The 54,766-nt window shown below is 71.6% G+C and carries 61 protein-coding genes, 4 tRNA genes and 3 pseudogenes (1 of these 68 cut by a window edge); 55 read left to right on the forward strand and 13 right to left on the reverse strand.

What is annotated here, in order from left to right:
- The first annotated feature begins 138 nt into the window (after positions 1-138).
- From ACZ7OH_RS04545 to ACZ7OH_RS04590, 10 genes are all read left to right on the forward strand, one after another.
- Positions 139-735: a hypothetical protein gene (locus tag ACZ7OH_RS04545; RefSeq protein ID WP_470279593.1), complete on the forward strand. Its 597-nt coding sequence runs from the start codon at positions 139-141 to the stop codon at positions 733-735.
- 11 nt (positions 736-746) lie between these two features.
- Positions 747-1,151: a hypothetical protein gene (locus ACZ7OH_RS04550; protein ID WP_470279594.1), complete on the forward strand. Its 405-nt coding sequence runs from the start codon at positions 747-749 to the stop codon at positions 1,149-1,151.
- Positions 1,152-1,282: 131 nt separating this feature from the next.
- Positions 1,283-2,371, forward strand: a complete 1,089-nt coding sequence (locus ACZ7OH_RS04555) for a hypothetical protein (protein ID WP_470279595.1) — start codon at positions 1,283-1,285, stop codon at positions 2,369-2,371.
- A complete protein-coding gene (locus tag ACZ7OH_RS04560; RefSeq protein WP_470279596.1) occupies positions 2,368-4,542 on the forward strand; it encodes a serine/threonine-protein kinase in 2,175 nt (724 codons plus the stop codon). The genes ACZ7OH_RS04555 and ACZ7OH_RS04560 overlap by 4 nt, the downstream gene beginning before the upstream one ends.
- Entirely contained in the window at positions 4,539-5,312 is a 774-nt protein-coding gene (locus tag ACZ7OH_RS04565; protein WP_470279597.1) for a protein phosphatase 2C domain-containing protein, read from the forward strand. The genes ACZ7OH_RS04560 and ACZ7OH_RS04565 overlap by 4 nt, the downstream gene beginning before the upstream one ends.
- Entirely contained in the window at positions 5,309-6,574 is a 1,266-nt protein-coding gene (locus ACZ7OH_RS04570) for a vWA domain-containing protein (RefSeq protein WP_470279598.1), read from the forward strand. Before ACZ7OH_RS04565 ends, ACZ7OH_RS04570 begins: the two co-directional genes overlap by 4 nt.
- A 5-nt stretch (positions 6,575-6,579) precedes the next feature.
- The gene (locus ACZ7OH_RS04575) at positions 6,580-7,161 is read left to right on the forward strand and encodes an FHA domain-containing protein (RefSeq protein WP_470279599.1); all 582 of its coding nucleotides are present in this window, start codon (positions 6,580-6,582) and stop codon (positions 7,159-7,161) included.
- Positions 7,158-8,534, forward strand: coding sequence for a hypothetical protein (locus tag ACZ7OH_RS04580; RefSeq protein WP_470279600.1), 1,377 nt, complete (start codon positions 7,158-7,160; stop codon positions 8,532-8,534). Before ACZ7OH_RS04575 ends, ACZ7OH_RS04580 begins: the two co-directional genes overlap by 4 nt.
- Positions 8,535-9,090: 556 nt before the next feature.
- A complete protein-coding gene (locus tag ACZ7OH_RS04585) occupies positions 9,091-9,348 on the forward strand; it encodes a hypothetical protein (RefSeq protein WP_470279601.1) in 258 nt (85 codons plus the stop codon).
- Between the two features lie 45 nt (positions 9,349-9,393).
- Complete coding sequence (locus tag ACZ7OH_RS04590) at positions 9,394-9,846, forward strand: phosphate signaling complex PhoU family protein (protein WP_470279602.1); 453 nt, start codon at positions 9,394-9,396, stop codon at positions 9,844-9,846.
- Here ACZ7OH_RS04590 and ACZ7OH_RS04595 read toward each other — a convergent pair.
- The gene (locus tag ACZ7OH_RS04595) at positions 9,812-10,339 is read right to left on the reverse strand and encodes a hypothetical protein (RefSeq protein WP_470279603.1); all 528 of its coding nucleotides are present in this window, start codon (positions 10,337-10,339) and stop codon (positions 9,812-9,814) included. The two genes, ACZ7OH_RS04590 and ACZ7OH_RS04595, sit on opposite strands and share 35 nt — an antisense overlap.
- 441 nt (positions 10,340-10,780) lie before the next feature.
- Between ACZ7OH_RS04595 and ACZ7OH_RS04600 the strand changes: the two genes are divergently transcribed.
- From ACZ7OH_RS04600 to ACZ7OH_RS04670, 15 genes and pseudogenes are all read left to right on the forward strand, one after another.
- Positions 10,781-11,173, forward strand: coding sequence for a hypothetical protein (locus tag ACZ7OH_RS04600; protein WP_470279604.1), 393 nt, complete (start codon positions 10,781-10,783; stop codon positions 11,171-11,173).
- A pseudogene (locus tag ACZ7OH_RS04605) lies at positions 11,170-11,958 on the forward strand (class I adenylate-forming enzyme family protein); the annotation flags it as partial. The gene ACZ7OH_RS04600 and the pseudogene ACZ7OH_RS04605, both read left to right, overlap by 4 nt.
- A gap of 68 nt (positions 11,959-12,026) precedes the next feature.
- A pseudogene (locus ACZ7OH_RS04610) lies at positions 12,027-12,149 on the forward strand (hypothetical protein); the annotation flags it as partial.
- 45 nt (positions 12,150-12,194) lie between these two features.
- Entirely contained in the window at positions 12,195-12,638 is a 444-nt protein-coding gene (locus tag ACZ7OH_RS04615) for a class I adenylate-forming enzyme family protein (protein WP_470280307.1), read from the forward strand.
- Position 12,639: 1 nt separating this feature from the next.
- Positions 12,640-13,644, forward strand: coding sequence for an NADP-dependent oxidoreductase (locus tag ACZ7OH_RS04620; protein WP_470279605.1), 1,005 nt, complete (start codon positions 12,640-12,642; stop codon positions 13,642-13,644).
- Positions 13,645-13,719: 75 nt separating this feature from the next.
- The gene (locus ACZ7OH_RS04625) at positions 13,720-13,953 is read left to right on the forward strand and encodes a TetR family transcriptional regulator (protein WP_470279606.1); all 234 of its coding nucleotides are present in this window, start codon (positions 13,720-13,722) and stop codon (positions 13,951-13,953) included.
- Positions 13,845-14,087, forward strand: a complete 243-nt coding sequence (locus ACZ7OH_RS04630; protein ID WP_470280326.1) for a hypothetical protein — start codon at positions 13,845-13,847, stop codon at positions 14,085-14,087. Before ACZ7OH_RS04625 ends, ACZ7OH_RS04630 begins: the two co-directional genes overlap by 109 nt.
- A 215-nt stretch (positions 14,088-14,302) precedes the next feature.
- Positions 14,303-14,785: a DUF3592 domain-containing protein gene (locus ACZ7OH_RS04635; RefSeq protein WP_470279607.1), complete on the forward strand. Its 483-nt coding sequence runs from the start codon at positions 14,303-14,305 to the stop codon at positions 14,783-14,785.
- 1,164 nt (positions 14,786-15,949) lie between these two features.
- The gene (locus ACZ7OH_RS04640; protein WP_470279608.1) at positions 15,950-16,324 is read left to right on the forward strand and encodes a hypothetical protein; all 375 of its coding nucleotides are present in this window, start codon (positions 15,950-15,952) and stop codon (positions 16,322-16,324) included.
- A gap of 408 nt (positions 16,325-16,732) precedes the next feature.
- Complete coding sequence (locus ACZ7OH_RS04645; RefSeq protein ID WP_470279609.1) at positions 16,733-17,386, forward strand: TasA family protein; 654 nt, start codon at positions 16,733-16,735, stop codon at positions 17,384-17,386.
- Position 17,387: 1 nt separating this feature from the next.
- Positions 17,388-17,927: a hypothetical protein gene (locus ACZ7OH_RS04650; protein ID WP_470279610.1), complete on the forward strand. Its 540-nt coding sequence runs from the start codon at positions 17,388-17,390 to the stop codon at positions 17,925-17,927.
- A 9-nt stretch (positions 17,928-17,936) separates the two neighbouring features.
- Positions 17,937-18,467 carry a signal peptidase I gene (locus tag ACZ7OH_RS04655; RefSeq protein ID WP_470279611.1) on the forward strand — a complete coding sequence of 177 codons (531 nt, stop codon included), beginning with the start codon at positions 17,937-17,939 and terminating at the stop codon, positions 18,465-18,467.
- Between the two features lie 38 nt (positions 18,468-18,505).
- On the forward strand, positions 18,506-18,943 hold the full coding sequence (locus ACZ7OH_RS04660) for a response regulator transcription factor (RefSeq protein ID WP_470279612.1): 438 nt from the start codon (positions 18,506-18,508) through the stop codon (positions 18,941-18,943).
- Positions 18,913-19,197, forward strand: coding sequence for a winged helix-turn-helix domain-containing protein (locus ACZ7OH_RS04665; RefSeq protein ID WP_470279613.1), 285 nt, complete (start codon positions 18,913-18,915; stop codon positions 19,195-19,197). The genes ACZ7OH_RS04660 and ACZ7OH_RS04665 overlap by 31 nt, the downstream gene beginning before the upstream one ends.
- Positions 19,194-19,556 carry a response regulator gene (locus ACZ7OH_RS04670; RefSeq protein ID WP_470279614.1) on the forward strand — a complete coding sequence of 121 codons (363 nt, stop codon included), beginning with the start codon at positions 19,194-19,196 and terminating at the stop codon, positions 19,554-19,556. Before ACZ7OH_RS04665 ends, ACZ7OH_RS04670 begins: the two co-directional genes overlap by 4 nt.
- 7 nt (positions 19,557-19,563) lie before the next feature.
- Here ACZ7OH_RS04670 and ACZ7OH_RS04675 read toward each other — a convergent pair whose 3' ends face one another.
- From ACZ7OH_RS04675 to ACZ7OH_RS04685, 3 genes and pseudogenes are all read right to left on the reverse strand, one after another.
- The gene (locus ACZ7OH_RS04675) at positions 19,564-20,757 is read right to left on the reverse strand and encodes a GAF domain-containing sensor histidine kinase (protein ID WP_470279615.1); all 1,194 of its coding nucleotides are present in this window, start codon (positions 20,755-20,757) and stop codon (positions 19,564-19,566) included.
- Between the two features lie 67 nt (positions 20,758-20,824).
- Positions 20,825-21,070 (reverse strand): hypothetical protein, encoded by a 246-nt coding sequence (locus ACZ7OH_RS04680; protein ID WP_470279616.1) that lies wholly within the window; start codon positions 21,068-21,070, stop codon positions 20,825-20,827.
- A gap of 422 nt (positions 21,071-21,492) precedes the next feature.
- Positions 21,493-21,735 (reverse strand): annotated as a pseudogene (locus ACZ7OH_RS04685) (VOC family protein); the annotation flags it as partial.
- Between the two features lie 179 nt (positions 21,736-21,914).
- On the opposite strand from ACZ7OH_RS04685, the gene ACZ7OH_RS04690 reads away from it, so the two are divergent.
- On the forward strand, positions 21,915-22,475 hold the full coding sequence (locus ACZ7OH_RS04690; protein ID WP_470279617.1) for a hypothetical protein: 561 nt from the start codon (positions 21,915-21,917) through the stop codon (positions 22,473-22,475).
- Positions 22,476-22,483: 8 nt separating this feature from the next.
- Entirely contained in the window at positions 22,484-22,636 is a 153-nt protein-coding gene (locus ACZ7OH_RS04695) for a hypothetical protein (RefSeq protein ID WP_470279618.1), read from the forward strand.
- 57 nt (positions 22,637-22,693) lie between these two features.
- On the opposite strand, the gene ACZ7OH_RS04700 is transcribed toward ACZ7OH_RS04695, so the two are convergent.
- From ACZ7OH_RS04700 to ACZ7OH_RS04715, 4 genes are all read right to left on the reverse strand, one after another.
- Positions 22,694-22,768 (reverse strand) — tRNA-Val (locus ACZ7OH_RS04700).
- A gap of 1 nt (position 22,769) precedes the next feature.
- Positions 22,770-22,840, reverse strand: a tRNA-Cys gene (locus ACZ7OH_RS04705).
- A 23-nt stretch (positions 22,841-22,863) separates the two neighbouring features.
- Positions 22,864-22,936 (reverse strand) — tRNA-Gly (locus tag ACZ7OH_RS04710).
- A gap of 136 nt (positions 22,937-23,072) precedes the next feature.
- Positions 23,073-23,498: an SsgA family sporulation/cell division regulator gene (locus ACZ7OH_RS04715; protein WP_033293569.1), complete on the reverse strand. Its 426-nt coding sequence runs from the start codon at positions 23,496-23,498 to the stop codon at positions 23,073-23,075.
- Positions 23,499-23,892: 394 nt separating this feature from the next.
- On the opposite strand from ACZ7OH_RS04715, the gene ACZ7OH_RS04720 reads away from it, so the two are divergent.
- The 12 genes from ACZ7OH_RS04720 to ACZ7OH_RS04775 all read left to right on the forward strand — a co-directional run bounded on the left by ACZ7OH_RS04720 (position 23,893) and on the right by ACZ7OH_RS04775 (position 34,551).
- Positions 23,893-23,964, forward strand: a tRNA-Val gene (locus ACZ7OH_RS04720).
- A gap of 691 nt (positions 23,965-24,655) precedes the next feature.
- The gene (locus ACZ7OH_RS04725) at positions 24,656-26,182 is read left to right on the forward strand and encodes a sugar transferase (protein ID WP_470279619.1); all 1,527 of its coding nucleotides are present in this window, start codon (positions 24,656-24,658) and stop codon (positions 26,180-26,182) included.
- Positions 26,183-26,573: 391 nt separating this feature from the next.
- On the forward strand, positions 26,574-27,188 hold the full coding sequence (locus tag ACZ7OH_RS04730) for a malonic semialdehyde reductase (RefSeq protein WP_470279620.1): 615 nt from the start codon (positions 26,574-26,576) through the stop codon (positions 27,186-27,188).
- A gap of 133 nt (positions 27,189-27,321) precedes the next feature.
- Positions 27,322-29,367, forward strand: coding sequence for a threonine--tRNA ligase (gene thrS, locus ACZ7OH_RS04735; protein ID WP_470279621.1), 2,046 nt, complete (start codon positions 27,322-27,324; stop codon positions 29,365-29,367).
- Positions 29,364-29,906 (forward strand): HIT family protein, encoded by a 543-nt coding sequence (locus tag ACZ7OH_RS04740; protein WP_400908915.1) that lies wholly within the window; start codon positions 29,364-29,366, stop codon positions 29,904-29,906. Before thrS ends, ACZ7OH_RS04740 begins: the two co-directional genes overlap by 4 nt.
- Positions 29,907-29,968: 62 nt before the next feature.
- Positions 29,969-30,499 carry a MarR family winged helix-turn-helix transcriptional regulator gene (locus ACZ7OH_RS04745; RefSeq protein WP_470279622.1) on the forward strand — a complete coding sequence of 177 codons (531 nt, stop codon included), beginning with the start codon at positions 29,969-29,971 and terminating at the stop codon, positions 30,497-30,499.
- Between the two features lie 89 nt (positions 30,500-30,588).
- Entirely contained in the window at positions 30,589-31,215 is a 627-nt protein-coding gene (gene pgsA, locus ACZ7OH_RS04750; RefSeq protein ID WP_400908921.1) for a phosphatidylinositol phosphate synthase, read from the forward strand.
- Positions 31,212-32,129 (forward strand): phosphatidylinositol mannoside acyltransferase, encoded by a 918-nt coding sequence (locus tag ACZ7OH_RS04755; protein ID WP_470279623.1) that lies wholly within the window; start codon positions 31,212-31,214, stop codon positions 32,127-32,129. Before pgsA ends, ACZ7OH_RS04755 begins: the two co-directional genes overlap by 4 nt.
- An 18-nt stretch (positions 32,130-32,147) precedes the next feature.
- Positions 32,148-33,293, forward strand: a complete 1,146-nt coding sequence (locus tag ACZ7OH_RS04760) for a glycosyltransferase family 4 protein (protein WP_470280308.1) — start codon at positions 32,148-32,150, stop codon at positions 33,291-33,293.
- Positions 33,290-33,772 (forward strand): NUDIX hydrolase, encoded by a 483-nt coding sequence (locus ACZ7OH_RS04765; RefSeq protein WP_470279624.1) that lies wholly within the window; start codon positions 33,290-33,292, stop codon positions 33,770-33,772. Before ACZ7OH_RS04760 ends, ACZ7OH_RS04765 begins: the two co-directional genes overlap by 4 nt.
- A gap of 1 nt (position 33,773) precedes the next feature.
- On the forward strand, positions 33,774-34,028 hold the full coding sequence (locus ACZ7OH_RS04770; protein WP_470279625.1) for a hypothetical protein: 255 nt from the start codon (positions 33,774-33,776) through the stop codon (positions 34,026-34,028).
- 19 nt (positions 34,029-34,047) lie between these two features.
- Complete coding sequence (locus ACZ7OH_RS04775) at positions 34,048-34,551, forward strand: XdhC family protein (protein ID WP_470279626.1); 504 nt, start codon at positions 34,048-34,050, stop codon at positions 34,549-34,551.
- A gap of 54 nt (positions 34,552-34,605) precedes the next feature.
- On the opposite strand, the gene ACZ7OH_RS04780 is transcribed toward ACZ7OH_RS04775, so the two are convergent.
- Positions 34,606-36,714, reverse strand: coding sequence for an elongation factor G-like protein EF-G2 (locus tag ACZ7OH_RS04780; protein WP_470279627.1), 2,109 nt, complete (start codon positions 36,712-36,714; stop codon positions 34,606-34,608).
- A gap of 130 nt (positions 36,715-36,844) precedes the next feature.
- Here ACZ7OH_RS04780 and ACZ7OH_RS04785 point away from each other — a divergent pair, with 130 nt between their 5' ends.
- The 3 genes from ACZ7OH_RS04785 (at position 36,845) to pdxS (ending at position 40,304) form a co-directional block, all read left to right on the forward strand.
- Positions 36,845-38,287 (forward strand): FAD-binding oxidoreductase, encoded by a 1,443-nt coding sequence (locus ACZ7OH_RS04785; RefSeq protein WP_470279628.1) that lies wholly within the window; start codon positions 36,845-36,847, stop codon positions 38,285-38,287.
- A 30-nt stretch (positions 38,288-38,317) separates the two neighbouring features.
- Entirely contained in the window at positions 38,318-39,301 is a 984-nt protein-coding gene (locus ACZ7OH_RS04790; RefSeq protein WP_470279629.1) for a DUF5937 family protein, read from the forward strand.
- Positions 39,302-39,389: 88 nt separating this feature from the next.
- Positions 39,390-40,304, forward strand: coding sequence for a pyridoxal 5'-phosphate synthase lyase subunit PdxS (gene pdxS, locus ACZ7OH_RS04795; RefSeq protein ID WP_470279630.1), 915 nt, complete (start codon positions 39,390-39,392; stop codon positions 40,302-40,304).
- A 22-nt stretch (positions 40,305-40,326) separates the two neighbouring features.
- On the opposite strand, the gene ACZ7OH_RS04800 is transcribed toward pdxS, so the two are convergent.
- Entirely contained in the window at positions 40,327-40,551 is a 225-nt protein-coding gene (locus ACZ7OH_RS04800) for a hypothetical protein (protein WP_470279631.1), read from the reverse strand.
- 21 nt (positions 40,552-40,572) lie between these two features.
- Positions 40,573-41,136, reverse strand: coding sequence for a helix-turn-helix domain-containing protein (locus ACZ7OH_RS04805; RefSeq protein WP_470279632.1), 564 nt, complete (start codon positions 41,134-41,136; stop codon positions 40,573-40,575).
- Between the two features lie 69 nt (positions 41,137-41,205).
- Between ACZ7OH_RS04805 and ACZ7OH_RS04810 the strand changes: the two genes are divergently transcribed.
- From ACZ7OH_RS04810 to ACZ7OH_RS04830, 5 genes are all read left to right on the forward strand, one after another.
- On the forward strand, positions 41,206-41,898 hold the full coding sequence (locus tag ACZ7OH_RS04810) for an AzlC family ABC transporter permease (protein WP_470279633.1): 693 nt from the start codon (positions 41,206-41,208) through the stop codon (positions 41,896-41,898).
- Positions 41,898-42,218, forward strand: a complete 321-nt coding sequence (locus tag ACZ7OH_RS04815; protein ID WP_400908958.1) for an AzlD domain-containing protein — start codon at positions 41,898-41,900, stop codon at positions 42,216-42,218. Before ACZ7OH_RS04810 ends, ACZ7OH_RS04815 begins: the two co-directional genes overlap by 1 nt.
- Positions 42,219-42,293: 75 nt before the next feature.
- Positions 42,294-42,911, forward strand: a complete 618-nt coding sequence (gene pdxT / locus ACZ7OH_RS04820) for a pyridoxal 5'-phosphate synthase glutaminase subunit PdxT (protein WP_400908961.1) — start codon at positions 42,294-42,296, stop codon at positions 42,909-42,911.
- 41 nt (positions 42,912-42,952) lie between these two features.
- Positions 42,953-43,708: a YebC/PmpR family DNA-binding transcriptional regulator gene (locus ACZ7OH_RS04825; protein WP_086675256.1), complete on the forward strand. Its 756-nt coding sequence runs from the start codon at positions 42,953-42,955 to the stop codon at positions 43,706-43,708.
- 86 nt (positions 43,709-43,794) lie between these two features.
- Positions 43,795-44,343: a DUF4262 domain-containing protein gene (locus tag ACZ7OH_RS04830; RefSeq protein WP_470279634.1), complete on the forward strand. Its 549-nt coding sequence runs from the start codon at positions 43,795-43,797 to the stop codon at positions 44,341-44,343.
- Here the strand turns inward: ACZ7OH_RS04830 and ACZ7OH_RS04835 are convergent.
- The gene (locus ACZ7OH_RS04835) at positions 44,340-44,780 is read right to left on the reverse strand and encodes a cupin domain-containing protein (protein ID WP_470279635.1); all 441 of its coding nucleotides are present in this window, start codon (positions 44,778-44,780) and stop codon (positions 44,340-44,342) included. The genes ACZ7OH_RS04830 and ACZ7OH_RS04835 overlap by 4 nt on opposite strands.
- A 75-nt stretch (positions 44,781-44,855) precedes the next feature.
- On the opposite strand from ACZ7OH_RS04835, the gene ruvC reads away from it, so the two are divergent.
- The 8 genes from ruvC (at position 44,856) to ACZ7OH_RS04875 (ending at position 53,927) form a co-directional block, all read left to right on the forward strand.
- Positions 44,856-45,440, forward strand: coding sequence for a crossover junction endodeoxyribonuclease RuvC (gene ruvC / locus ACZ7OH_RS04840; RefSeq protein ID WP_354828982.1), 585 nt, complete (start codon positions 44,856-44,858; stop codon positions 45,438-45,440).
- A complete protein-coding gene (gene ruvA, locus ACZ7OH_RS04845) occupies positions 45,437-46,030 on the forward strand; it encodes a Holliday junction branch migration protein RuvA (protein ID WP_470279636.1) in 594 nt (197 codons plus the stop codon). Before ruvC ends, ruvA begins: the two co-directional genes overlap by 4 nt.
- An 8-nt stretch (positions 46,031-46,038) precedes the next feature.
- A complete protein-coding gene (ruvB, locus tag ACZ7OH_RS04850) occupies positions 46,039-47,106 on the forward strand; it encodes a Holliday junction branch migration DNA helicase RuvB (protein WP_400908978.1) in 1,068 nt (355 codons plus the stop codon).
- A gap of 119 nt (positions 47,107-47,225) precedes the next feature.
- Positions 47,226-47,633 (forward strand): preprotein translocase subunit YajC, encoded by a 408-nt coding sequence (gene yajC / locus ACZ7OH_RS04855; RefSeq protein ID WP_470279637.1) that lies wholly within the window; start codon positions 47,226-47,228, stop codon positions 47,631-47,633.
- Positions 47,634-47,839: 206 nt separating this feature from the next.
- Positions 47,840-49,639, forward strand: coding sequence for a protein translocase subunit SecD (gene secD, locus ACZ7OH_RS04860; protein ID WP_470279638.1), 1,800 nt, complete (start codon positions 47,840-47,842; stop codon positions 49,637-49,639).
- 1 nt (position 49,640) lies between these two features.
- Entirely contained in the window at positions 49,641-50,870 is a 1,230-nt protein-coding gene (gene secF / locus ACZ7OH_RS04865; RefSeq protein WP_470279639.1) for a protein translocase subunit SecF, read from the forward strand.
- Position 50,871: 1 nt separating this feature from the next.
- Entirely contained in the window at positions 50,872-51,390 is a 519-nt protein-coding gene (locus tag ACZ7OH_RS04870; protein WP_470279640.1) for an adenine phosphoribosyltransferase, read from the forward strand.
- Positions 51,391-51,578: 188 nt separating this feature from the next.
- Positions 51,579-53,927: a RelA/SpoT family protein gene (locus tag ACZ7OH_RS04875; protein ID WP_470279641.1), complete on the forward strand. Its 2,349-nt coding sequence runs from the start codon at positions 51,579-51,581 to the stop codon at positions 53,925-53,927.
- Here the strand turns inward: ACZ7OH_RS04875 and ACZ7OH_RS04880 are convergent.
- A protein-coding gene (locus ACZ7OH_RS04880) for an amidohydrolase family protein (protein ID WP_470279642.1) crosses the window boundary here: on the reverse strand, positions 53,903-54,766 show its 3' portion. 405 nt of this gene lie beyond the right edge of the window; only the last 864 of its 1,269 coding nucleotides appear in the window; the start codon falls outside the window, past its right edge; the stop codon is at positions 53,903-53,905. The two genes, ACZ7OH_RS04875 and ACZ7OH_RS04880, sit on opposite strands and share 25 nt — an antisense overlap.

Genomic DNA, 54,766 nt, shown 5'->3' on the forward strand with positions numbered 1-54,766 from the left:
GTGTCCGGCATCGCGCACCTGCACAACATCCTCCTCGCCAACTGACCGGCAACACCAGCCCCACCAACCACAACACGAGTTACGAGACATCCCTTAGGCTCGGTTTTCCGAACACGAACTACCACTGGGGAAACACCTATGCGTTCTTTTCGCGTCCTTGTCACGGCTTTCGCCACGGCCTGCGGGCTGGCGCTGGCCACAGTCCCGGCCGGTGCCGCGCCGGCCGACGACGTCCAGCACCTGCTCAAGGCCTGGGCGACCGCGGGTGCGCCCGCCGGCGGCGGCACCCTGGACAGCCCGGAAGGCCGGCAGCTGACCGAGGCGCTGGACGGCACGTCCGCCGCACGGCCGTCCGGTGCGGCTGCCGCTGCCGCGTATCCGGCCTGCCACGGGACCTTCCCGTCGAACGGCGTCGCGAACATCACCGTGCAGTCGTCGGCGGCGCACGGGATCCCGTGGGTGGTCAAGCTGACTTCGGCGAACTCACGGTTCGGCGTGGTGGTGCTGTCGGCCCAGATCTACGCGAACAACCGGCAGGCCAATGTGTACGCGCCGCACACCGAACCGTGGAACTACAACTTCCACGGCCCGCTGCCCCGCAAGTTCCAGGTGGTCGGCGGCGGCACCTACACCATGCCGGGCGGCGCGACCGTGTCGTTCCTGTTCGTGTGGCACTCCGCGGCGCACCCGACCGAGGGTGGTTACGCTTACCTGACCTGCAAGTACGACATCTGAGGCCACCGAACATGCAGACCGCGGACGAGAACGAGTACGTCCTCGAGGAGTTCCGGCCGATCCGGCACGACCTCCTCGCCGCCGGGCTGCACGCCGAAGCCGGGGCTCCCCACCGCATCGCGGGGGATCCCCGGCTCCTGGCCTGGCTGCGCGTCGACGGCGAGCAGATCGGCGTCCTCGCGCTCGACGAGGCGGCCGCGGCGGCCGAACGGCTGAGTGCCCTGGCGGACTTCACCCAGGATCTGGTGCTGGAGAACGTCTTCGCCGAAGGACACAGCGTCACCTGGCCCCGCTGCCTCGACCGGACGCACCGGCACCCCATGGTCGTCGTGCTCGACGACGGGAACGCGCTGTGGCGGTGCCCGCGGGACGCGAGTCTCGCGGTGCCGATCGGAGAACTTTCTTCACCTGCGTAACCATTCGGTCGCTCCAGGTGTCTTGATGCCGTTTTCACGCGCTGCCGCGGGATCTTGACGCCTTCGTTGTGGTCGGCCGGGGACGCCCGGGGATACAACGACGTCCTGGGGTTCGGGGGAGCGGAGGGGACGTGGCAGCCGCGAACACGGCCGGAGCGTCGATGAGCCGGCGGGAAGCCGACGAGGCGCTGAGCCGCCTGCGTGCCGACGGCGACGCGTTCGCGGCCGCGCTGGTGGAGCTCGAGGACCACCCGGGACGGCGTTTCCTCGAAGGAACCGCGTCCGCGGGGACGACGCTCGTCCGCTGGTCGGCCGCGAAGTCGGCGCTCGGCGAGCTGTGGGAGCGGCTCGGCCGCTACCGCGCGGTCGTCCGGCAGGCTCGGGAGAGCGACGAGCTCGCCGAGGTCTCCGTGCTCGTGCGCGGCCCGGCCGCCGAACTGGCCGCGGCGATCACGACGGGCCTGAACGCCGTCACCGAGGTCGTCACAGCGGCCGAACGGATCTGGTCGGAGTACGTGCCATGGCTGGACCGGACGGACGCACAGCTCCGCGCGGCGACCGCCACCGAACTCGGCGACGCCGCGTTGTCCCGGCTGATCGACGAGGTGACCGACCTGCGGGCCCGGGCGTTCTCGGACCCGTTGTCCCTGCCCACCGGCGACGGCCGGATCGCCCGGCTGACGGCCGAGCTCGACGCGGTCCGGCGGGAGATCGACGAGCTGGCCGGCCTCCGGCGCGACCGCGACATCGAGATCGCGGGCCTGCGCGGGACGCTGGAGCGGCTGGCCGGCGCCGAGCAGCGAGCACGGGAGGTCACGGCGCTGGCCCGCGCGAAGATCTCGACTTCGCTTGGCGAAGTACCCGGCGCGGCCTCGGTGCTCACGCGGCGTCTCGACGACGTCGCGGCGACGAGGGATCTCCGCCGGCTGGCGACGGGCCTGGCCCAGCTGCGGAGTTCGGCCGACGCCGCACTCGAACGGGCCCGCGAGGCCGAGGAGAACGCGCGAGGGTTGCTCGACCGCCGCGCGGAACTACGTGGCCGCCTCGACGCCTACCGGATCAAGGCTGCCCGTCTCGGGCACAGCGAGGACGCCGGACTCGCCGGGTTGCACCGGCGGGCCCACGGCCTGCTCTGGTCGGCGCCCTGCGACCTCGCGGCGGCGACGGCGGCCGTGCTGGCCTACCAGCAAGCGGTCAACGACAGGGGGAACACGCGATGAGCGCCTGCGGCAGAGCCGGCTGCACCGGCACGATCCAGGACGGCTTCTGTGACGTCTGCGGCCTGGCTCCAGCCTCCGCGCCGCCACCGGTGTCCACGCCGGTGAGCACCCGCACCGGTCGTGGATCACGTCGCGGCTCGACCCGGTCGACCCGCCGCGGGCACCTGGGCGCCGGGCTGGTCGAGGTGCCGCCGGTGCCGTACCGCGACCCGGCGTCGGCCGTGCTGGACAACCCGGAAGTCGCCGAGCACAAGCGGTTCTGCAACGCGTGCGACGCTCCGGTCGGGCGTGGCCGAGACGGCAAGCCCGGCCGGCCCGAAGGCTTCTGCACCAGCTGCGGCGCCGCCTACTCGTTCACGCCCAAGCTGGCCTCGGATGACGTCGTCGCCGGGCAGTACGAGGTGCTCGGCTGTCTCGCCCACGGCGGTCTCGGTTGGATCTACCTGGCCCGCGACCGCAACGTCAACGGCCGCTGGGTGGTGCTCAAGGGCCTGCTGGACACCAGTGACGCCGAGGCGATGGCCGCCGCGGTCGCCGAACGGAGGTTCCTCGCCGAGGTCGAACACCCGGCCATCGTCAAGATCTACAACTTCGTCCAGCACCCGGACCCGCGCGGCACGATGGTCGGCTACATCGTCATGGAGTACGTCGGCGGACAGTCGCTCAAGCAGCTGCGGGCGGAGCGGGACGGCAGCGGGCACCTGCGGCCGCTGCCGGTGAGCGTGGCGATCGCCTATGCGCTGGAGGTGCTGCCCGCGCTGGGCTACCTGCACGCCAAGGGTCTGCTCTACTGCGACTTCAAGCCGGACAACGTGATCCAGTCCGAGGAACAGCTGAAGCTCATCGACCTCGGCGCCGTCCGACGGCTCGACGACGAAGACAGCGCGGTCTACAAGACCGACGGCTACTGCCCGCCGGAGCTCGGCGACGAGGGCCCGGCGATCGACACCGACCTCTACACGGTCGGCCGGACGCTGGCGGTGCTGACGTTCAACTTCGACTACACCGGTGCGTTCCGCGACCGGCTGCCGACGGCTGCCGACGTCCCGCTGCTGGCCCGGCACGACTCGTTCCACCGGTTCCTGCACCGCGCCACCGCGGCCGATCCGGATGGGCGGTTCACCTCCGCGGAGGAAATGGCCGAGCAGCTGACGGGCGTGCTGCGCGAAGTGCTGTCCACTGAGGACGGACAGCCGCGACCGGGTGTCTCGGCGGTGTTCGGCGCCGAGCGCCGCGTGTTCGGCGCGGACCACGAGACGTGGCCCGCGCCGATCGACCCGGCCGAGCTGGTCACCGCTCTTCCGGTGCCGCAGGTGGACAACGCCGACGCGGCCGCGGGGCTGCTCGCCACTGTCGCGGCGGACGATCCGGAGACGCTGCTGGAAACCCTGACGCACGCTCGTGTGTCCACCGTGGAGGTGAAGCTCCGGATCGCCCGTGCCCACCTGGAGCTGGGCCGCCGCGACGAGGCCGTGACGGTGCTGGAGGAGGTGCGCCGGGACGATCCGTGGGACTGGCGCGTCGACTGGTACCACGGTGTCGCCGCGCTGGGCGCGGGCGAGTTCGCCGCGGCGGAGCGCCGGTTCGACGCCGTCTACGACACGCTTCCCGGTGAGGCCGCGCCGAAGCTGGCCCTCGCGGCGGTTCTTGAATGCCAAGGCGAGTTCCGGCGGTCGGCGCAGTACTACGACACGGTGTGGCGCACTGGCCGCACCCAGGTCAGCGCCGCGTTCGGCCTCGCACGGGTGCTTCTGCGCCTGAACGACCGAGCCGGCGCGGTGGCGGCGCTGATCTCCGTCCCGCCCACCTCGAGCTTCCACGTGGCGGCCCAGCTGGCGGCGGTGCGCGCTCGGACCCACGAGCGGGATCCGGTCGAGCTCGCCGAGACCGACCTCGTCGAGGCGTCCGCCCAGCTGGAAACCCTGGAGCTGGACGCCCTGCGCCGGGCACGGGTGGCCGTGGAACTGCTCGGCGCGGCCCGCGCGTGGGTCACGACCCGGCAGGGACCCGGCAACGGCGGCCAGGTGCTCGGCTCACCGCTCACCGAGCGCGACCTGTGCCGGGCCCTGGAGGGCTCCTACCGCGCGCTGGCACGGCTGGCGACCGGCAAGCGCGACCGCGTCGCGCTGGTCGACCAGGCGAACGCGGTCCGGCCGGTGACCTGGCTGTGACCACAGTGGACTGCCCGGGCTGCGGCGAAACCGTGGCACCCGGCGACAACTTCTGCGAGCGCTGCGGACTGGCCCAGCCGGCCGGCCGCGACCACGTGGAGCTGGACCTCGGCGTCGCCGCCGGCGTCAGCGACCGCGGCCGCCGCCATCACCGGAACGAGGACGCGCTGGCGATCCGCGCGGGGGAGCGGCTCGTCGCGGTCGTCTGCGACGGGGTGTCCGCTTCGGACCGGCCGGACGACGCCGCCCGGCTGGCCGCGGAAACCGCCGCCGACGTGCTCGCCGCCGGCGGGAACACCGGGGACGCCGTCGGCGCGGCGGCCGAGGCCGTCGCCGCGCTGGCCCCCGGGTGTGCCGAACCGCCCGCGTGCACCTACGTCTCGGCTGTGCTGAGCGGCGCCGAGGTGCGGATCGGCTGGGTCGGGGACAGCCGCGCCTACTGGCTGGGCGAGACCGAGTGCCGCTTGCTCACCGAGGACGACGCGGTCGGGCACGTGCTCACCGCGTGGCTCGGCGCGGACGCGGGCGAAGTCGTCCCCCGCGAGCTGACGCTGACCCCGGCCGAGCCGGGCACCGTGCTGCTGTGCAGCGACGGTCTTTGGAACTACCTCGGCGAAGCGCGTGAACTTCGCGACCACCTCCGGACCGCCTCGAATCCCGCGTCGGCCGCCGCCGGGCTCGTCCGGTACGCCAACGACCAGGGCGGGCACGACAACATCACCGTCGCGGTGCTGCCGTTCCCGCCCACCACGACCAGGAGTGGATCATGACCGGCTTCGCCATCGAGGTCTACCAGAACGAATACCTGCCCGACGGCGTCACCGAGGTCAACGCCGTGCTCACGGTCGCCGCCTCCGGCGCGGTATCGACCGCAGGCACCGCCGCGGCGGAAGTGGTCGTCGTGGACTGCTCCGGGTCCATGGACTACCCGCGCGACAAGATGGCCGCGGCGATCCGGGCCACCGAGGCGGCCGTCGACTCCCTCCGCGACGGCGTCGAGTTCGCCGTCGTCGCCGGAACAGGACAAGCTCGCCTCGTCTACCCGGCGGCCGGGCTGGTTGCCGCCGGCGCGAAGACGCGGGCGGCGGCGAAGGCGGCCGTGCGGCGGCTGAAGCCCGAGGGCGGGACGGCGATCGGGAAGTGGCTTTCGCTGGCGTCGCAGCTGTTCGAAGGCCGCGACGGCGCGCTGAAGCACGTGATCCTGCTGACCGACGGACGCAACGAGCACGAGGAGCCCGAAGAGCTCGAGCGGGTGCTGGCCGCGTGCGCGGGCCGGTTCGTCTGCGACTGCCGCGGGGTCGGCACCGCCTGGGAGGTCGCGGAGCTACGCCGGGTCGCGACCGCGTTGCTCGGCACCGTCGACATCGTGGCCGACCCCGCCGGGCTGGCCGCCGACTTCCGCGCGATGGCCACCGCCGCCATGGGCAAGTCGGTCGCCGACGTGGCGCTGCGGCTGTGGACCCCGCAGAACGCGAAGGTCAAGTTCGTCAAGCAGGTCGCGCCCGACGTCGTCGACCTGACCGGCCAGCGCACCGAGTCCGGCCCGCGGACCGGGGACTACCCGATCGGCTCGTGGGGCGCCGAGAGCCGCGACTACCAGCTCTGCGTCGAGGTCGTGCCCGGCCGGATCGGTGACGTGATGCTCGCGGCCCGGGCGAGCCTGGTCGCCGGTGACGAAGTGCTCGCACAGGGCCTGGTCAAGGCGGTGTGGACCGACGACCCGGCGTTGTCGACGCGGATCAGCAAGGAGGTCGCCCACTACACCGGGCAGGCCGAGCTGGCGGGCGTGATCCAGGAGGGCATGGCCGCGCAGCGCGCGGGTGACGTCGAGCGCGCGACGGCGAAGCTCGGGCGAGCCGTGCAGCTGGCGAACGCGTCGGGCAACGCGGACACCGCGGCGTTGCTGGCCAAGGTCGTCGACGTCGAGGACCCGGTGACCGGCACGGTCCGGCTGAAGTCGCGGATCGCCGCGGCCGACGCGATGACCTTGGACACCCGATCCACCAAGACCTCTCGCGTGCGCAAGAGCTGATCGCCGTGCCCGCCTGCCCGAGCGGCCACGAGTCCGTGGCCGCCGACTTCTGCGACGTCTGCGGCCACCAGCTCGGTACCGCACCCGAGGCACCGTCGGCACCGGAGACGGCGTGCCCGTCGTGTGGCGAGCCGACATCCGGCCGATTCTGCGAGAGCTGCGGATACGACCTGGTCGCGGGGGACGGCGGCTGGTCCGCCGTGGTCACCGCCGACCGCGAGTACTTCGCCGCCATCACCTCGCCCGACGAGGAGATCGCCTTTCCCGAGTCCTATCCCGAGCGGACCGTCCGGCTCTCGCCGGGCGAGGTGCGGATCGGCCGCCGCAGCCGCTCCCGCGGGCTGCAGCCGGAGATCGACCTGACCGGGCCACCCGAGGATCCCGGCGTGTCCCACCTGCACGCCGTCCTGCGCACCGCCCCGAACGGCGGCTGGACGCTGACCGACCCGGGCTCGACGAACGGGACCACCCTCAACGACGACCCGGCGGCGCTGGCGCCCGGGGTCGCGGTGCCGGTGGCCGACGGCGACCGGATCCACGTCGGCGCGTGGACCACCATCATCCTCAGAGCGAACGGAACCCGATGAACCCCGGCAGCTGGACGACCCCGCACTGGATCCGCACCTTCGCCGCCGGCGCAGTGCTGCTCGCCGTCGTCCTCGGGATCGTGCTCGCCTCGGTGACCTCCGGTGTCCGTGATGGCTTGGACGTGATCGGCGGCCGGGCCGCGCCCCAGGTGAGTGCGGCCACCGACCTGTCCTTCGCCCTAGCCGACGCCGACGCCCAGCTCGCCAACGTGCTGCTGGTCGGCGGCGACCCGGAGTTCGCGGCCATCAGCAAGCAGTCGCTGGACCTGTTCGACCAGCGGCGCGCGCAGGCCGACGCCGACCTCCAGCAGATCGCGACCGACTCCTCCGCGCACGAGGCCGTGCGCGGGGTGCTCGACCGGTTCGGGCGCTATCAGACGCTTGCCGGGCAGGTGATCCTGCTGGACCAGGGTGCCGCGGCGGGCCGGCCGAGCCCGGCCACCCTCGTCGTCTACCGGCAGGCCACCGACGGCATGCAGGACACGCTGCGCGCCGTACGAGAGCTGACCGATGCCAACCACAAGCTCCTCAACGACACCTATGAGTCCGCGGTGGACGACACGGTGACCGCGCGGGCCTGGGTGCTGGTCATCGGGATCGCGCTGGTGCTCGTGCTGGCCGGCGCGCAGCTGTACTTGCGGCTGAAGCTGCGGCGGCGGCTCAACCTTCCGCTTGTGCTGGCCATGCTGCTCGGCGCCGGGCTGACCATCGGCGGCACCGTCGTGCTCGCCGACGAGTCGGACCACCTGGCTGTGGCCAAGAGCAGCGCCTTCGACTCGATCGTCGCGCTGTCCCAGGCCCGCGCGGTCAGCTACGACGCGAACGCCGACGAGTCGCGGTACCTCGTCGACCCCGCGGGCGCCACCACCCACGAGCGGTCCTTTTCGGACAAGTCGGTGCAGCTCGCCGGAGTGGGCGCCGATCTGTCGCACTACGACGCGGCGCTCGCTGACGCGTTGAAGGCGTACCAGGCACGGCATTCCGATGTCCGGATGACCGGGTTCTTCGGCGCCGAGTTGAAGAACATCACTTTCCCCGGCGAACGGGAAGCCGCGGAGAAGACTTTGGCGGCGTATCAGGCCTACCAGCTCGACGACCGCAAGATCCGCGCCATGGCCACAGCAGGCGACCTGCGTGGCGCGATCCTGTTCTGCATCCGGACCACGCCGGGGAACTCCAACTACGACTTCGCGCAGTACGACACCGCGCTCACGGCGCTGATCGCGATCAACCAGAAGGCGTTCGAGGGCGCGGTGGCCGACGGCAAAAGCGAAACCGGCGGCTGGACCGGCCTTCTGCCCGCGGTCCTCGTCCTGTTGATCGCGGCCCTGGTGTTCCTCGGCGTCCGTCCTCGGCTGGCCGAATACCGTTGATCCGGCGCATGTTCGGGGTGCCGCTTCTTGTGCGGGTGGTGCCGGCGCGGTTCCCTCGGAGCATGGGCACAGGAGGCGTCAAGGGGCACCCGCGCGGTGTGCGCCACGTCGACCGGCCAGCTGATCCGGTGCCGGCCGGCCACCGGTGGAACGACCGTGATCACGCACGCCCGAAGCAAAGAAGAAGGCGAGCAAGCCCGCGAGCGGCTGCTCGAGTCCGGCGTCGACAAATGCCGCCTGCAGCCCGCGGTGGCGGACTAACAACGCCGGCATCGCCGGGCCGCCGAGCCGGATCACGACCAAGGACGGCTACGAACAGGTCCTGCAGGTGAACTACCTGGCGCCCTACCTGCTGACCCGCTTGCTCGAAGACGCGCTGAGCCGCGTGGTGAACGTGACCTCCTCGCTGCACCGGGGCGGGCGGATCAACTGGAACGACCTGACTTGAAACGCCGCTACAACCGCGGCGCGGCCTATGCGCGGTCGAAACTCGCGCTCACGATGTTCACCACGGCGCTGGGCGAGTTCCGGCCGAGGATCCGTGAGGTGGTGAGCTGTGCACCCGGGCATCATCGCCACGGGCATGCTGCCGCACTACAGCTATCGCGGCCGCCCGGTTCCCGAAGGCGCCGAAGCCGTCGCGCGGCTCGCCGACCCGGACCGCAAGGTGCTGAACGGCGGCTACTACGTCGGCCGCCCGCCCGCCAAGGCGTCCGCGGCGGCGGTCGAGCCGGAAGCGGTGGGAAAGCTGTGGCGGCTGACCGAGAACCTCACCCTGCTCGAGAAACGGCGTCGGCAGCCGTCAGCGGTGTGATCCGGTTCCCCTGACCTGTCGTATTTCGGGCGTAGCAGGATGGTCGTGCGCGAGCTGGCCGGAGTGGTCCTCACCGAGGCGGCTCGGTTCGCCCGCGCCCGCTCCGCGGTGGAGGAGCGGGCGCATGTCGTCCTGGCGTTGCGGGCTCCGGTCGCCACCGACCTGCGGATGGTGCTCGCCTCGCTGCGCGCACTGTCCGAACTGGACCGCATGGGCCGGATCGCGGTGTGGCTGGCGAGGCTGGCCGGCGACGCGATCCGTACCGGCGACGTGATCCTGGCCCTTGCCTTGGTCGGCCTGGACGACGAGATGGACGACCTGCACCGGACTCTGTTCACCACGCTGGGCTACCGCGACTGGCCCTACGGGATTGCCGCGGCGGTCGACGCCGCGCTGCTGAACAGGTACTACGAGCGCTTCGCCGACCATGCTGTGTCCCTCGCCCGTCAGACCGCGATCGTCGTCACCGGTCATCCCGTCTGGGACGAGGTCGTCTGAGCGCAAGCAGGACGATCACCACCAGCGACCCGGCCGTGGTCAGGGCGAGCTTCGCGCCGTCGACGACCGGAAGCCAGCTCGGCATGGCCGCGCGGGCGGCGTCGACCAGCTTCGGGACGTCGACCTGGCGGAGCGCCGGATCGCCGGAGTCGCGGAAGCTCGCTGCGAGGAACGTGGCGGTGAACAGCTGGGCCGGCACGATCAGCGCTCCGGCCACGGCCAGCAGCGGGTGGAAGATCCAGGACAGCACCTGGCCTGCCCGCCGGCCGGCCAGGTTCAGCAGCGCCAGCACGACGAGAACCAAGATGATCGCGGCCGGCAAGGGCGTTTCGGCGGTGTTCGAGCCGAACCTGACGCCGTGCTCGGCGAGCAGGGAAGCGGGCACACCTTGCCGCGCGAGCTCGGCTTCGGCCGCGGCCTGTGCCTCCGCGCCGGAGGTCCAGACGACGATGATCGACAGCAGGAACGGCACCACGGTCAACAGCTGAATCACGACGGCGAAGACCACGGCACGTGGTCTTGTGAGCGGTTGAAGCACGGCAACCCCCCTTGGACGGTCCGTCCGATTCTCGGGGAGCGGGCGCGCCGAACTGCCGGAAAACGATCGGAATCAGGGGGAAATCAGGGTTGCGGCACGCCGTGTCAGGACCGAGTCAGGGTGGTGTCAGGCAAGCCGTCGACGGTAGCCACATGACAAACAACGCTTCCTCGACCGCAGCGACCTGGACCGGCATGGTGTCGGTCGAAGACACGGCTCTGGCCGTCACCGGCACCGGCGTCCCGGTGATCTACTGCACCGGCCAGTTCGCCACCCGGGGGTACTGGCGGCGGGTTCCGGCACATCACCTTCGACGAGTTACATAAACCGTAACGAGGTTACAGTACGGTGGTAAGTGCTACAGGAGCGGCGGTGTCGGCCGCGGGACGGAATCGGGTGCGACGATGGCTCGCCGCCGCACCGGGGTCGCCGGCGCTCATGAACGCGCCGGACGCGCTGCCCGGATACCAGGCACTCGTCCCGCCGGGAGCGACGTTCCGCAACGAGGTCGCGGCCCGGGTCGTGCCGACCATCGCCGGCTATCGGCCCGGGCGGGCCGCGAAGAGGATCACCATCCCCATCTTCTTCTGCGTCAGTGACACCGACAGCGTCACGCCGCCCGCCCAGACCCTGCGCTACGCCCGGACCGCCCCGCGCGGCGAAGTCAAGACCTACGACGCCGGTCACTTCGACTTCTACCTCGGTGAGCCGTTCGAGGCGCTGGTCCGCGATCAGACGGAGTTCCTCACCCGGCAGCTGAACCCGGCCAACTCGGTGAGCAAGCCATGAACTTCGCGTCGCTGCCCGACCGCCGCGCCGAGGCCGATCCGCGGGGCGCGGCGGTCTCGGACGGGACCCGGTCGCTGACCAACGTGCAGCTGCTGGGCCGGGTTCGCGCGACCGCGGCGTACCTGCGGGAGCACGGGATCGGCCCAGGCGACGTCGTCGCGCTCAAGCTGGCCAACCGGATCGAGTTCGTGCTCCTGCTCTTCGCGGCGTGGCGGATCGGCGCGACCGTGACGCCGGTGAACCCGAGCCTGACCGACGTCGAGGTCGCCCGGCAGCTCGACGACTCCGCCGCCCGCCTGCTGGTGGTCGAAACCGGCGCGGCTGCGGCCGGCGAGATCACCACGGTCACCGTCGGCGACCTGTCCGAAGCGAGCGCGCAACGGGATCAGGCCGTCCCCGCGGATCCCTCCGCGCTGGCGCTGCTCATCTACACCAGCGGCACGACCGGCGTCCCGAAGGGCGTGATGCTCGACCACGCCAACCTCGACGCGATGGCCGAGATGGGCCGCCGGGCGCTGGACATCGGGCCGGCCGACCGGTGCCTGCTGATCCTGCCGCTCTTCCACGTCAACGGCATCGTGGTCAGCGTGCTCATGCCGCTGCTCGCCGGTGCCGGCGTGGTGATCGCCGACCGGTTCAGCCCGCAGACGTTCTTCGACGTCGTCGAACGCCACCGTCCCACGTACTTCAGCGCGGTTCCGACGATCTACAGCATGCTGGCGGCGCTGCCCGGCGCCGTCCGGCCGGACACCTCTTCCCTGCGGTTCGGCATCTGCGGCGCGGCACCCGCCTCCGCGGACCTGCTGACCAGGTTCGAGGGCCGCTACGGGTTTCCCCTGATCGAGGGGACGGCTTGTCCGAAGGAACCTGTGCCTCCACGATCAACCCGGTCGACGGTCCTCGGCGGGCCGGGACCGTCGGAATCGCCTTCCCCGGACAGGAAATCCGGATCCTCGGCCCGGACGGTACGCCGGTCGAGTCCGGTGTGGACGGTGAAGTCGTCGTACGCGGACGCAACGTCATGCGCGGGTACCTCGGCCGCCCGGAGGACACGGCCCGGGTCGTCGTCGACGGCTGGCTGCACACCGGCGACGTCGGCCACCTGGACGCGGACGGCTACCTGACCCTGGTCGGGCGGTCGAAGGACATGATCATCCGCGGCGGGGAGAACATCTACCCCAAGGAGATCGAGGACGTGCTCATCGGCGACCCGTCCGTCCTCGAAGCGGCCGTGATCGGCGTGCCCGACGAAAAGTGGGGCGAGGTGGTCGTCGCGTACGTCCAGCCGCGCCCCGGCCGGACCGTCGACATCGAGACGCTGAAAGCACGCTGTGCGGAGAGCCTCAGCGGTTACAAGCGGCCGACCGAACTGGTCGTGCTCGACGCCATCCCGAAGAACCCGGTCGGCAAGATCGACAAGGGTGCCCTGAGGTCCACCCACCGGATCACCCAGAAAGCTGGCTGACATGAAGGCATTCTTCGTCGAGAAGTACGGCAAGGACACCGTGCGCGCCGCGGAGGTACCCGAGCCCGCGGTCGGGGCCCGTGACGTCCTGGTCCGCGTGCACGCCACGAGCATCAACCCTCTCGACAAGATGGTGCGCAACGGGGAGTTCAAACAGCTCCTGAGGTACAAGACCCCGTTCGTGCTGGGCCACGACGTGGCCGGCGTCGTGACGAAGGCCGGTCCGGCCGTCCGCGGTTTCCAGGTCGGCGACGAGGTCTACGCCCGTCCACGCGATCTGCGGATCGGCGGGTTCGCGGAGTACATCGCGATCGACGAGGACGACGTCGCGCCCAAGCCGGAGTCGCTGACGCTGAACGAGGCGGCCGCGGTGCCGCTGGTGGCGCTGGCCGCCTGGCAGATCCTCGTCGAGCGGGCGAACGTGCGGCCGGGGCAGAAGGTGCTTGTCCACGCGGGCGCCGGCGGCCTCGGCTCGACGGTCATCCAGCTCGCCAAGCACCTTGGCGCTTCGGTGGCGACCACCACGAGCACGCCGACGATCGACCTGGTCCGCGACCTCGGCGCCGACGTCGTGGTCGACTACACGAAGGAAGACTTCTCGAAGGTGCTGTCCGGCTACGACCTGGTGCTGGACGCCCTGGGTGGGGCGAACCTGGAGAAGTCGCTGACGGTGCTGGAGCCCGGCGGCCTCGCCATCGGCGTCGCGGGTCCGCCGGACGCCGGATTCGCCAAGCAGCTCGGGGCCCCGTTCTTCCTGGGCGCGGTGATGAACTTCCTGAGCCGCAAGGTGCGCAAGCGGGCCAAGGCCCTGGGGGTGCGGTACGAGTTCTTCTTCATGCGGGCCAGCGGTGCGCAGCTGCGCGAGCTCGGCGCCCTCTACGACAAGGGGGAGCTGCGCCCGGTGATCGACCGGACGTTCCCGTTCTCCGAAACGCGCGAGGCGCTGGCCCACGTCGAGGAAGGGCACACGAAGGCGGGCAAGGTCGTTGTCGCCATCGTGCCGTGACAACGCCGGATCGTCGAGACGGTCGGTCGCCGGCTCAAGCGTGACGGCATCGACGGCTCCGGCGTCGCGACGCTCATGTCGGACGCCGGGCTGACCAACGGTGCCTTCTACGCTCACTTCGGTTCCAAGGAAGACCTGGTCGAGACAACCCGGGTGGGGGTTGCCCTTCCGCCGCGCTGCTGGACGAGATCGTTCGGTGCGTGGAATCGACGAGGCAGGCGTATACCGAGGGCGTGCTGGGCATCATCGACGACATGGCCGCCCGCCTCGCGCCGGAGGACCCGATGTCGGCTCGGACCACGACGCTGAGCGTCTACGCGATGATGGTCGGGACGATGCAGCTGTCCCGTGCCGTCACCGACCGGCGGCTGGCCGACGAGCTACTGGAGCAGGGCATCCGGAATGTCCTCGCGATATTCGACGGCGTGGGTCGGGCCGACTGAGTACTCGGGGAGCCGCACCGACGGTGCAGAGTTGGTTTTCCGGCACCAGCTGAAGGCGGTGCTCGGGGGCCGGGAGATCCGGTCCGGCGGCCTTCGAACGACTTCGAAAGGCGTGAGTGTCGACGGCGGAGCCCGTAGGATCCTCGGATGGCGATTTCACCGCACCGGGCGGGCCCGCCCCGACTGTCGGCCTCCCGGGTTCACCTCGTCCGCCCGTGACCGAGGCCGAAGGCATCCCTTCTCCTTGGCGGCGGAAACCGCCGTACCGCGCGGTTCTGGGCACCCGGGTCGCCTTCGGGATCCTGCTGGCCGGGCTTGCACTCGCGGCGGCCGCCGGCCTCGGCGCAGTTGCTGTCCAGCAGTACGAGAACGACGTTCGCGGACGAGCGCTGGAGGCGCCAGCCGTGGTCACGGAGCGGGTCGACATCCGCGGCGGCTACAACGTGCGCGTCCGGTTCGTCACGGCCTCGGGTCGGGACGTCGTCGCGCTTCTGTCTGACTTTCCCCGTGATCCCGGCTTGCGCCCGGGGGAAGAGCTGCGCGTCCGCTACGACCCCGAACGGCCGGACCGGACGCTCTGGGACACCCGCGAGCCCCTGGACTTCTCCGGCTCCCGCAACGGGATGGTGGGCCTGGCTGCGGCGCTGGCGATCGCGGCCATCACGTTCTTTGTGTATACGCGGCTTCAGCAGCTTTGAGCTTGCCGGGGTATGCGAAGCGGGGCCCGGCCTCCCTCGCGCGCTGGGCGCCACGACCACTGATCTCGGGACAGAGGCGCTGTCCCGGTCGAGCGGTGCATCGCTCTGACGGCCGAGCTGCGCGGTAGCCGCCTCGTCACCCGCGCCTCGCTCGCTGAACGTCGTGTCGCGGCCCGAGCACGCGGCACCGGTATCCCGAATGCGGTGGTCGCTCATCTCGAAGTGCTTGCCTTCCAGCTCGCCCACGCCGAACTTGCCGGGGCGGAGGTCCTTCGATCAGCCGTCCACGGCGTCGAGAACCTCGCCTGGAGGAGAGGCCACCCTCGACTACGTCCACGTCACCGCCGAGTACCGGCGCCTCGGCTTCGGTCGCACGCTCGTGGCTGCCGTCGTGGCTCGGGTCCCGTCGTATCGGTGGACGGGCGCCATTGCCGGACGGTCCGATGGCGCAGTCCTTTCGTGCCCGGATCGCTATGCGCTGTTCGCGCCAAATGATTCGCCTCAGCGGTACTAGATCAACTTCCCCCGGTATGTGTCCGTTCCGGCGTGGCATCCGCGCTGCTCACCGGCTTGCGGTGAGGGTTCGCGGTGTTGGTCACCGTGGATCGTCGCTGGAGGCCGGATGCTGTCCTGGGAGGAAGACGTGCACGCGCAGGCGTTGCGTCAGCAGGGCTGGTCGATCTCGGCGATCGCCCGCCACCTGCGGGTGGACCGCAAGACGGTCCGGGCTTACTTGTCCGGCGAGCGCGAGCCGGGCAAGCGGCGTCGGTCGCAGCCGACGCTGATCGAGCCGTTCCTCGAGTACCCATCCGCCGGGCGACGAGACCCAGTGGGACTGGGTGGAGCTGCCGGACCCACCACCCGGCTGGGGCAACGGAAAGCACGCACATCTGCTGGTCGGTGCGCTGGCGCACTCGGGCAAGTGGCGTGGCGTTCCGTCCGAGGCCGAGGACTTTCCGCACCTGGTCGAGGCCCTGGACGCGGTGGTGCGGCGGCCGGGCGGGGTCACGCAGGTCTGGCGGTTCGACCGGATGGCCACGGTCTGCTACCCCTCGTCGGGGTCGATCGCCGCGGCGTTCGCGCAGGTCGCTTCTGCACCCGGCTCCGCTGGTCGCGTTCCCGGCCGAGTTCGACCTCGCCAGCACTGTCAGCGCCCAGGCACTGGTGGCCTTCCGCGGCAACGCCTACTCGGTCCCGCCCGGCCTGGCCGGCGCCCAGGTCCAGGTCCGGCACCGGCTCGGCGCCGAGCAGCTGCGGATCGCGACGGTCGCGGTCCACCACCGGGCCGCGGACGGGGCCGGGCGGGCGATCCGCGACGAGGGACACGTGGTCGCGCTCGAGCAGGCGGCGATGGCCGCGTTCAGCCATGAGCGACCCTGCACCCACGAGACCCGCCGACCGCCCTCGGCGGCGCCGGCCGAGGCAGCGAAGCTGCGCGGCCTCACCGCGGCGGTCCACGTCGTGATCGACCTGTCCGCCTACGCCGCCACCGCAGCCAGGCTGGACAGGGCACCTACCAGAGAGTCCAAGGAGGACTGATCACTTCTGCGCGGTCACCTGTCCTATCTCAAGCTGGATACGGCTGCCGACGCCCTCCCGCGAGTGCTGGATCAGGCCCGCCTGGACGCTGGCGGACTTCGACTTCGCCGCCCAGCCCGGCGTCGACGAGAAACGCGAGGCCGAAGTCGCTGATCAGCGGGCCGGCTGGACCGGGCAGCACAGTAACGGATTCGAGGTCGTCACCTCGTCGGCAGTCCGGCGGACAACTGCTCGGTGAGGTCCCCGTCGACCGGCTGCCCCGGCTGGAGCCATCGTCGGCGGGTCTGGCTGACCGGCCGGACGGTTCTTGAGGGAATCTTGAGGAACGGCGGAGGGGCGGTGGAGGTCCGTTGCCGACGCTGGTTCCAGCGCACCACACCGGGTGGTGCTTCCGGGACAAGGATCTCCATGGCCAACCACTCGCTCCCCGCTCGCCGCCGCTCCGCCTGGCGTCCCGTCGCCCTCGCCGTGGTCGGCGGGGCGGTGCTCGCCGCGATGGGGGCCGGCGTCTGGGCGACGCTCTCGGCGACCGCCTCCAACGCCACGCCCGAGACCGTCAGCAGCGGCACCCTCAAGCTGACCCTCGCCGCCAACGGCGCCGGCTTCGACCAGGCGATCACGAACCTTGCGCCGGGTGACGTCGTCAACCGCTACGTCGACCTGACCAGCGGCGGCAGCCTCGACGCCCAGGCGCTGACCATGCAGGTCGCGGCCACCGGCTCGAGCGCGCTGGTCACCGATGGTGCGACGACCAAGGCCCTGCGGGTCACGGTCAAGCAGTGCGTCGGCGGCACCTGGACCGCCACCACCGCCGTGTGCTCCGGCACCGCGGCGACCGTGCTCCCGGCGACCGCGCTGAGCGGTCTGGGCAGCGCTCAGCAGCTGGTCTCGACCGTCGCCGCCGGGAGCGTGCAGCACCTGCAGGTCTCCGTGCAGCTACCCGACCAGACCGAGACCACGGTCAACGGCGCGCTGCCCGCCGCGACGATCCAGGGCCTGACCGCCAACCTGACCTACACCTTCGCCGAGACCCAGCGCTCGGCCGTCACCACCAACTCCTGAGGTGGGGCGCCGGTCCTGGGCCGCCGGGCTGACGGCGGCCGCCGCACTGGCCGCCGTGCCCGCCGCGGCGGCCGCAGCCGGCCTGGCCACCGTCCCGGCGACGGGCCGCGCGACCACCCTGAGCTGGTCGGCCGTGCTGGCCGACAGCACGGGCGCGGTCCAGACCGGCAAACCGCTCACCGTGTCGTGGGGGGTGCTCGACACCGCGCCGCGGTACGCGACGGTGCGCAACAGCGGCACCGCGGCCCTGTCCGGGCAGACCTACACGGTCACCGTCACCGGCGGCCTGCTCCCGGCCGGCGTCCGCCTGGACGCCTGCGCGGGCGGCACCTGGTCGGCCACGACCGGGACGTGCTCCGGCACCGTCGTCGCCTTGGCCGATTCGGGCTCCGGCGCGACGGCGGCCGCCCGGGCGCTCGCCGCGGGCGACCAGCTGAGCCTCCGGATCGCCCTCCTCGGCAGCGGCGTCATCACCACCGCGACGGTCGGCGTCGCCGTTTCCCGCGCGCAGGCCCGCGCCGCCACCACCTCGAACTCGTAGGAGCCCACCATGGTCACCACCGCGCCCGCCCCCGGACGGCACCGCGGGCCCCGGCGGGCACGCCGGCTCCCGGGTGTCCTGCTCGGCGCCGCCGCCGTGCTCGCCGTCGCGGGCGCGCTCGCCGTGTTCGTGCTCCGGCTCGGTTTCGCCCCCGTGCTGTCGCCGAGCATGGAGCCCGGGTTCGCGCCCGGCGACCTCCTTGTCACCCGTCAGGTGGACGCCCGATCGGTGGGAGTCGGTGACGTCGTCGTGCTGCCCCGCCCGGACGCGCCGGGGGAGCGGTACGCCCACCGCGTGGTCGAGGTCGGCCGGGCGGGGAACGAGCCGCTGGTGCGCACGAAGGGCGACAACAACGCCGCCGCCGACCCGCAGCGCCTGCGCATCACCTCGGCGACCGTGCCCGTCGTCGCCGGGCACGTGCCCTGGATCGGCCGGGCGGCGCTGCTCGGCCAGTACGGCGCCGTGCGCGCCTTGGTGATCGTCTTCGCGGGGTTGTGCCTGCTCGTCGCGGCGAAGAGGGCGCTGTGGGATCGCCGCTGACACTGCCGACGCGGCCCCGCCCGGTCACAATCGCGATCATGGCGAAGGTTCTCGTGGTGGAGGACACCGACAGCATCCGCGAGGTCGTCGAGCTGGCACTGGACGACGCGTGCTTCGACGTGCGCACCGCGGCCGACGGCGAGCGCGCGCTGGCCGAGCTGCGGGCGTGGGACCCCGACGTCGTGGTGCTCGACCTCAACATCCCCGGCCCGGACGGGCTCGAGGTGTGCCGCCGGCTGCGCGGTTTCTCCCACGCCTACGTCGTCATGCTGACCGCGAAGTCCGACGAGGTCGACAAGCTCGTCGGGCTGGCCAGCGGCGCCGACGACTACCTCACCAAGCCGTTCTCCCCGCGCGAGCTGGTCGCCCGCATCCAGGCCATGCTGCGCCGGCCACGCGCGCTCGGCGCCCCCCCCAGCGGTCCGCGGACCGGGAGGTCGGCCCGGTGCGAATCGACCTCGAAGCCCGCGACGTGACAGTGGCCGGCGAGCACGTCGAGCTGACCCGGATCGAGTTCGAGCTGCTGAACGCGCTGACTGAGAACGTCCGCGCGGTCAGCAGCCGCGATGCGCTGCGCCGGCGGGGGTGGGGCGAGAGCTGGCTGGCCGACGACCACGCCGTCGACGTGCACCTGTCCAACCTGCGCCGCAAGCTCGCGGCGGCCGGCGCACCGGGGATCATCGCGACGGTGCGCGGGGTCGGCTACCGGATCGACCGGGGTGCCCGGTGACGCACACGGTGCTGGTGGTCGACGACGACCCGGACGTGCGGGAGGTCCTCAGCCTGGCGTTGAGCGCGTCACCGGGCTGGCGGGTGGAAACCGCGGCCGGCGGCGCGGAAGCGGTCCGGCGCTGCGGCAGCGGCGGGGTGGACGCGGTGGTGCTGGACGTGGAAATGCCGGGCTACGACGGCCGCCGGACGCTGCGCGAACTGCGGGCGGCGAACGCGGTGCTGCCGGTGGTGTTCCTGACGGCGGCCCCGGACACGACCGGGCTGGTGGAGCTGGGCGCGCTCGGCGTGCTGGCCAAGCCGTTCGACGCGCTGGGCATCGGGGCCCAGCTGGCGGTTCTGCTGCACTGGGACGGCTGACCCCGGCTCACCACCAGGCGCGGTCGACCTCGGGCCCGGCGGCCGGGAGCCGGACGGTGAAGACGCCGCCGCCGTCGCCGGCCGCGCCGGCCCGGACGGTTCCGCCGTGCGCGTGCACGATGCCGCGGGTGATCGCCAGGCCCAGCCCCGCGCCACCGCTGGGGACGCCTGCCTGGGCGAACGGCTCGAAGATGCGCTCCTCGTCGCCCGGCGGCACGCCCGGGCCGCGGTCGCGGACCGACACCTCGGCCCACGCCTGGTCGTCGCGGGCGTCGACGGTGATCGCGCTGCCCGCCGGTGCCACGGCCGCCGCGTTGGCGAGGAGGTTGGTGAAGACCTGCACCAGCCGGTCGGCGTCGCCGCGGACCGGGCTCGTGCCGCCCGTGCGCTCGATGCGCACCCCGATCCGCTCGGCCACGCCTTCGACGCTGTCCACCGCGCTTTCCAGGACGCCCGCAAGGTCCACATCGGACAGTCTGAGGCGCAGCCCGCCGCCCTGCAGCCGGGTCAGGTCGAGCACGTCGTTGGACAGCCGGATCAGCCGGTCGGTGTTCTTGGCCGCGATCGCCACCAGCCGCTCGGCCCGGTCCCCGAGCTCGCCGAACCGCCCGGACGCCACCAGCTCCAGCGACCCGTGGATCGACGTCAGCGGTGTCCGCAGCTCGTGGCTGACCAGGGAAAGGAGTTCTTCGCGCACCTCGCGGGCGCGGTGGGCCTCCCGCCGCGCCTGCACCACGGCGACCTCGAGTTCGACCCAGCGCGCCAGATCGCCCAGCCGGTCGCGATCGGCGGCGGACAGGTGGCGCGGCTCGCGGTCGATCACGCACAGGGTCCCGACCTTGTGCCCGGACGGCGTGCTCACCGGCTGCCCGGCGTAGAACCGGATGTGCGGTGGCCCGGTCACCATCGGGTTGTCCGCGAAGCGGGGGTCCAGGCGGGCGTCGGGGATCTCCATCAGCTCGTCGCGCTCGATGGCCCGCGCGCAGAACGACGCGCTGCGCGGGGTTTCGCGCTCGTCGAGCCCGGCGCACGACTTGAACCACTGCCGGTCCAGCTCCACCAGCGAAACCAGCGCGATGGGCACGCCGAACGTGTGCTGAGCGAGCCGGGTGATCCGGTCGAACCGTTCTTCGGCGGGAGTGTCGAGCAGATCGAGCGCGCGTACGGCGCCGACCCGGGCCAGCTCCGCGTCCCTGTTCACGGTCCCAGTATCGAAGCGCGGTGGCTCGCCGTCCTGCCTGGTAACCCGATCCAGTGATGGCGGCGCGTCACCCGGAAGCCGGACCGCCACCCGGCGACGGGCCGAGCTCGTCGGCCACGATGGCGTCGAGGCGGTGGGCGGCGCGCCGCAAGACGACGACCGTGGCGACGACGGCGGAGCCCAGCAGCCCGGCGAGCGCCGAAAGGGACCACGCCAGCATCACCAACCCCAGCGCGGCGATGGCCCACGGCACGGCGTCGAAACGGCTTCGGGTAGGCGCGGAGAGCTCAAAGCGGACAGCGGACGACATCATCGCAAGCACCTTCGATCGAGCACGGTGGCGGGCTACCGCGCTGGTGGAGCAGTCGCGGCGGTGCAAAGCGCCGTTACACGTCGTCACCGGCGGGGGTGACGCGCCCGCTCACCCGAACGCTTGAGAAGTGCCGCGACAGGCGTTCGACGCTGGCGATTCCGGGCGCGTGGCAACACACTGGTGCACAAGTCGGCGGACAGCGGCCCACGGCCCCCGGTTCTCCGCGACCCAGGTCCGCGGACGGTTCAGCCACGAGCCCACCGCGGACCGCTCGCCGCGCGGCTGGAACCCGGCGTCGGCGGGCTGGGCGGAGATACTCCGCCGGTCTCGAAGCACCGGGCAACTGGTGCGGTCAATGCCACGGGCGCAGCCCTCGGCTGGACGGGCGGCGGCCCAAGCCGGTCATGCGCTTCGCTTTGCTGTCAGTCGAGGCAGAATTCGTTGCCTTCGGGGTCGGTCATCACGATGAACCCGGCGCTGAGCGGCGGTTCGGGCTCGAAGCGGCGTACCCGGGTGGCGCCGAGAGCGGTCAGCCGCTGGCACTCTGCTTCGAGTGCCGCCATCCGGTCGGCGCCCTGCACACGATCGCGAAGTATCGGTCCTTCATCGATAACCAGCTGCTGCCCCAGTGGCGGGCGTGGCCGTTGATCGCGATCTTCAACGGCTACGTCGAGATCGAGAGGTGGCTGTCGCAGCTGCACGAGGACTATGCCGAGTCGTCGGTGTCGTCGTACTTCGCGTTGTTCTCCACCATCCTCAACGGCGCTGTCCGGGCTCGGATGATCCCGGCCAACCCGTGCAACGGTGTCCGGGTGTCCAAGGGGAGTACGACACCGAGCGGTTGGTGGGCACGCCAGCGCAGGCGTTGCGTGCGGCGATGCGGCTCCACGAGCTGGGTTTGGGGATGTCGGGGTTCGTGCTGTGCCTGATGGACTTCCATACCGGCGCCCGTTGGGGTGAACTTGTCGGGCAGCAGTGGCATGAGTACGACTCGGAGCGGCGTGGGATCGAGATCAGGACGCCGTTGAAGGAGGTCGGCGGGAAGGTCTACAAAGGAGGCCGGAAGAGTGGTGATCATCATTCGGACGGTCGCCAGCGCCCGCCGACGCGGCGTGGCAACTCGCGACCGAAGAAGGGACGAACGAAAACCCCTGTGGGGACTCGGTTTGTGGCTCTGCCTCCGGGGATCGCGGTGCTGTACGAGGAGCTGATGGACAGCCATCGGGAGCCGTTCGTGTTGTGCACGCCGGAGGGGCATCCGTGGCGGCGGTCGAACTTCCGGCTTCGGTTTTGGCGGCCGGGGTGGGACGGGGTCGAGCTGGAGGATGCCGGGGCGGGGGAGCGGCGCCCGATCCTGCCGACTTTCACGTTCCACGAAGGATCGCGCGGGTCTACGACCACGTGACGCCGGCGATGGTGAATCAGATTCTGGATGCGCTGGAGGAACGCTGGCGGTCGCTGGCGTCGCTGTACCCGGGCGAGCGGGCGAAACTGGTGTCGTGGTTCCCGCACCTGCGGTCCCAGCGGGCCCGGGTCTGGGGCCATCGCCGGATCGTCGCCGACTGACAGCTAGAAGCCCTGCCCCTCCGAGGAGGAACAGGGCTTCTGACCTGCGAAAACACGTGGTGCGCGATACTGGGATTGAACCAGTGACCTCTTCCGTGTCAGGGAAGCGCTCTCCCGCTGAGCTAATCGCGCGAGGTGGAGACGGGATTCGAACCCGTGTACACGGCTTTGCAGGCCGTTGCCTCGCCTCTCGGCCACTCCACCGTGACAGGCCCGAGAGCCTTCCGAGCGGATGACGGGATTCGAACCCGCGACCCTCACCTTGGCAAGGTGATGCGCTACCAGCTGCGCTACATCCGCACTTCTCGGCTGCGGTTCGGGAGTTTCGGGGCCGCGGCCCTGTCGCTCACCCCGTCGCCGTGGTGTGGGAAAACCATATCGGACCCCGGAAACGGCTCCGACACCGGGGTGTCACTGAGCCGTTGCGAGCCCGTCATCAGGCCAGATCGTGCGGGATCAGGTGCGTGAGCGCGTCGTCGACGTCGACCCACAGGTGCTCGTTGCCCGGGAGGACCACGTCGTACGTCCGGTCGAGGAAGTCGGCCAGCTCCTGGGCGGACGCCTCGAACATGGCGTGCCCGGAGGGCGAGTTCAGCTCGATCAGTACGGACTCGGGGTCCTCGACCGAAGGGCGGATGCGGACGTCCCCGTCACCCGCGTCGGCCAAGAGGCCGTCCGCGAGGAGGTCGCGTGCGTACACCCACTCGACCCAGCCGGCGCGGCCGGTGCGGAAGGCGGCGACGACCGCGTACGGGTCGCGTGTGTCGTAGCGCAGCTCCACCTTGACCGGAACCGCGGGCGTCCGCGGCGCCAGCAGGTCGAAGACCGCCGTCGAGCGGAGCGTCACGTGATCGTTGCGCATCGTCCTACCCTTCGTCTCCCTTCCCGGCCCGGCCCGGCCGAGGGCGTCACCACATGGGACGCATCGGGAGGCCGATTCCGTCGCAGGTGCGCCGCACATCACCCGTACGGGCCCATCAGCCCCCGTTTGCGCCCGTGTTCACCCGCACGACGCGCGATCGACCGGCGCGCCCCGTGTGAGCCCACCTCTCCATACTGCGCGGTTTAGTCGCCGGGCGATAGCACCGTCGCACGGATGTCGAACGTCGTGTCGGGCGGCCCCCGCCGGCCACAACCCCGGCTAGCTCGGGGTTGTTCGTTCCGTACTCGCCGGTAAGCGGAGTGTGGTCGTCCGAGACCACCCATTTGCAGGCGCCCGGAAGTCGTAAGCTAGTGTTCTCCCCAACACCGCGAGCGGGCGATTAGCTCAGCGGGAGAGCGCTTCGTTCACACCGAAGAGGTCACTGGTTCGATCCCAGTATCGCCCACGAGTTCGCAGAGAGAGCCCCTGTTCGCCGGACGTGCGAACAGGGGCTCTCTGTCTTGTGGGGGCCGAGCCCCCACGCCCCGCCGGGGGACGCCCCCGGACCCCCGGCCATGGTCACCTTTGTGAGGTTGGCCACGGCTGTGGCGCTCACCACCGCGAAACGGAGTGAACGATCCGTTCAGGTCGTCCGTATGGCCTGACAAGAGCGGTTGCGCGGGCCGTCCGGAACTGCCTCTGAGAACTGTCGGCGCGGCAGTCTTCTGTGGAACGAATCGGGCCTGTGAGGGTCCGGTGGTCGTCGGCGCGAGCGGGGCGTCCGGGTCCACTGTGGACCGGCCGGCCCGCGCAGTGTCCACAGTAGAGCCGCGGGCTCCGTTCGGCCGTTCGGAAGAGCGTGGGTCCACCCGGGTGCGGGTATCGCTCTGTTGACTACGTTCCGTAGTTTTTCCGGGGATACGCGCTATTACGCATCGTCATCGTCTTGTTATCTTGCGGCCATTTTCTGGCGGGAAAGACGCACGGCATGTGGCTGGAAATCCTTGTAACGATGCTGAGAGAGTCGCCGATACCTTGCCGTGTGAAGCCCTCCGTGGGCATAGCGCGAGATCCAGTAGTGGTGACTGTACGAAATCACTTCCGGTGACGCAGCGTGCGTGCGGACCCAAACCCGATCCCTGGTCCCGGGAGGTCAGATGGAAGAGTCGGTGCGGCCGTCGTACACGGTGAGCCAGCCACCGCCGCACATCGACCTCCAGGCCATTCCCCGCCCCGCCCAGCGGGACGACCTGACGGCCGACGCGGCCGCCACGCCGTCCCCCAAGGCACTCCCGGCGGCCTGGGAGGCGAGGTACAGAGCCTGGGTCATCGGCAGCGACGTCTTCATAACGCTGCTGGTGATCGCGATCAGCGCGTTCGTCATCGATCGCGTTGCCCCGCACGACATGCACGCCTTCGGCACCATCCTCGCCATCTTCGTCTCCCTGCCCGCCAGCCGGGCGTGGAGCCCGCGCGTGCTCGGCGAAGGCGCCGAGGAGTACCGCACGCTGGGCCGCGGCTTCATCACCGCGGCCGTCCTGGTCGCGCTCGGCGGCCTGCTGTTCGGCGCGCTCGAGGTCCAGGTCTGGGTGTTCGTCGTCGTCCCGGCCATCGCGCTCGTCGCCTTCCCGCAGCGGTACCTGCTGCGCCAGGTGCTGCACCGCAAGCGCGCCAAGGGACTCTGCCTGCTGCCGGTGATGGCGGCGGGCAGCCCGGAAACCGTCGCCGACCTCATCGCGCGCACCAAGTCCGAGGCCCACGTCGGGTGGCGCGTCGAGGCGGCGTGCACGTTCACGGGCCACGGCGCCGACCGCGACAGCGGCGAGATCGACGGAGTCCCGGTCGTCGGGCGGCTGGAAGAACTGTCCCGGTACGTGCGGCGCGGCGGCTACCGCGTCGTCGCGATCACCGCGGACCAGTACTGGACGCCGAAGCGGTTGCAGCGCCTGGCCTGGGACATGGAGGGCACCGGCGCGGAGATGGTCGTGGCGCCCGTCCTGATGGAGGTCGCGGGACCCCGGCTCAACGTCACCGGCGTGCTCGGGATGCCCCTGCTGCGCGTCACGGCCCCGATGTTCACCGGCGGCCGCCGCGTGGTGAAGGAGATCGTGGACCGCGCCGGCTCGGCGTTCCTGCTGACCCTGCTTTCCCCGCTGCTGCTCGTGATCGCGCTGGCGATCAAGCTCAACGACCGCGGCCCGGTGATCTACCGCCAGCGCCGCGTCGGCCGCGACGGCGCGACGTTCACCATGCTCAAGTTCCGCACGATGGTCACGAACGCCGACGCAATCCGGAAAACGCTCGAGCAGGACAACGAGGGCGCGGGCCCGCTGTTCAAGATGAAGCGCGACCCGCGGATCACCCGCGTGGGTGGTTTCCTGCGCCGGTATTCGCTCGACGAGGTGCCCCAGCTGTTCAACGTCGTGGCCGGGAAGATGTCGCTCGTCGGCCCGCGGCCCCCGCTGCCGGAGGAAACGGCGCAGTACGCGCCGGACGCCCGCCGCCGGCTGCTGGTGAAGCCGGGCCTCACCGGGCTCTGGCAGGTGAGCGGCCGCAGCGACCTCACGTGGGCGGAGAGCATCCGGCTCGACCTGCGGTACGTGGAGGACTGGTCGCTGGCGCTCGACCTGGTGATCCTGTGGAAGACGTTCCGCGCGGTGATGGGTGGGCAGGGCGCCTACTGACCCGTCCCGGCCGCGCATCGCGCACCACGGCCGCCGATCCCCGCCGAGGGGGTCGGCGGCCGTGCTCGCGTTTCGGGGTGCGCGCGGTGTGGCGGGCTCCGGCCCCAAAGGGCGGGTTGGCCCCGCTCGACGGCCCATCAGGCCGCCGGGCCGCCCCTGTTCGCCGCGCGGCCCCTGCTCCCGCCGCGCGGTCGGTACTGCGCCGTTCGCCGAGGTCGTCCGCGCCCGGCGAGCCCGGCGTGACCCGGTCGGCTGACCGCCTCTAGCTGACCGTAGTCGCCGGCTCACCCTTGTGATCCACTTCACCGGTGCCGGATGGTTGAACGCGAAATAGTTCAACGCTCAACTTGGTTGGACGGGGTAACCGACCCAACGGAAGGAAGCCAGCCCCATGACCACCTTTGCCGAGCAGACCAAGGCCCTCGAGCTTCCCGCGGACGTCCAGAACCTCCTGTTCCGCGAGGCGCGCACGGCCAACAGTTTCAGCTCCGAGCCGGTGACCGAGGAGCAGGTCCGCGCGATCTACGACCTCGTCAAGTGGGCCCCGACGTCGATGAACACCCAGCCGCTGCGGGCGCTGGTGCTCCGGACGGCCGAGGCGAAGGCCCGCCTGCTGCCCCACATGGCCCCGGGCAACCGGGACAAGACCGAAGCCGCGCCGCTGACCGTCGTGCTCGCCGCGGACGTCGACTTCCATGAGAACATCCCCCAGGTGTTCCCGCACGCCCCGCAGGTGAAGGACAACTTCGCCGACGAGCAGGGCCGCGTCGAGTTCTCCAAGCTGAACTCGCTGCTGCAGGTCGGCTACTTCATCATCGGCGTCCGCGCAGCCGGGCTGGCCGCCGGCCCGATGACCGGCTTCGACGCCCAGGGCGTCGACGACGAGTTCTTCGCGGACAAGAAGTGGCGCTCGCTGGTCGTCGTCAACGTCGGCAAGCCGGGCGAGAACCCCTGGTTCGACCGCCTGCCGCGGCTGGACTTCGAGCAGGTCGTCGAAACCCTCTGACCTCGATTGGACGGGCCGTCTCCGGAACCGGAGGCGGCCCGTCCGGCGTTCCCGCCACGCGCGTGAGGGCCGCGCGGGCCGCCGACTAGCATCGACGGAGTCGTCTTTGTCACTCCAGCTTGAGGAGCCGATCGTGTCCCAGTCGCCCCCCGTTTCCCCCGTGGCCGCCTCCCGTGTGGTGGTACCGGCGGGCACTACGGCGGGCGCGGCGGTCCGCGAAGCCGGCCTGCCGACCAAGGGCGAGGACACGGTCGTCGTCGTGCGCGACGCCGACGGCAAGCTGCGCGACCTCGCCTGGGCTCCCGAGGCCGACGCCGAGGTCGAGCCGGTCGTCGCGAACACCGAGGACGGCCGCAGCGTCATCCGGCATTCGGCGGCGCACGTGCTCGCCCAGGCCGTGCAGCAGCAGTTCCCGGACGCCAAGCTCGGCATCGGCCCGCCGGTGAAGGACGGTTTCTACTACGACTTCGCCGTCGACAAGCCGTTCACCCCCGAGGACCTGCAGGCGCTCGAAAAGCGCATGAAGCAGATCGTGAAGGGCGCCCAGCAGTTCTCGCGGCGCGTTTTCGACTCCGTGGACGAGGCGAAGAAGGAACTGGCGGACGAGCCGTTCAAGCTCGAGCTGGTCGACCTCAAGTCCGAAGTGGACGCAGTGGACACCTCCGAGGTGATGGAGGTGGACAGTAGTGCTTCCGGCGAGCTCACCATCTACGACAACCTCGACCCGCGCACCAAGGAACGTGTCTGGAGTGACCTCTGCCGGGGCCCGCACGTGCCGACCACGAAGTTCATCCCGGCGTTCAAGCTGACCCGCGTCGCCGCCGCGTACTGGCGGGGGAGTGAGAAGAACCCGCAGCTGCAGCGGATCTACGGCACGGCGTGGGAGTCGGCCGAGGCGCAGGACGCCTACCTCGAGCGCGTCGCCGAGGCCGAGCGCCGCGACCACCGCAAGCTCGGTGCCGAGCTGGACCTGTTCTCCTTCCCCGAGGAGATCGGCTCCGGCCTGCCGGTGTTCCACCCCAAGGGCGGCATCATCCGCCGCGAGCTGGAGAACTACTCGCGCCGCCGCCACGAGGAGGCCGGCTACGAGTTCGTGAACACCCCGCACATCAGCAAGGGCGAGCTGTTCCACACCTCCGGCCACCTGCCGTACTACGCGGACACGATGTTCCCGCCGGTGCAGTTCGACGAGGAGAACTACTACCTCAAGGCCATGAACTGCCCGATGCACAACCTGATCTTCCGCTCGCGCGGGCGGTCCTACCGCGAGCTGCCGCTGCGGCTGTTCGAGTTCGGCACCGTCTACCGCTACGAGAAGTCGGGTGTCGTGCACGGCCTCACCCGCGTGCGCGGGCTGACGATGGACGACTCGCACATCTACTGCACCAAGGAGCAGATGCCGGGCGAGCTCCGGTCGCTGCTGAAGTTCGTCCTCGACCTGCTCGCCGACTACGGCCTCTCCGACTTCTACCTCGAGCTGTCCACCCGCGGGGACTCCGACAAGTTCATCGGCGAGGACTGGGAGTGGGAGGAGGCCACCGAGACGCTGCGGCAGGCCGCCGTCGACTCCGGCCTCGAGCTGGTCCCGGACCCGGGCGGCGCGGCCTTCTACGGCCCGAAGATCTCGGTGCAGGCCAAGGACGCCATCGGCCGCACCTGGCAGATGTCGACCATCCAGCTGGACTTCAACCAGAACAAGCGGTTCGAGCTCGAGTACACCGCGCCCGACGGCTCGCGCCAGACGCCGGTGATGATCCACCGCGCGCTGTTCGGCTCGATCGAGCGGTTCTTCGGCGTGCTGACCGAGCACTACGCGGGCGCGTTCCCGGCGTGGCTCTCGCCGGTGCAGGTGGTCGGCATCCCGATCACCGCCGACCAGGTCGGGTACCTGCAGGACGTCGAGAAGGCGTTGCGCGCCAAGGGGATCCGCGCCGAGGTCGACGCGAGCGACGACCGGATGCAGAAGAAGATCCGGACGCACACCACGCAGAAGGTGCCGTTCATGCTGCTGGCCGGCGCGAAGGACGTCGAGGCGGGCGCGGTGTCGTTCCGCTTCCGCGACGGCGGCCAGATCAACGGCGTGCCGGTGGAGAAGGCGGTCGAGGCCATCGCGGAGTGGGTCGAGCGCCGCGAAAACGCGTCGCCGTCGGCCGAAGCGCTGGAGACGGTCGTTCGGTGAGCGAAGGTCCCGAACTCGTCGAGCAGCAGGGCATCGGGGTCCAGGACGCGTTCCAGCGCCTCTGGACCCCGCACCGGATGGCCTACATCAAGGGCCAGGACAAGCCGGACGACGACGAGGACACCGGCTGCCCGTTCTGCCGCATCCCGTCCCTGGACGACAAGACTGGCCTGATCGTCGCGCGCGGCGAGGCGGTGTACGCGGTGCTGAACCTGTACCCGTACAACCCGGGGCACCTGATGGTGGTGCCCTACCGGCACGTCGCGGACTACACCGAGCTGACGGTCGAGGAGACGCGCGAGGTCGCCGAGTTCACCCAGCACGCGATGAAGGTGATCCGCGCGGTGTCCGGCGCGCACGGCTTCAACATCGGTCTGAACCAGGGCGTGATCGCGGGCGCGGGCATCGCGGCGCACCTGCACCAGCACCTGGTGCCGCGGTGGGGTGGCGACGCGAACTTCATGCCGATCATCGGCCAGACGAAGGTGCTGCCGCAATTGCTGGGCGAAACGCGGGACCTGCTCTCCGACGCCTGGTGAAACGCTCGGATGCCGTAACGGTAAATCCTAATTGAGTGTTCAACCGAGGGTATGATGGGGGTATGTCCGAAACCCGATGGCTCAGCGACGACGAGCAGCGCGTCTGGCGTGAGTTCAACGCGGCCACCCGCATGCTCAGCGCGCACCTCGAAGGCCAGCTGCAGCACGACTCGGGCATGCCGCACACCTATTACGAAGTCCTCGTCGCGCTCTCGGAGGCCGAAGGCCGCCGGCTGCGGATGAGCGAGCTCGCCGACGCGCGCCAGGCGTCGCGAAGCCGGCTCTCGCACGCCGTCGCGCGGCTGGAAGCCAACGGCTGGGTGCGCCGCGAGGCCTGCCCGACCGACAAGCGCGGCGCCTGGGCCGTCCTCACGGACGAAGGCTTCGCCGCGCTCGAAGCGGCCGCGCCCGGGCACGTCGAGGCCGTCCGCGAGAGCCTTTTCGACCCCCTGACGCCCGAGCAGGTCACCGCGCTCGGGGAAATCAGCGCCGCGATCCGGCAGCGCCTCTCGCCGAAGTGCGCCGCCGCGCAGGCCGCCGAAGAGGCGCGCGAGTACCCCGGCGAGGTCGTCGCGCTGCCGAAATCGGGCTGAGCCGGGACGGCGCGTCGGGTTCGCCGAGGCGGGTGGATAGGCTGCATTCGCCCACCCGACCCTCGTAGCCAGGTGCCTCAGACGAACCGATGCTCAATATCTTCGCGCGTGCCTCCGTTTCCCGCGTCACCGATCCGATCGGCCAGGCGCTGGTCCGCGTCGGGCTGACCCCGAACGTGATGACCGTGCTCGGCACCGCCGGTGCGGTCGTCTGCGCCCTGGTCTTCTTCCCCAACGGCTACCTGCTCTGGGGCACCTTCACGGTGTGGGGCTTCGCCATGCTCGACCTCCTCGACGGCGCGATGGCCCGCGCCCGCGGCTACGGCACCCCGTTCGGCGCGGTGCTCGACGCCACCTGCGACCGGCTGGTCGACGGCGCGCTGTTCGCCGCCATCGCCTGGTGGTGCTTCGTCGTCGACGACAACCACCCGGCCGCCGCCGCGGCACTGCTGTGCCTGGTGCTCGCCCAGGTCATCTCCTACGTCAAGGCCCGCGCCGACGCCTCCGGCCTGCCGGTGGACGGCGGCCTCGTCGAACGCGCCGAGCGGCTGATCATCGCCCTCGTCGGCACCGGCCTGCACGGCTTCGGCATCCCGTACACCGTGGACGTGACGCTCTGGCTGCTCGCCGTGCTGTCGGTCATCACCCTCCTGCAGCGTTTCGCCGCCGTCGCGAAGGCGGCCCGTGAGGCCGCGGCGGGGGAGCAACCGGCATGAGCGCGCTGTCCGAGCGGTTGAGCGCCTTCGGCTACGCGGCCGGGTGGCGGCTGGCCGGCTGGCTGCCGCCCGGGTTCGGCGGGACGGTGTTCTCCCTCGGCGCGGACCTCGCCGTCCGGCGCGACGGCGGGGCCGTGCGGCAGCTGCGCGCCAACCTCGCCCGCGTCGTCCCGCAGGCGGACGAGGTCGAGATGGACGAGCTGACCCGGCGCGCGATGCGCTCGTACGCCCGGTACTGGCACGAGACGTTCCGGCTGCCGTCGATGGACCAGAAGGAGGTCAGCGCCAAGGTCGCGGCCTCCATCACCGGCGTGGAGAACCTCGACGCCGCCCTCGCCGAGGGCAACGGCGCGGTGATGGCGCTGCCGCACAGCGGGAACTGGGACATCGCCGGCGTCTGGCTGGCCGACTACCTCGGCGGGTTCACGACGGTCGCCGAGCGGCTGAAGCCCGAGTCGCTCTACCGCCGGTTCGTCGAGTACCGCGAGTCGCTCGGCTTCGAGATCGTGCCGCTGACCGGCGACAGCTCGGCGATGCGCGTGCTGCTGAAGCGGCTGCGCGAGAACAAGGCCGTCTGCCTGGTCGGCGACCGCGACCTGACCACCAGCGGGATCCCGGTGAAGTTCTTCGGCGAGCAGGCCCGCTTCCCCGGCGGCCCGGCGCGGCTGGCCGCCACGACCGGCGCCGCGCTGATCCCGGCCGGCTGCTGGTTCACCGAGGACGGCTGGCAGATCCGGCTGCACCCGCGCATCCGCGTCACCGCGCGCGCCGAGGTCGCGGCGGCCACCCAGGCGCTGGCCGACATCTTCGCCGGCGACATCGCCGCGCACCCGGCCGACTGGCACATGCTGCAGAAGTTCTGGCCCGCCGACCTCGAGGCCGGCGAGCGGGTCAGCCTCGAAGAAGCGAGCTGAGGCGTGGCCGCGCGCCCGATGCGGATCGGGATCGTCTGCCCCTATTCGTTCGACGTCCCCGGCGGGGTCCAGGGGCACGTGATCGACCTGACGAAGGCGCTGCTCGCCCGCGGGCACCGGGTGTCCGTGCTGGCGCCCGCCGACGAAGACGCCGAGCTCCCGGAGTTCGTGCACCCGGCCGGGAAGGCGCTCGGCATCCGGTACAACGGCTCGGTCGCCCGGCTGCAGTTTGGCCCGGTGTCCTACGCGCGCGTGCGCCGCTGGATCCGAGACGGCGACTTCGACGTCCTGCACCTGCACGAGCCGGCCGCGCCGAGCCTTTCGCTGCTGGCGCTGCTCATCGCCGACGGCCCGATCGTGGCGACGTTCCACACCGCGACCACGCGCTCGCGCACGCTCTCGGCGTTCCAGCCGGTGCTGCGGCCGCTGCTGGAGAAGATCACGGCGCGGATCGCGGTGTCCGCGCTGGCCCGCCGGGTCCAGGTCGAGCACGCGGGCGGCGACGCCGTCGAGATCCCCAACGGGGTCGACGTCGAGTTCTTCTCCTCGGCGACGCCGCTGCCGGGCTACCCGCGGGCGGGCGGCACGGTCGGGTTCGTCGGCCGGTTCGGCGAGCCGCGCAAGGGCATGGGCGTCCTGCTGGAAGCGCTGCGGCAGATCTTGCCCGAGTTCGAAGACCTGCGGCTGGTCGTGGTCGGCCGCGGCGACGAAGACCAGCTGCGCCGCGACGCCGGCCCCGAGCTCGCGCCGCACCTGGAGCTGCTCGGCCAGGCCGACGACTTCGTCAAGGCCCAAGCGCTGCGCAGCGTCGACGTCTACTGCGCGCCCAACACCGGCGGCGAGAGCTTCGGGATGATCCTGACCGAGGCGATGGCGGCCGGGACCCCGGTGCTGGCCAGCGGCCTGGACTCGTTCCGCCGCGTGCTCGACGACGGCCACGCCGGGATGCTCGTCGAGACCGGCGACCCCGCGGCCCTCGCGGACGGGCTGCGCGAGCTGCTCGGCGACCCGGCGCGCCGGGCGTCGCTGGCCGCGGCGGCGGGGGAGCGCGTCACGATGTTCGACTGGTCGGTGGTGGCGACGCAGGTGCTGCGGGTCTACGAGACGGCCGTGGTCGCCGACCCGCGGCGCGTCGCGGCGCCGGAGCGGGAGCCGGCGCGGTGAGCGTGCTCGGCTGGCTGCTGCCGGTGCTGGCGCTGGTCGTCGTGCTGGGTGGGCTCTTCCTGGTGGCGACGGCGAACCGGCTCGACCGGCTGCACGTCCGGATGGACGCCGGCTGGGCCGCCCTCGACGCGGCGCTGGCCCGCCGCGCGGTGGTGGCGCGCGCGGTCGCCGTGGTGCTGGGCGACACCCGGCTGCGGACGTCGGCCGAACGCGCGGAGGCGGCGCCGCGCGTGGAGCGCGAGGCCGAAGAGGGCGACCTGACGCTGCAGCTGAGCCGCGTCGACCGGACGGGGCTGCCGGCCGAGCTGGCCGAGGAGCTGACCGACGCCGAGCACCGGGTGGTGATCGCCCGCCGCGTCCACAACGATGCCGTCCGCGACACGCTGCGCCTGCGGCGGCGGCGGAAGGTGCGCTACTTCCGGCTCGCGGGGACGGCGCCGCTGCCGGAGTACTTCGAGTTCGCCGAGCCGGAGGTCTGACGTGTGGTGGGTGGTCGTCGAGGAGCAGCGCGGCGCGGGTGACGGCCGGAGCTGGTCGTTGTCCGAGACGTTCTCCTACGACGACCAGGCGACTGCCGAGGCCGAGGCCGAGCGGCTCGCGCGGGAGTACCAGCCGGTCTACCCGTGGTCGCCGAAGTCGCGGAAGGTCCTGCGCGGCGCCGGCGGGTACCTGGTGGTCGTCGAGGGCCGGACGTCGACGTTCCACTTCCGGCTGAGCGTGCTCGACGAGGTCTGAAGCTGCCAGACTGGGCGGCATGAGCGAGACCTGCGACGTCGCCCACGGCACGGCCGAGGCGGACCCCGGTGTGCGGACCCTGGTGGCGGTGTTCGCGTCGCCGGTTTCGCGGTATCTGCTGAAGTTCGCCGGCGACCTCGGCTACCACGTGGCGCTGTTCGAGCCGGACGCCGCGCGCGCCACCGACGGGCCCGAGGGGATCGAGGCGGACACGACGCTGCCGCCGCTCGACGGCTCGGCGGACGTCGTCGTCACCGACCACCACCGGCCCGAGCTCGGCGAGGTGCTGAAGGCCGCGCTGGGCGGAAACCCGCGCTGGATCGGCGTGCTCGGCAACCCGAGGCACCCCGGCCCGCACGTGGCCGCGTTGCGGGGCCTGGGCGTGAGCGACGACGACATCGCCCGCGTGCACCGGCCGGTCGGGCTGAACATCGGCTCACGCACGCCGCCGGAGATCGCCGTCGCGACCCTCGCCGGTCTGCTGGCCGACCGCAACGGGCGCCCGGGCGGCTTCGACTTCTGACCCCGTCGTGAGTGAGAAACAGCGTTGGAACACTGTTTCTCACCCACGACCGGGCTAGTGGACCGCCATTCCTTCCGGCATCGGCTCGAAGCGCGCGTGCCGGCGGGTGAACGTCGCCGTGCCCGACGTCATCGAGCGCAGGTCGATCAGGTAGCGGATCAGCTCCGTCGCCGGGACCTCCGCCCGGATCACCGTCCGGCCGCCGTCGCCGGCTTCGGTGCCCAGCACCCGGCCGCGGCGGGACGAGAGGTCGCCGAGCACCGTGCCGAGGTGCTCGTCCGGCAGCCGGATCGCCACCTCCTCCAGGGGCTCCAGCATCGTGATGTGCCCGTTCGCCGCGGCTTCGCGCAGCGCGAGCGCGCCCGCGGTCTGGAACGCCGCGTCGGAGGAGTCGACGCTGTGGGCCTTCCCGTCGACCAGCGTCACCTTCACGTCGACCACCGGGTGCCCGTCGGCCAGCCCGCGCGCCAGCTGGGCCCGCACGCCCTTCTCCACGCTCGGGATGAACTGGTGCGGCACCGAGCCGCCGACGACCTTGTCGACGAACTGGAACCCGCCGCCGCGCGGGAGCGGCTCGACCTCGATGTCGCAGACGGCGAACTGGCCGTGCCCGCCGGACTGCTTCACGTGCCGCCCGTGTCCCTTGGCCGGCTTGGCGAACGTCGAGCGCAGGCTGATCTTCACCGGCTCGGTCTCGACGTCGGCGCCGCCCGCCCGCAGCCGCGAGAGCACGACGTCGGCGTGCGCTTCGCCCATGCACCACAGCACCAGCTGGGCGGTCTCGGCGTTGCGGTCCAGCCGCAGGGTGGGGTCGCCGGCGACCAGCCGGGACAGGTTGCGGGCGAGGGTGTCTTCGTCGCTGCGGGTCTTCGCGACCACCGCCACCGGCAGCAGCGGCTCCGGCATCGCCCACGGTTCCATCAGCAGCGGCTCCTCCGGCGAGGAGACGGTGTCGCCGGTCTCGGCCGAGCCGACCTTCGTCAGCGCGCAGAGGTCGCCGGCGACGCAGTAGGGCACTTCCCGCAGGTTCGCGCCGAGGGGGGAGTAGAGGTGCGCGACGCGCTCGTCGGCGTCGTGGTCCTCGTGGCCGCGTTCGGCGAGGCCGTGCCCGGACACGTGCACCGGCCGCTCGGGACGCAGCGTCCCGGAGAACACCCGGACGAGGGACACCCGGCCGACGTAGGAGTCGACGGCCGTCCGGACGACCTCCGCGGCGAGGGGGCCCGCGGGGTCGGCGGTGATGGCGGCGTGCTCCCCGCCGTCCGGCGTGGTGACGTCGGGTGGCTGGTGCTCCAGGGGCGAGGGGAACGCGCGGACGATCCCGTCGAGCACCTCGGCCAGGCCGATCCCGCTGGTCGCGCACACCGGGATCACCGGGTGGAACGACCCGCGCGCGACGGCGGTTTCGAGGTCGGCGATCAGCGTCTCCTCGGCGATCGCCTCGCCGGCGAGGTAGCGGTCCATCAGGGACTCGTCCTCGCTCTCGGCGATGATCCCTTCGATCAGCTCGTTGCGCGCCTCGGCCATCCGCTCCAGGTCCGCCGGGTCGGGCTCGCCGATCTTCGGCGGGTGGCCGCCGGAGTAGTCGAAGTACCGCTGGGTGATCAGCCCGACCAGGCCGTCGCCCGCGGGCAGGTACAGCGGCAGCACGCCGTCGCCGAACGCGGCCTGGCAGGCGGCGATCTCGGCCATCGCGTCGGCCCGGTGGTGGTCGAGCCGGGAGACGACGACCGCGCGCGGCATCCCGACCGCCGCGCACTCTTCCCACACCGCGACCGTCGCCGCGTCGACGCCTTCGGCGGCGCAGACGACGAACAGCGCCGCGTCGGCCGCGCGCAGCCCGGCCCGCAGCTCCCCGACGAAATCGGCGTACCCCGGGGTGTCGATCAGGTTGATCTTGTGGCCCTGGTGCAGCACCGGCGCGACCGAGAGGCCGACCGATCGCTGCTGGCGCACCGCCGCGGGGTCGTGGTCGCACACCGTCGTCCCCTCGACCACCGAGCCCGCGCGCGGGACGGTGCCGGACGCCGCGAGCAGCGCCTCGGTGAGGGTCGTCTTCCCCGAGCCGGACGGGCCGACGAGCACGACGTTGCGGACCTTCGCGGGGTCGTCCACAGCGACGGCGGCCCCGGTGTCGGCGTTCTTGGCTTGTTTGTCTGCCATGACGACTCCTCGGCGAACGGCTGGTGTACGAGATGTGTCCTCGATCACACACCCGCTACCCTGGTCACGGCAAGGCAGGGCCCCCGGGACCAGCCGAATGCCCGGGGGGACACGGGGCAGGGGGAGTGACGTGGACAGGCGGACTTTCTTGCGGGTTTCCGGAGCGGTGCCGGTGGCGGGCCTGGCGGGGTGGCCGCCGCCGGACGACTGGGAGCGGCTGCGCCGGCGGCTGACCGGCCCGCTCTTCCGGCCGGGCGACCCGGGTTACCCGGAGGCCAAGCAGGGTTTCTTCACGATGTACGACGACCGGCAGCCGGCCGCCGTCGTCGGCGCCGTGCGCGTCGAGGACGTCCAGGCGGCCGTCGCTTTCGCCGCGCGGCACCGCTTGCCGGTGGCGGCTCGCAGCGGCGGGCACAGCTATCCCGGCTATTCCACTGTGGACGGCGGGATCGTCGTGGACCTGAGCCGGTTTTCGGGTATCGAGGCGCGGCCGGACGGCCGTGCGGTGATCGGGGCCGGCGCGCGCTTGGGTCCGATCGCGACGACGCTCGCCGCGGCCGGCCGGGTGCTGCCCGCGGGCAGCTGCGGCACGGTCGGCATCGCCGGGCTCGCCCTCGGCGGCGGGGTCGGCGTGCTCGACCGGAAGTACGGGTTGACGTGCGACCACCTGGAAGCGGCGCGGATCGTCACGGCCGACGGCCGGGTGCGGACGGTGTCGGCGGCCGCGGAGCCCGATCTTTTCTGGGCGCTGCGCGGCGGCGGTGGCGGGAACTTCGGGATCGTCACCGGCTTCACCTTCCGGACGGTGCCGGTCGCCGACGTCGCCACGTTCGCCCTCGAGTTCCCGCCCGCCGCCGGGGCCGCGTTGCTCGCCGCTTGGCAGGAGTGGCAGCCGGTGGCGCCGGACGAGCTGTGGTCGGGGATGGGGCTGGCGTGGAACGAGGCCACGCTCGGCGGCACCTTCCTCGGCCCGCGGGCGCGCATGCACGCGCTGCTCGAAGACCTCGTCCGCCGCGTCGGCACCGCGCCGACAGAGTGGAACGAGGGCGTCCAGGACCACCTGAGCGCGATGCGCTCGTTCGACGACCAGGAGTCCCGGCCCTCGGCGGCCGCGGACCGGGGGACGTACACCGGCACGTCGAGGATGCTGACCCGGCCGCTCGCCGACCCGGGCGCGGTCGTCGGCGTGCTCACCCGCGACCCGGGAATCCGCACGATCGTGGACTCGGCGGGCGGCGCCATCGCGCGCGTCGGCGCCCGGGAAACGGCGTTCCCGTACCGGACGGCGCTCGCCAGCCTCCAGTTCCTGCACGGCGCGGAGCCGGAAAACGGCGGGGAGGCCGGTGCACGGCGCTCGCTGGCCGCCGTGCGCGACGGGCTCGGGCCGGAGTTCGGCACCACGGGCTACGTCAACTACCTCGACCCGGAGATGCCCGATTGGGCGCAGGCGTACTACGGGGTGAACCTGCCGCGGCTGCGCGCTGTCGCCCGGAAGTATGACCCGCGAGGAATTTTCGCTTTCCCGCAAGGACTTTCGGCGCCCCGCTCGACTGTCCATATCGGAGAGACGTAAGCTCCGCGGCACTCGGCAGAGAGGCAGCGCGTGCTCGACCTGGCATTCTCCACAGAGGACCTGGCGCACACCCGGTTCGCGTTCTCGCCCGCGTGGGAGATCGTCGCGAGCGTCCGCGTCCTGAACCAGCCGGGGGAGCACGCGCTGCACCTGCCGTGGGTCAAACGCGCCACCGCGGCGCTCGCCGAGGCCGGGCTGGACATCGGGCTCCTGCGCGACCTCGTCCCGCTGCGGCACCTGCCCGGCTTCCTGGCCGCGACGCCGTCGACGCCGCTGCCCGAGCTCGCCGACGAGCTCGCGGACCTGCGCGACGTGCCCGCCCGCGTCGTCCGGCGCGAGCTGGACGCGATGGCCGGGCCGCGCACGCCCGCGTTGAACCGCCTCCACCGCGACCCCGAAGCCGGTCTCGAGCGGCTCGCGACGCTGATGGAGCAGTACTGGGAGCTGGTGCTCACCCACGACTGGCCGCGGATCCGCGCGCTGCTCGAGGCCGACGTGCTGCACCGGTCGCGGATGCTGGCCCAGGGCGGGGCGGCGGAGCTGTTCAACGACCTCACGCCGCTGGTCCGCTGGCAGGGCGGCACGCTCACGGTCGCGCACCGCCACCTGCACGCGGCCGTGCCGCTCGACGGGCGCGGCCTGGTGCTCGTGCCCTCGGCGTTCGTCTGGCCGCGGGTGTTCTCCAAGACCGACCCGCGCTGGCAGCCGGTGCTGCGCTACCCGCCGCGCGGCATCGCCACGCTCTGGGAGACCGGCACGGCCGCCGCGCCCGGCGCGCTGGCCGCCGTCGTGGGCCGCGGCCGGGCCATGCTGCTGACCGAGCTGACCGCGCCGGCGTCCACCGCCGAGCTCGCCCGCCGGACCCGGCTCAGCGCCGGGGCGGTGTCGCAGCACCTCGGCGTCCTGAAGGCCGCGGGCCTGGTCAGCGGGCATCGTGCCGGACGTCACGTGCTGTACGCACGCACCCGGGCCGCGGAAGTCCTGGTCGCGGGGGTGCCGGAAGTGGACTCCTGAGATAGCCGCGTACTGGCCTGCTTGAAGGGTCCACCACGGACCTACTCTCGGATGCGTACCCACCGATTTCATCTCGAAAGGCCTCGTCGTGTCCGAGCAGCAGACCACCGCCACCGTCCAGTCCGTCACCGGCACCGCCAAGGTGAAGCGCGGCATGGCCGAGATGCTCAAGGGCGGCGTGATCATGGACGTGGTCACCGCCGACCAGGCCAAGATCGCCGAAGACGCCGGTGCGGTCGCGGTGATGGCGCTGGAGCGCGTGCCCGCCGACATCCGCGCGCAGGGCGGCGTCGCGCGGATGAGCGACCCCGACCTGATCGACGGCATCATCGAGGCCGTCTCGATCCCGGTGATGGCGAAGGCCCGCATCGGCCACTTCGTCGAGGCGCAGGTCCTGCAGTCCCTCGGCGTCGACTACATCGACGAGTCCGAGGTCCTCACCCCGGCCGACTACGCCAACCACATCGACAAGTGGGCCTTCACGGTTCCCTTCGTCTGCGGCGCGACCAACCTGGGCGAGGCGCTGCGCCGGATCACCGAGGGCGCGGCGATGATCCGCTCCAAGGGCGAGGCCGGCACCGGCGACGTCTCCAACGCCACCACCCACATGCGCCAGATCCGCCAGGAGATCCGGCGGCTGACGTCGCTGCCGGAGGACGAGCTGTTCGTCGCGGCCAAGGAGCTGCAGGCGCCGTACGAGCTGGTCCGCGAGGTGGCGCAGGCCGGCAAGCTCCCGGTGGTGCTGTTCACCGCGGGCGGCATCGCCACCCCGGCCGACGCGGCGATGATGATGCAGCTCGGCGCCGAGGGCGTGTTCGTCGGCTCGGGCATCTTCAAGTCCGGCAACCCGGCCCAGCGCGCGGAAGCGATCGTCAAGGCGACGACGTTCTACGACGACCCGGACGTGCTGGCGAAGGTTTCGCGCGGCCTGGGCGAGGCGATGGTGGGGATCAACGTCGAGGAGCTCCCGGAGCCGCACCGCCTCGCCGAGCGCGGCTGGTAGATCCACTTCGCCTGCCGGGCAGTCATCGGCGACGGGGTTCGCGGTCGTAGTACACGGTCATGGTGAGGTCGTCTTCGCCGTCGGTGACCTCCGAGGCGAAGGTGATGTCGTGGACCTGCACGTCACCGAGGCCCTCGATCGCGTCGGCGACGCGTCGTAGCAGCGCGGCGACGTCACCCTGCCCCGGTCCCTCCGGGTTGCTCCGGGAGAAGTGGAATGCACGCCATCGGTCACGCGGGTCGGTCATGGCGCCATCCTGCCCGGCGGCTCAGACGTATTCGGAGATCTCGACGGCGTACGTACCCGGCTCGAGGGCCTCGAAGATGTGCGGCACGTCCCCGGGGTAGCAGATGTAGTCCCCGGGCAGGAGCTCCTCGGGGGCGTCCATGACGCCGACCCGCGCGCGGCCCGCGCACAGCACGATGTGCTCGACCACCCCGGTCATGTGCGGGTCGGAGCGCCGCGGCGTGCCCGGCTCGCCGCGGACTACGTAGATGTCGCGCCGGGCGCCGGTGGGGCACGCCGACAGCAGCGTGCACGCGTAGTCGGCGTGTTCGGCGAACACTGTCGGCCCCCGGCCCGCGCGGACCACCCGGACCTTCGGCCGCTCCGGCTCGACCAGCCGGGAGAACGGCACGTCGAGGGCGACGCCGAGCGCCCACAGCGTCTCGACGCTCGGGTTGCCGGTGCCCGATTCGAGCTGCGAGAGCGTCGACTTGGCCAGGCCGGCGCGGCGCGCGACCTCGGTCAGGGACAAGCCCGCGCGGGTGCGTTCCCGGCGCAGGGACGCGGCGATGATCTCCAGCGGCGCGCCGGTGGTTTCCTGCGACATTGCCGTTCGCTCCATCGGTCGTTCTGTTCGCCTTGACGAACATGGGTGCCTGTGTTCACCATAGAACACATGCGTTCGATATGGCGAACACTCGATCGGGGCCTCGCCCGTGACATCGGCCTGGTCTGTCTCGCCGATTGTCTCGTGGGGGTTTCCTACGGCGCCATCGCGGTGAGCTCCGGCTTCCCGCTGTGGCTGCCGATGCTGATGTCCCTGCTGGTCTTCGCCGGGGCGTCGCAGTTCATGTTCATCGGCATCGTCGCCGCGGGCGGCAACCCGTTCGCCGCAGTGCTGGCCGGGCTGCTGGCCAACGCGCGGCACCTGCCGTTCGGCTTCGCGATCGGCGACGTCCTGGGGAAGCGGTGGACGGCCCGGCTGGCGGGCAGCCACCTGATGATCGACGAATCGGTCGCGTTCGCGCTGGCCCAGCGCGAGGCGCACCGCCGGCGCGCCGCGTACTGGGCGTGCGGGACCGGCCTGTTCGCCTGCTGGAACATCGGCGTGGTCGGCGGGGCGTACGCCGGCACGGCGATCAGCGACACGGACGCGTTCGGCCTGGACGCGGCGTTCCCGGCGGTGCTGCTGGCGCTGGTGCTGCCGTCGCTGCGTGACAAGGCGACCCGGCTGCCGGTGCTGCTCGGGGTGCTGGTCGCCCTGGTGGCGACGCCGTTCCTGCCGGCGGGGCTGCCGGTGCTGCTCGCGCTGGCGGGGGTGCTGGCCGGGGTGGCGGCGAAGGAGCCCGAGCTGGAGGAGGCGCGCTGATGGACGGCGTGGAACTGCTGATCGCCACGGGGGTGCTGGCGGCCGGGACGTTCGCGTTCCGCTTCGCGGGTCCGGCGCTGCGCAGCCGCGTGAAGCTGACCCCGAAGGCCGAGCGGTTGATGGCCCTGGCGGCGGTGGTGCTGCTGGCGGCGCTGGTGGCCGTGAGTGCCCTGACCGAGGGCCACGGGTTCGCCGGGATCGCGCGGCCGGCGGGAGTCCTGGTGGCGGGGGTGCTGGCGTGGCGGAAGGCACCGTTCGCGCTGGTGGTGGTGGCCGCCGCGGCGACGGCGGCGCTGCTGCGGCTGGCCGGTGTTCCGTGAGCGAGGCGGCTGACCTGCCGGTAAGCCACCGGGCCGGTGCGTCTAGGCTGGTGGGAAGGTCTTTCGGGAGGTCGGGTGTCGTCGGAACCGGTCATCGGTGTGCTCGCCATGCAGGGTGCCGTGCGGGAGCACGTCGCCATGCTGGAAGAAGCCGGTGCGCGCGCCAAGCCGGTCCGGCGAGCCGGTGAACTGTCCGAAGTGGACGGCCTGGTGCTGCCCGGCGGCGAGTCGACCACCATGTCGAAGCTGCTCGAGACGTTCGAACTGCTGGAACCGCTCAAAGCTCGGATCGCCGAGGGCATGCCCGCCTTCGGCTCGTGCGCCGGGATGATCCTGCTGGCCCGGCAGACCCTCGACGGGCGGCCCGACCAGCAGCAGCTCGGCGGCCTCGACGTCGTCGTCCGGCGGAACGCCTTCGGCCGGCAGGTCGACTCCTTCGAGGCGGACCTCGACTTCGCCGGCGTCGACGGCGAAGTGCGCGCGGTTTTCATCCGGGCGCCGTGGGTCGAGAAGGCCGGTGACGGCGTCGAGGTGCTGGCCACCGTCAGCGGCGTGCCCGGCGTGGACGACGACACCGCTAGGATCGTCGCGGTCCGGCAAGGGGCGGTGCTGGCGACCGCGTTCCACCCGGAGCTGACGCCCGACGTGCGGGTGCACCGGCTGTTCGTCGACCTCGCGCGGAAGGCAGCCTGAGACGCGGTGCCCGGCCGGGGTACGGAACAGATGGAGGAGAGATGAGCGGCCACTCCAAGTGGGCCACCACGAAGCACAAGAAGGCCAACCTCGACGCGAAGCGCGGCAAGCTCTTCGCGCGGTTGATCAAGAACATCGAGGTGGCCGCCCGCACGGGCACCGGTGGTGGCGACCCGGATGGCAACCCGACGCTCTACGACGCCATCCAGAAGGCCAAGAAGAACTCGGTCCCGCAGGACAACATCGAGCGCGCCCGCAAGCGCGGCGCCGGTGAAGAGGCCGGCGGCGCCGACTGGCAGAACATCACGTACGAGGGCTACGGCCCCAACGGCGTGGCGGTGCTGATCGAGTGCCTGACCGACAACAAGAACCGCGCCGCGATGGAGGTCCGCACCGCGCTCACCCGCAACGGCGGCTCCCTCGCCGACCCGGGCTCGGTCGCCTACATGTTCAACCGCAAGGGCGTCGTGCTCATGCCGAAGGCCGAAGCCACCGAGGACGACGTCCTCATGGCGGTCCTCGACGCGGGCGCCGAAGAGGTCAACGACCTCGACGAGAGCTTCGAGATCGTCTCCGAGGGCGGCGACCTGGTGCCGGTGCGCAAGGCCCTGCAGGAAGCCGGCTTCGAGTACGAGTCGGCGGAGCTGACGTTCCTCCCGACCGTCAGCGTCCCCCTGGACGCCGACGGCGCGAAGAAGGTCTTCAAGCTGATCGACGCCCTCGAAGACTGCGACGACGTCCAGAACGTCTACGCGAACTTCGATGTCTCGGACGAGGTGCTCGCCGAAGTCGGCTGAGTTTTTCCTTGCGCCGCACCGCTTTCGTGCCCGGGCCGGAAACTTTCCGGCCCGGGCACTGTGCTCTCCGGGTCTCGTCAGGCAGAATGTGCGCCGTGACCTCGACGACCCCCGCCTCCGCCGACATCACCGCCGAACTGTCCGCCGAGGAACTGCGTCTCATCGAATGGATCGAGACGCAGGCGAAGGAACGCGGCAACGCGGTCATCACGGTCGCCGGGGACGACGAGGGCGCCGGCTACTGCTTCACCGCCTGCGCGTGGGCGCTGCACCACGTGCCGGAGGCCGTCGTGGTCGGGCTGCCGGCGCAGATGGGCCAGGTGCTGCTCGACGCCTACGTCGACCGCGCGGCCAACGGCGAGATCTTCGAGGTCGGCCGCCGCTACGACGACTTCTTCGAGGGCGTCCCCGTCGTGCTCGAGCGCGTCAACAAGGGTCACTACCCCGAATACTTCGGCACGGCCTTCCTCATCTACCCGGACGGCGACTTCCCGGCGCTGCAGTTGATCGTCGCGACGCCGGAGGGCAAGTTCCCGTGGCACCCGGACGCGCCCGAGGGGTTCGCCCGGTGGCAGCCGGTGCTGACCGAGAGCGGCGACCCGGAAAGCTGGACCGCCGGCGTCGACGGCCCCTAGAACTTTCCCAGGTCGGTGGCCGCTTCGGGGTACTGCCGGCCCAGTTCCGCGGCGGGGGAGAACTCCACGCAGTCGTCGGTGTACGGCGGCACCACGACCGTGCCCAGCAGGCTCCACTCCCCGCGCGTGACCGCGGCCTGCCACGTCCCGGCGGGCACGACGACCTGCGGCCGCTCGCCGGCAGCGACGTCGGTGCCGAGCACCGGGCGCTCGACCGAGCCGTCCGGGTGCAGCAGCAGCATCGCGACCGCAGCCCCCGCGTGGTGGACCCAGACCTCGGTGCGGTCCAGCCGGTGCGGTGCCGAGCGCTCCGGCGCGATGAGCAGGTAGTAGATCGCGGACCCGTCGGCCGAGCGCCAGCTCTGCGCCCACCGCCCGCCTTCTACGGGCAACGGCTCAAGTCCCAGGTGGGTGATGAAATCCGACGGCTGCGGCATGTCTGCCATCCTGCCGGAGGCGCGGCCAGTAGCCTGCTAGCTCGAACTGGTGTTCGCGGCGGGAAGGAAGAACGGGTGCGGGTGCTCGGGGTCGACCCCGGTCTGACCAGGTGCGGCCTGGGGGTCGTCGACGGCGGCAAGGGCCGGGCCGTCCGGTGCGTCGCCGTCGACGTCGTGCGGACGCCGCCCGACGCCGATCTGGCCCACCGCCTGCTCGGCATCTCCGACGAGGTCGAGCGGTGGATGGACAAGTACAAGCCGCAGGCCGTGGCCGTCGAGCGCGTCTTCGCCCAGCACAACGTCCGGACCGCGATGGGCACCGCGCAGGCCGGCGGGGTGGTCGCCCTGGCGGCCGCGCGCCGGGGCCTGCCGGTCGTCTTCCACACGCCGAGCGAGGTGAAGGCCGCGGTCAGCGGCTCCGGCCGAGCGGACAAGGCCCAGGTCACGGCCATGGTGATGCGGCTGCTCAACCTCGAGGTCGCGCCGCACCCTGCCGACGCCGCGGACGCCCTCGCCCTGGCCATCTGCCACCTCTGGCGCGAGCCGATGCGGGCCCGGCTCGCCGAAGCCGAAGCCCGCGCGGCCGAGATGGCCCGCACGCACAAAGCCCGCCTCGCCGCGGCGGCGAAACAAGCCAAGAACCCTGGAGCAGCACGATGATCTCGTCGGTACGCGGAGAAGTCCTCATCGTCGGCCTGGACCACGTCGTGGTCGAGGTCGGCGGGGTCGGCTTCGCCGTGCAGGCCACCCCGGCGACGCTGGCGACCCTGCGCCGCGGCGAAGAAACCCGGCTGCACACCGCGCTGGTCGTGCGCGAGGACTCGCTGACGCTGTTCGGCTTCGCCGATGCCGACGCGCGCGAACTGTTCGGCCTGCTGCAGACGGTGTCCGGGATCGGGCCGCGGCTCGCGCTGGCCACCCTCGCCGTGCTGGACCCCGACAAGCTGCGCGCCGCGCTGGTCGAAGGCAACATCACCGTGCTCACCTCGGTGCCCGGCATCGGCCGCAAGGGCGCCGAACGGCTCACCCTGGAACTGCGCGACAAGGTCACCGCGCTCGGCTCCGGCGAGGCTCCGGCCGTCACGGCGCCCGGTGCGCTGCGCGCCGAGGTCGTCGAAGCGCTGGCCGGCCTCGGGTTCCCGGCCAAGCAGGCCGAGCAGGCGGTCGACAAGGTCCTCGCCGACGGTGACGGCCACACGACGGCGAGCGTGCTGCGCGCTTCGCTGGCCACCCTCGGCCGGAAGCGGTAGGCGCGGCCGTGGAGTATGAAGCCGTGGAGGAAGACGAAGCCCTCTCGGCGTGGGCCCAGACCGGCGAGGAGACCGTCGAGGGCACGCTGCGGCCCCGCAAGCTCGACGAGTTCGTCGGCCAGCCGCGCGTGCGCGAGCAGCTGGAGCTGGTGCTCGAGAGCGCCCGCCGCCGCGGCGTGCCGCCCGACCACGTCCTGCTCTCCGGGCCGCCCGGCCTCGGCAAGACGTCGATGGCGATGATCGTCGCGGCCGAGCTGGGCGCGGCCATCCGGATCACCTCGGGCCCCGCGCTGGAGCGGGCCGGCGACCTCGCCGCGATGCTGTCCAACCTCGCGCCCGGCGACGTGCTGTTCATCGACGAGATCCACCGCATCGCCCGCCCGGCCGAGGAGATGCTCTACCTCGCGATGGAGGACTTCCGGGTCGACGTCGTCGTCGGCAAGGGCCCGGGCGCCACCAGCATCCCCCTGGAGATCGCGCCGTTCACGCTGGTCGGGGCGACCACGCGGTCGGGTTCGCTGACCGGCCCGCTGCGCGACCGGTTCGGCTTCACCGGCCAGATGGAGTTCTACACCGACACCGAGCTGGAGCTGGTCGTCCGCCGCGCCGCGACGATCCTCGACATCCCGATCGACCGCGACGGCTGCCAGGAGATCGCCGGCCGCTCCCGCGGGACGCCCCGGATCGCGAACCGGCTGCTGCGGCGCGTCCGCGACTACGCCGAGGTCCGCGCCGACGGCAAGGTGACCCTGGAGGTCGCGCGTGCGGCGCTGGCCGTCTACGACGTCGACGAGCTCGGGCTCGACCGGCTCGACCGGGCCGTGCTCACCGCGCTGACCAGGTCGTTCGGCGGCGGACCGGTCGGGATCTCGACGCTGGCGGTGGCCGTGGGGGAGGAGGCGACCACCGTGGAAGAGGTGTGCGAGCCCTACCTGGTCCGCGCCGGTATGCTCGCCCGCACCCCGCGGGGCCGGGTCGCCACGGCGGCCGCCTGGGAGCACCTCGGCCTGGTGCCGCCCGCCGACCACCCGGGGCGCCCCGACCCGGGCGGGCTCGCGCCGTTCGAGCAGGACTGAGCGGCCGGGACCAGCGGGTGGGTGTCGGCGTCCGCGCTGGTACCTGGCACACTTGACAGGAGCACATACCCAAAAACCGGACATTTCGGCTGGGCCCGGTGTCCGTCGAACGGAGAATCATGCAACAGCTATTGCTGCCCCTGCTGCTCGTGCTCGTCCTCGCCGTGCCGCTGGTGATGAGCACGCGCAAGCAGAAGAAGCAGCAGGCGGCGCAGCAGGACCTGCAGAGCAGCCTGGCGCCCGGTGACCGCGTGATGACCACGTCGGGTCTCTACGGCACCGTCGCCGACGCTTCGGGCGACAACACGATCGACATCGAGATCGCCCCCGGCGTCGTCACCACCTGGCTGCGGCTCGCGGTCCGCGAGAAGGTCGAGCCCGTCGTCGAGACCGACGAGGACGCCACCGACGACGTCGTGGACGCCCCGGCCGAGGAGTCGATCATCGAGTCGGGCTCCGGCATCAAGGACGACGAGCCGCAGACCACCGCCCAGGTGGCCCCGCCGCTGGAGCACGGCAAGAAGTAGGCCTCGCGCCACCCCGGGAACGCCCGACGAAAGTCGGTGTGGCCTCGCACGCCGGGCTCACGCAGCACCGAGTAGTGTCTCGGTGCTGCGTGCGTGTCCGCCGTCATACCCGTGCCCGGGAGTGAATCGCACACAGTCCCTCCCGGTAACCCTCCGGGCGGGCACCGCAACGCCTGCGCAACCCAGTCCGAGGAGACCGATCCACCGTGGCATCATCGGCCGGGCATCTCCGCCCGGGACGCTATCTCGCCTTCTTCGCCCTGATCGTGATCGTGCTGTACGCGCTGGTGTTCCTCACCGGCAACCACAAGCCGACCCCGAAGCTGGGCATCGACCTGCAAGGCGGCACCCGGGTCACGCTCACCGCCCGCACCCCCGACGGCGGCCAGCCCACCCGGGAATCCCTGAACCAGGCGCGCCAGATCATCGAGCGGCGCGTCAACGGGATCGGCGTCAGCGGCACCGAGGTCCTCCTCGACGGCAACAACGTCGTCATCACCGTCCCCGGCGAGCAGGGCGACCAGGCGAAGAACCTGGGCAAGACCGCGAAGCTCGGCTTCCGCAAGGTCGTCGCGAACGCGACCCAGCCGGTCGTGCCGCCGCAGACCACGACCCCGCCGCCGGCCACCGGCGCCCCGACCTCGGGCGCCCCGAAATCGACGCCGCCGTCTTCGGGCGCTCCGGCGGCCTCCTCGGGGGCCCCGACGACGACCAAGCCCGGTGGCGGTGGCGCCCCGGGTGCCGCGCCCGCGCCGCAGCAGAGCAGCACGCCGGCCCCGCCGAGCAGCAGCACCACCCCGCCGCCGGCGTCGAGCCAGGCCCCGGCGCCCTCCGACGGTTCGGTGGACGCGCAGACCGCGCAGCAGATCCAGGCCGCGAAGGCGGTCCGCCAGAACAAGGGCCTGATCGGCGCCGACGGCCAGCCGAACCAGGAGCTCGTCGCGAAGGCGATGGCGTCGCTCACCTGCGCGCCGAACGCCAAGGACCCCCTCGAGGGCAACGACGACCCGAAGCTGCCGCTGGTCGCCTGCGGTGACCACGACACGTACAAGTACCTGCTGGAGCCGGAGTTCCTGCCGGGCACCGAGATCGCCGACGCGAACTCGACGTACAACACGCAGAACGGCCAGTGGGTGGTGAACCTCAGCTTCAAGAGCGAGGGCACCAAGATCTGGGCGGACTTCACGTCGAAGAACGTCAACCAGCAGGCCGCGTTCGTGCTCGACACGCAGGTCGTGTCCGCGCCGAACATCCAGGTGGCCATCCTGGACGGCAACACCCAGATCACCGGGAAGTTCACGCAGGCCGAGGCGAAGGACCTGTCGGACATCCTCAAGTACGGCTCGCTGCCGCTGTCGTTCGCGTCCTCGGACGCGACCACGGTGTCGGCGACCCTCGGCCTGGCCTCGCTGCAGGCCGGTCTCATCGCCGGCGGCATCGGCCTGCTGGTGGTGTTCATCTACTGCCTGTTCTACTACCGCCTGCTCGGCGTGCTCACCATCCTGTCGCTGGCCTTGTCCGGCGCGCTGGTGTTCGCCGTGCTGGTGCTGCTCGGCCGCTGGATCGGCTACACGCTGGACCTCGCGGGCATCGCCGGCCTGATCATCGCGATCGGCATCACGGCGGACTCGTTCGTCATCTACTTCGAACGGCTGAAAGACGAGATCAGAGAGGGCCGGACGTTCCGGTCCGCGGTGCCGCGCGGCTGGGTCCGCGCCCGGCGCACCATCCTGGCTTCGGACGGCGTGAGCTTCCTGGCCGCGGCGATCCTGTACGTCATCGCGGTCGGCGACGTCCAGGGCTTCGCGTTCACCCTCGGTATGTCCACCGTGCTCGACCTGGTGGTCGTGTACCTGGTGACGCACCCGCTGGTGGCCATCGTGTCCACGTCGAAGTCGCCGTTCCTGTCCAATCCGAGGAACCTGGGCCTCGGCGCCGTGCAGCAAGTGGGTTCGCAGCGTAAGAAGTCGACCTCGGTCGGCCGCGCGAACGTGAAGGAGGCCTGACGTGGGGGTCGAAGAACTGGGCACGGACGCCGAAGGCAACGCCAAGGCGGCGGTGAAGCCCGGCAAGAGGGAAAGCGTCTTCCACCGGCTCTACGTCGGCACGGGCGCCTTCGACGTCGTCGGCAAGCGCAAGCGCTGGTACGTCTTCTTCGGCGCGCTGGTGCTGATCTGCCTCGCGTCGATGATCATCCGCGGGTTCAACCTCGGCATCGAGTTCGAGGGCGGCACGCAGATCCAGATGCCGGCCAACGGCACGCACGGCCTGATCACCGAGCAGCAGGCGAAGGACTCGTTCGAGAAGGCGCTCGGCCGCCCGCCGGCCGAGGCGCAGAAGGTCGGCAGCGGTGCGGCGTCGACCATCCAGATCCGCACCGACGCGCTGAACGCGGCCGACGTCGCCAAGGTCAAGCAGACCCTGTTCCAGGACCTGGGGCCGAAGGGCACCAACGGCCAGCCCAGCGCGCAGGCGATCAGCGACAGCGCGGTGAGCGCGTCGTGGGGCGGCGAGATCTCGCAGAAGGCGCTGATCGCGCTCGGCGTGTTCCTCGTCGCGGTGGTCATCTTCCTGGCGATCTACTTCGACCTGCGGATGGCCGCGGCGGCGCTCGTCTCGCTGCTGCACGACATCCTGGTCACCGCCGGCGTGTACTCGCTGGTCGGCTTCGAGGTCACCCCGGCGACGGTGATCGGCCTGCTGACGATCCTCGGGTTCTCGCTGTACGACACGGTGGTGGTGTTCGACAAGGTCCGCGAGAACACGCGCGGCCTGCTCGGGCTGACCCGCCGCACCTACGGCGAGGCCGCCAACCTGGCGCTCAACCAGACCCTGATGCGGTCGTTCAACACGGCGTTCATCGCGCTGCTGCCGATCCTGGGCCTGCTGATCGTGGGGTACGTCCTGCTCGGCTCGGGCACGCTGCAGGACCTCGCGCTGGTGCAGCTCACCGGTACGTTGGTCGGCGTCCTGTCGTCGGTCGCGCTGGCCACGCCGCTGCTGGTCGACTTCAAGATGCGCGACCCGAAGTACGCGCAGCAGGCCGAGCGGGTCCGCCAGCGCCGCGTCACCCAGGAGCGCAAGGCGGCGGGTGAAGAGGACTTCGACGCTTCGGACGACGACGCCCTGGCGAAGGAGCTGCGCAAGGAGAAGGCGTACGCGGCCGCGGCCAGCGTCCCCGCCCGCATCCAGAAGCAGCGCCCGTCCGGCAAGCCCGCGGGCAAGCGGAAGCGCTGACGTGGAGCTCGACGACGCCCTCGGCCTCATCGCCGAGGTGCCGGACTTCCCCGAGCCCGGCGTGCTGTTCCGCGACCTGAGCCCGCTCTTCGCGGACGCGGGCGCGTTCAGGGCGGTGACCGACGCGCTGGCGGAGACGCTGGAACCCGGTGTCGAGGCGCTCGCGGGTGTGGAAGCCCGCGGGTTCCTCCTCGCCGCGGCCGTCGGGTACGCCCGCGGCCTCGGCGTGGTGCTGATCCGCAAGCCCGGCAAGCTCCCGCAGGTGGCGGGCCGGGTGGACTACGCGCTGGAGTACGGCACGGCGACGGTCGAGCTCCCGGCGGGTGTGGTGCGGCCCGGCCAGCGCGTGGCGATCCTCGACGACGTCCTGGCCACGGGCGGCACGGTCGCGGCGACGGGCAAGCTCCTGGAAGACGCGGGAGCCGTGGTCGACGGCGTGTCGGTGGTCCTGGAACTGGCGGCCCTGCGCGGCCGCGAGGTGCTGGGCAACCGCGAGATCCACGCCCTGCAGTCCTGCTGACCTTCCGTGAGGGGCACTTTCCTGGCTTTGAAGGCCGGGAAGGTGCCCCTCATGACTTTCGCCACCCCCGGTGGTGAAGCCGCAGGTCGTGGGCTCGGCATCCCCCTGAACGGGCGCACCCGAGAGGGCCGCGAGGCGTAGCGGCTACCCTGGTGTTCCGAAGGCCGCACGAGCAGCAGGAGGTGCGGGTGAGCCAGGAGCTCGACGCCGCGGTGCCCGCGAAAGAGGGCGCCCCGCAGAACGGGCAGGCGGCGGCCCAGCCGCCGAGGCCGAACGGTGCGGCGCCGAACCCGTCCGCGACCCGGCGGGTCCGGGCGCGCCTCGCCCGGCGGATCACCGCGCAGCGCGCCGCCCCGGTCAAGCAGGTCCTCGAACCCCTGGCCGTCATCCACCGCGAGCTGCACCCCAACGGCGACCTCGGGCTGCTCCAGCGCGCCTACGACGTCGCCGAAGAGCTGCACCGGAACCAACGGCGCAAGTCCGGCGACCCCTACATCACCCACCCGCTCGCCGTCGCGACCATCCTCGCCGAGCTGGGCATGGACACCACGACGCTGGTCGCGGCCCTGCTGCACGACACCGTCGAGGACACCGGCTACGCCGTCGAGAGCCTGAAGGCCGACTTCGGCGAGAAGGTCGCCGAGCTCGTCGACGGCGTCACCAAGCTGGACAAGGTCAAGCTCGGCACGTCCGCCGAGGCCGAGACCATCCGCAAGATGGTCATCGCGATGGCCAAGGACCCCCGCGTCCTGGTCATCAAGCTCGCCGACCGGCTGCACAACATGCGCACCATGCGCTTCCTCCCGCCGGAGAAGCAGGCCCGCAAGGCCCGCGAGACACTCGAGGTCCTCGCCCCGCTGGCCCACCGCCTCGGCATGGCCACGGTCAAGTGGGAGCTGGAAGACCTCGCGTTCGCCATCCTGCAGCCCAAGAAGTACGACGAGATCGTGCGCCTGGTCGCCGACCGCGCGCCCTCGCGCGACATCTACCTGCGCTCGGTCATCACCGACCTGACCAGCAACCTCGTGTCGTCGCGGATCACCGCGAAGGTCGAGGGCCGGCCGAAGCACTACTACTCGATCCACCAGAAGATGATCGTCCGCGGCCGCGACCTGGACGACATCCACGACCTGGTCGGCGTCCGGATCCTCGTCGAGGACGTCCGCGACTGCTACGCCGCCATGGGCGTCGTGCACGCGCTGTGGCAGCCGGTCCCCGGCCGGTTCAAGGACTACATCGCGCAGCCGCGCTTCGGTGTCTACCAGTCGCTGCACACCACGGTGATCGGCCCGGACGGCAAGCCCCTCGAGGTGCAGATCCGCACCTACGAGATGCACCGCACCGCCGAGTACGGCATCGCCGCGCACTGGCGCTACAAGGAAACCAAGGGCACGCACACCGGCAACGCCATGGACGTCGACGAGATGGCGTGGATGCGCCAGCTCCTCGACTGGCAGCGCGAAGCGGCGGACCCGGGTGACTTCCTCGAGTCGCTGCGCTACGAGCTGGCCTCCCGCGAGATCTTCGTGTTCACGCCCAAGGGCGACGTCATCACGCTGCCCGTGGACTCGACGCCGGTCGACTTCGCCTACGCCGTGCACACCGAGGTCGGGCACCGCTGCATCGGCGCCCGCGTCAACGGCCGCCTGGTCGCGCTGGAACGCAAGCTGGAAAACGGCGAAGTCGTCGAGATCTTCACCTCCAAGGCGGAGAACGCGGGGCCGTCGCGGGACTGGCTGCAGTTCGCCGGCTCGCCGAAGGCGCGCGCGAAGATCCGGCAGTGGTTCGCCAAGGAACGCCGCGACGAGGCGATCGAAGGCGGCAAGGAAGCCATCACCAAGGAGATCCGCAAGGTCGGCCTGCCGATCCAGCGCCTGGTCTCCGCGGAGTCGATGGGCGCGGTCGCCACCGAACTGCGCCACGCCGACATCTCGTCGCTGTACGCGGCGGTCGGGGAGGGCCACACCAGCGCGAAGCACGTCGTGCAGCGCCTGGTCGCGCTGATCGGCGGCGTCGACGCGGCGGAGGAAGAGCTCGCCGAGCGCGCCACGCCGTCGACCGTCACCCGCCGCCGCGGCTCCAACGACGTGGGTGTCGTGGTCAAGGGCGCCAGCGACGTCTGGGCGAAGCTGGCCCGCTGCTGCACCCCGGTGCCGGGCGACGAGATCCTCGGGTTCGTGACCCGCGGCGGCGGTGTTTCGGTGCACCGCACCGACTGCACCAACGCCGGCGACCTGCAGTCCCAGCCGGAGCGGCTGGTCGAGGTCGAGTGGGCGCCCTCGGCGTCTTCGGTGTTCCTGGTGGCCATCCAGGTCGAGGCGCTCGACCGGCACCGCCTGCTCTCCGACGTGACCAAGGTGCTGGCGGACGAGAAGGTCAACATCCTCTCGGCGTCGGTGACCACGTCCCGCGACCGCGTAGCGGTCAGCCGGTTCTCGTTCGAGATGGGCGACCCCAAGCACCTCGGCCACGTCCTCAAGGTGGTCCGCGGCGTGGAAGGCGTCTACGACGTCTACCGCGTGACGTCGGCTTCCTGAGTGAGCCAGGAGACGCCGGCGGCCGCGGCGATCCGCTCGCGCGACTCCAGGAGCCGCGCGCGCAACGGCGGCAGGTCGACGCCGAGCAGGCGCCCGTCCCGTTTGACCGCCTTCCCGGCGACGTAGACGCTGTCCACCAGCCCGGGGTGCCCGGCGCTGACGATGGTGCGGACCGGGTCGCCGACGGGGAAGACCGAGAGGTCCTCGGCGTCCAGCAGGACCAGGTCGGCGGCCTTGCCGGGTGCGAGGCTGCCGGCGTCGCGCCCGCAGGCCCGGGCGCCGTTCACCGTGGCGAACTCGAGGACGTCGCGAGCCGTGACGCCGCCGCGCTCGGCGGCCAGTGCGGTGCGCATGGCGCCGAACAGGTCACCGCCGGCGGACAGGCAGTCGTCGACCGACAGCGACGGACGCAGCCCGGCGGCCAGCGCCCGGCCGGTGATCAGCGGCTCGAAGCCCATCTTCAACTCGACGTCCGGGCTGACCGACGCCGCGGAACCGGCGTCGGCGAGCATCGCCAGCTGGTCGTCGGAGAGGCCGTTGCCGTGCACGATGGTTGTGCGGTCGTCGAGTAGGCCCCGCGCGCGCATGCCCTCGATCGGGCGGTCGCCGTACCGCCACCCGCCGGTGCCGTGGACGTGCGTGCTCACGGGGAGCCCGAGTTCCCGCGCCAGCGCGACATCGGCGGCGGTCTCGTCCATGGTGGACATCACCGGGCCGCGCAGGCCCAGCGCCATGTCCTCGCCCGGCAGCAGGGCCCGCACCCGCCGGATCTCCGGCGTGATGTCCGGCCCGTCGGCGCCGTAGCAGAAGATCGAGTGGCCCGGTGCGTCGCGCAGCCC

It is taken from the genome of Amycolatopsis sp. NPDC114478 (genome assembly GCF_055633805.1).

Bases quoted from the DNA above. Each gene is read 5' to 3' on its own strand.
- ACZ7OH_RS04545 (WP_470279593.1), top strand. From the start codon at position 139: ATGCGTTCTTTTCGCGTCCTTGTCACGGCTTTCGCCACGGCCTGCGGG.
- ACZ7OH_RS04550 (WP_470279594.1), top strand. From the start codon at position 747: ATGCAGACCGCGGACGAGAACGAGTACGTCCTCGAGGAGTTCCGGCCG.
- ACZ7OH_RS04560 (WP_470279596.1), top strand. From the start codon at position 2,368: ATGAGCGCCTGCGGCAGAGCCGGCTGCACCGGCACGATCCAGGACGGC.
- ACZ7OH_RS04570 (WP_470279598.1), top strand. From the start codon at position 5,309: ATGACCGGCTTCGCCATCGAGGTCTACCAGAACGAATACCTGCCCGAC.
- ACZ7OH_RS04580 (WP_470279600.1), top strand. From the start codon at position 7,158: ATGAACCCCGGCAGCTGGACGACCCCGCACTGGATCCGCACCTTCGCC.
- ACZ7OH_RS04615 (WP_470280307.1), top strand. From the start codon at position 12,195: ATGCGCGGGTACCTCGGCCGCCCGGAGGACACGGCCCGGGTCGTCGTC.
- ACZ7OH_RS04620 (WP_470279605.1), top strand. From the start codon at position 12,640: ATGAAGGCATTCTTCGTCGAGAAGTACGGCAAGGACACCGTGCGCGCC.
- ACZ7OH_RS04625 (WP_470279606.1), top strand. From the start codon at position 13,720: ATGTCGGACGCCGGGCTGACCAACGGTGCCTTCTACGCTCACTTCGGT.
- ACZ7OH_RS04645 (WP_470279609.1), top strand. From the start codon at position 16,733: ATGGCCAACCACTCGCTCCCCGCTCGCCGCCGCTCCGCCTGGCGTCCC.
- ACZ7OH_RS04655 (WP_470279611.1), top strand. From the start codon at position 17,937: ATGGTCACCACCGCGCCCGCCCCCGGACGGCACCGCGGGCCCCGGCGG.
- ACZ7OH_RS04660 (WP_470279612.1), top strand. From the start codon at position 18,506: ATGGCGAAGGTTCTCGTGGTGGAGGACACCGACAGCATCCGCGAGGTC.
- ACZ7OH_RS04680 (WP_470279616.1), bottom strand. From the start codon at position 21,070: ATGATGTCGTCCGCTGTCCGCTTTGAGCTCTCCGCGCCTACCCGAAGC.
- ACZ7OH_RS04695 (WP_470279618.1), top strand. From the start codon at position 22,484: ATGGTGAATCAGATTCTGGATGCGCTGGAGGAACGCTGGCGGTCGCTG.
- ACZ7OH_RS04715 (WP_033293569.1), bottom strand. From the start codon at position 23,498: ATGCGCAACGATCACGTGACGCTCCGCTCGACGGCGGTCTTCGACCTG.
- ACZ7OH_RS04725 (WP_470279619.1), top strand. From the start codon at position 24,656: ATGGAAGAGTCGGTGCGGCCGTCGTACACGGTGAGCCAGCCACCGCCG.
- ACZ7OH_RS04730 (WP_470279620.1), top strand. From the start codon at position 26,574: ATGACCACCTTTGCCGAGCAGACCAAGGCCCTCGAGCTTCCCGCGGAC.
- ACZ7OH_RS04745 (WP_470279622.1), top strand. From the start codon at position 29,969: ATGTCCGAAACCCGATGGCTCAGCGACGACGAGCAGCGCGTCTGGCGT.
- pgsA (WP_400908921.1), top strand. From the start codon at position 30,589: ATGCTCAATATCTTCGCGCGTGCCTCCGTTTCCCGCGTCACCGATCCG.
- ACZ7OH_RS04755 (WP_470279623.1), top strand. From the start codon at position 31,212: ATGAGCGCGCTGTCCGAGCGGTTGAGCGCCTTCGGCTACGCGGCCGGG.
- ACZ7OH_RS04760 (WP_470280308.1), top strand. From the start codon at position 32,148: ATGCGGATCGGGATCGTCTGCCCCTATTCGTTCGACGTCCCCGGCGGG.
- ACZ7OH_RS04775 (WP_470279626.1), top strand. From the start codon at position 34,048: ATGAGCGAGACCTGCGACGTCGCCCACGGCACGGCCGAGGCGGACCCC.
- ACZ7OH_RS04780 (WP_470279627.1), bottom strand. From the start codon at position 36,714: ATGGCAGACAAACAAGCCAAGAACGCCGACACCGGGGCCGCCGTCGCT.
- ACZ7OH_RS04800 (WP_470279631.1), bottom strand. From the start codon at position 40,551: ATGACCGACCCGCGTGACCGATGGCGTGCATTCCACTTCTCCCGGAGC.
- ACZ7OH_RS04805 (WP_470279632.1), bottom strand. From the start codon at position 41,136: ATGTCGCAGGAAACCACCGGCGCGCCGCTGGAGATCATCGCCGCGTCC.
- ACZ7OH_RS04810 (WP_470279633.1), top strand. From the start codon at position 41,206: ATGCGTTCGATATGGCGAACACTCGATCGGGGCCTCGCCCGTGACATC.
- ACZ7OH_RS04815 (WP_400908958.1), top strand. From the start codon at position 41,898: ATGGACGGCGTGGAACTGCTGATCGCCACGGGGGTGCTGGCGGCCGGG.
- ACZ7OH_RS04825 (WP_086675256.1), top strand. From the start codon at position 42,953: ATGAGCGGCCACTCCAAGTGGGCCACCACGAAGCACAAGAAGGCCAAC.
- ACZ7OH_RS04830 (WP_470279634.1), top strand. From the start codon at position 43,795: ATGTGCGCCGTGACCTCGACGACCCCCGCCTCCGCCGACATCACCGCC.
- ACZ7OH_RS04835 (WP_470279635.1), bottom strand. From the start codon at position 44,780: ATGCCGCAGCCGTCGGATTTCATCACCCACCTGGGACTTGAGCCGTTG.
- ruvA (WP_470279636.1), top strand. From the start codon at position 45,437: ATGATCTCGTCGGTACGCGGAGAAGTCCTCATCGTCGGCCTGGACCAC.
- yajC (WP_470279637.1), top strand. From the start codon at position 47,226: ATGCAACAGCTATTGCTGCCCCTGCTGCTCGTGCTCGTCCTCGCCGTG.